Annotated in this window: 61 protein-coding genes and 1 pseudogene (2 of these 62 cut by a window edge); 13 read left to right on the top strand and 49 right to left on the bottom strand. The window is 38.6% G+C overall.

The genetic code is table 11. From position 1 onward, the window contains the following. On the bottom strand, window positions 1-152 hold the 5' portion of the coding sequence (locus E6H07_11705; protein TMI63443.1) for an NAD(P)/FAD-dependent oxidoreductase. Its footprint begins 1,099 nt before the window's first position; the window shows 152 of its 1,251 coding nt (coding positions 1-152); the start codon lies at window positions 150-152; its stop codon lies beyond the left edge, outside the window. Between E6H07_11705 and E6H07_11700 the strand changes: the two genes are divergently transcribed. Next, a complete protein-coding gene (locus E6H07_11700; protein TMI63442.1) occupies window positions 58-1,206 on the top strand; it encodes a glycerol acyltransferase in 1,149 nt (382 codons plus the stop codon). The two genes, E6H07_11705 and E6H07_11700, sit on opposite strands and share 95 nt — an antisense overlap. Here the strand turns inward: E6H07_11700 and map are convergent, their stop codons facing one another. The 24 genes and pseudogenes from map to E6H07_11580 form a co-directional block, all read right to left on the bottom strand. Next, window positions 1,207-2,028, bottom strand: a complete 822-nt coding sequence (gene map, locus E6H07_11695) for a type I methionyl aminopeptidase (GenBank protein ID TMI63441.1) — start codon at window positions 2,026-2,028, stop codon at window positions 1,207-1,209. An 89-nt stretch (window positions 2,029-2,117) separates the two neighbouring features. Continuing rightward, window positions 2,118-3,446, bottom strand: a complete 1,329-nt coding sequence (secY, locus tag E6H07_11690) for a preprotein translocase subunit SecY (protein TMI63440.1) — start codon at window positions 3,444-3,446, stop codon at window positions 2,118-2,120. A 181-nt stretch (window positions 3,447-3,627) separates the two neighbouring features. Then, window positions 3,628-4,083, bottom strand: a complete 456-nt coding sequence (locus tag E6H07_11685) for a 50S ribosomal protein L15 (GenBank protein TMI63439.1) — start codon at window positions 4,081-4,083, stop codon at window positions 3,628-3,630. A 122-nt stretch (window positions 4,084-4,205) separates the two neighbouring features. Then, on the bottom strand, window positions 4,206-4,385 hold the full coding sequence (gene rpmD / locus E6H07_11680; GenBank protein TMI63438.1) for a 50S ribosomal protein L30: 180 nt from the start codon (window positions 4,383-4,385) through the stop codon (window positions 4,206-4,208). A gap of 67 nt (window positions 4,386-4,452) precedes the next feature. Then, window positions 4,453-4,971 (bottom strand): 30S ribosomal protein S5, encoded by a 519-nt coding sequence (locus E6H07_11675; protein ID TMI63437.1) that lies wholly within the window; start codon window positions 4,969-4,971, stop codon window positions 4,453-4,455. Between the two features lie 74 nt (window positions 4,972-5,045). Beyond that, window positions 5,046-5,405 carry a 50S ribosomal protein L18 gene (locus tag E6H07_11670; GenBank protein TMI63436.1) on the bottom strand — a complete coding sequence of 120 codons (360 nt, stop codon included), beginning with the start codon at window positions 5,403-5,405 and terminating at the stop codon, window positions 5,046-5,048. Between the two features lie 68 nt (window positions 5,406-5,473). Further along, window positions 5,474-6,028, bottom strand: coding sequence for a 50S ribosomal protein L6 (locus E6H07_11665; protein TMI63435.1), 555 nt, complete (start codon window positions 6,026-6,028; stop codon window positions 5,474-5,476). Between the two features lie 112 nt (window positions 6,029-6,140). Next, on the bottom strand, window positions 6,141-6,539 hold the full coding sequence (gene rpsH, locus E6H07_11660; GenBank protein TMI63434.1) for a 30S ribosomal protein S8: 399 nt from the start codon (window positions 6,537-6,539) through the stop codon (window positions 6,141-6,143). 91 nt (window positions 6,540-6,630) lie between these two features. Then, window positions 6,631-6,900, bottom strand: coding sequence for a 30S ribosomal protein S14 (gene rpsN / locus E6H07_11655; GenBank protein ID TMI63433.1), 270 nt, complete (start codon window positions 6,898-6,900; stop codon window positions 6,631-6,633). A gap of 66 nt (window positions 6,901-6,966) precedes the next feature. Further along, on the bottom strand, window positions 6,967-7,527 hold the full coding sequence (gene rplE / locus E6H07_11650) for a 50S ribosomal protein L5 (protein ID TMI63432.1): 561 nt from the start codon (window positions 7,525-7,527) through the stop codon (window positions 6,967-6,969). Between the two features lie 26 nt (window positions 7,528-7,553). Next, entirely contained in the window at window positions 7,554-7,889 is a 336-nt protein-coding gene (locus E6H07_11645; protein TMI63431.1) for a 50S ribosomal protein L24, read from the bottom strand. Window positions 7,890-7,939: 50 nt separating this feature from the next. After that, window positions 7,940-8,308, bottom strand: coding sequence for a 50S ribosomal protein L14 (rplN, locus tag E6H07_11640; protein TMI63430.1), 369 nt, complete (start codon window positions 8,306-8,308; stop codon window positions 7,940-7,942). 112 nt (window positions 8,309-8,420) lie between these two features. After that, a complete protein-coding gene (gene rpsQ / locus E6H07_11635; GenBank protein ID TMI63429.1) occupies window positions 8,421-8,678 on the bottom strand; it encodes a 30S ribosomal protein S17 in 258 nt (85 codons plus the stop codon). Between the two features lie 25 nt (window positions 8,679-8,703). Continuing rightward, entirely contained in the window at window positions 8,704-8,910 is a 207-nt protein-coding gene (gene rpmC, locus E6H07_11630) for a 50S ribosomal protein L29 (protein ID TMI63428.1), read from the bottom strand. A gap of 23 nt (window positions 8,911-8,933) precedes the next feature. Further along, window positions 8,934-9,356: a 50S ribosomal protein L16 gene (gene rplP, locus E6H07_11625; GenBank protein ID TMI63427.1), complete on the bottom strand. Its 423-nt coding sequence runs from the start codon at window positions 9,354-9,356 to the stop codon at window positions 8,934-8,936. Window positions 9,357-9,397: 41 nt separating this feature from the next. Further along, window positions 9,398-10,219, bottom strand: coding sequence for a 30S ribosomal protein S3 (gene rpsC, locus E6H07_11620; GenBank protein ID TMI63426.1), 822 nt, complete (start codon window positions 10,217-10,219; stop codon window positions 9,398-9,400). Between the two features lie 156 nt (window positions 10,220-10,375). Then, a pseudogene (locus tag E6H07_11615) lies at window positions 10,376-10,735 on the bottom strand (50S ribosomal protein L22). 61 nt (window positions 10,736-10,796) lie between these two features. After that, a complete protein-coding gene (gene rpsS / locus E6H07_11610; GenBank protein TMI63425.1) occupies window positions 10,797-11,069 on the bottom strand; it encodes a 30S ribosomal protein S19 in 273 nt (90 codons plus the stop codon). Window positions 11,070-11,130: 61 nt separating this feature from the next. Beyond that, window positions 11,131-11,970: a 50S ribosomal protein L2 gene (rplB, locus tag E6H07_11605; GenBank protein ID TMI63424.1), complete on the bottom strand. Its 840-nt coding sequence runs from the start codon at window positions 11,968-11,970 to the stop codon at window positions 11,131-11,133. A gap of 51 nt (window positions 11,971-12,021) precedes the next feature. Then, window positions 12,022-12,321 carry a 50S ribosomal protein L23 gene (locus E6H07_11600; GenBank protein TMI63423.1) on the bottom strand — a complete coding sequence of 100 codons (300 nt, stop codon included), beginning with the start codon at window positions 12,319-12,321 and terminating at the stop codon, window positions 12,022-12,024. A gap of 20 nt (window positions 12,322-12,341) precedes the next feature. Next, window positions 12,342-12,968 (bottom strand): 50S ribosomal protein L4, encoded by a 627-nt coding sequence (rplD, locus tag E6H07_11595; protein ID TMI63422.1) that lies wholly within the window; start codon window positions 12,966-12,968, stop codon window positions 12,342-12,344. 43 nt (window positions 12,969-13,011) lie between these two features. Next, window positions 13,012-13,629, bottom strand: coding sequence for a 50S ribosomal protein L3 (locus E6H07_11590; GenBank protein TMI63421.1), 618 nt, complete (start codon window positions 13,627-13,629; stop codon window positions 13,012-13,014). A gap of 285 nt (window positions 13,630-13,914) precedes the next feature. After that, a complete protein-coding gene (gene rpsJ, locus E6H07_11585) occupies window positions 13,915-14,220 on the bottom strand; it encodes a 30S ribosomal protein S10 (GenBank protein ID TMI63420.1) in 306 nt (101 codons plus the stop codon). A gap of 255 nt (window positions 14,221-14,475) precedes the next feature. Continuing rightward, on the bottom strand, window positions 14,476-16,671 hold the full coding sequence (locus tag E6H07_11580) for a hypothetical protein (GenBank protein TMI63419.1): 2,196 nt from the start codon (window positions 16,669-16,671) through the stop codon (window positions 14,476-14,478). A gap of 8 nt (window positions 16,672-16,679) precedes the next feature. On the opposite strand from E6H07_11580, the gene E6H07_11575 reads away from it, so the two are divergent. Continuing rightward, window positions 16,680-17,603 (top strand): flippase-like domain-containing protein, encoded by a 924-nt coding sequence (locus E6H07_11575; protein ID TMI63418.1) that lies wholly within the window; start codon window positions 16,680-16,682, stop codon window positions 17,601-17,603. Further along, window positions 17,600-18,238 carry an FkbM family methyltransferase gene (locus E6H07_11570; protein TMI63417.1) on the top strand — a complete coding sequence of 213 codons (639 nt, stop codon included), beginning with the start codon at window positions 17,600-17,602 and terminating at the stop codon, window positions 18,236-18,238. The genes E6H07_11575 and E6H07_11570 overlap by 4 nt, the downstream gene beginning before the upstream one ends. A 212-nt stretch (window positions 18,239-18,450) precedes the next feature. Here the strand turns inward: E6H07_11570 and E6H07_11565 are convergent, their stop codons facing one another. From E6H07_11565 to E6H07_11535, 7 genes are all read right to left on the bottom strand, one after another. Further along, complete coding sequence (locus tag E6H07_11565) at window positions 18,451-18,858, bottom strand: hypothetical protein (GenBank protein TMI63416.1); 408 nt, start codon at window positions 18,856-18,858, stop codon at window positions 18,451-18,453. A 128-nt stretch (window positions 18,859-18,986) separates the two neighbouring features. Beyond that, window positions 18,987-21,131, bottom strand: a complete 2,145-nt coding sequence (gene fusA / locus E6H07_11560; GenBank protein TMI63415.1) for an elongation factor G — start codon at window positions 21,129-21,131, stop codon at window positions 18,987-18,989. Window positions 21,132-21,565: 434 nt separating this feature from the next. Further along, window positions 21,566-22,396 (bottom strand): hypothetical protein, encoded by an 831-nt coding sequence (locus E6H07_11555; GenBank protein TMI63414.1) that lies wholly within the window; start codon window positions 22,394-22,396, stop codon window positions 21,566-21,568. 169 nt (window positions 22,397-22,565) lie between these two features. Further along, window positions 22,566-23,033 (bottom strand): 30S ribosomal protein S7, encoded by a 468-nt coding sequence (rpsG, locus tag E6H07_11550; protein TMI63413.1) that lies wholly within the window; start codon window positions 23,031-23,033, stop codon window positions 22,566-22,568. 34 nt (window positions 23,034-23,067) lie between these two features. After that, complete coding sequence (locus tag E6H07_11545; GenBank protein ID TMI63412.1) at window positions 23,068-23,451, bottom strand: 30S ribosomal protein S12; 384 nt, start codon at window positions 23,449-23,451, stop codon at window positions 23,068-23,070. A gap of 267 nt (window positions 23,452-23,718) precedes the next feature. Next, window positions 23,719-25,182, bottom strand: coding sequence for a hypothetical protein (locus E6H07_11540; protein TMI63411.1), 1,464 nt, complete (start codon window positions 25,180-25,182; stop codon window positions 23,719-23,721). A 307-nt stretch (window positions 25,183-25,489) separates the two neighbouring features. Beyond that, entirely contained in the window at window positions 25,490-26,554 is a 1,065-nt protein-coding gene (locus E6H07_11535; protein TMI63410.1) for a branched-chain amino acid aminotransferase, read from the bottom strand. Between the two features lie 72 nt (window positions 26,555-26,626). On the opposite strand from E6H07_11535, the gene E6H07_11530 reads away from it, so the two are divergent. From E6H07_11530 to E6H07_11510, 5 genes are all read left to right on the top strand, one after another. After that, window positions 26,627-27,136: a hypothetical protein gene (locus E6H07_11530; protein ID TMI63409.1), complete on the top strand. Its 510-nt coding sequence runs from the start codon at window positions 26,627-26,629 to the stop codon at window positions 27,134-27,136. A gap of 9 nt (window positions 27,137-27,145) precedes the next feature. Then, entirely contained in the window at window positions 27,146-27,742 is a 597-nt protein-coding gene (gene rdgB, locus E6H07_11525) for an RdgB/HAM1 family non-canonical purine NTP pyrophosphatase (protein TMI63408.1), read from the top strand. 68 nt (window positions 27,743-27,810) lie between these two features. Then, window positions 27,811-28,299: a sigma-70 family RNA polymerase sigma factor gene (locus tag E6H07_11520; protein ID TMI63407.1), complete on the top strand. Its 489-nt coding sequence runs from the start codon at window positions 27,811-27,813 to the stop codon at window positions 28,297-28,299. Further along, window positions 28,296-29,336 carry a hypothetical protein gene (locus E6H07_11515; GenBank protein TMI63406.1) on the top strand — a complete coding sequence of 347 codons (1,041 nt, stop codon included), beginning with the start codon at window positions 28,296-28,298 and terminating at the stop codon, window positions 29,334-29,336. Before E6H07_11520 ends, E6H07_11515 begins: the two co-directional genes overlap by 4 nt. A 32-nt stretch (window positions 29,337-29,368) precedes the next feature. Further along, complete coding sequence (locus E6H07_11510) at window positions 29,369-29,803, top strand: thioesterase (protein ID TMI63405.1); 435 nt, start codon at window positions 29,369-29,371, stop codon at window positions 29,801-29,803. Between the two features lie 15 nt (window positions 29,804-29,818). Here the strand turns inward: E6H07_11510 and E6H07_11505 are convergent, their stop codons facing one another. The 4 genes from E6H07_11505 to E6H07_11490 all read right to left on the bottom strand — a co-directional run bounded on the left by E6H07_11505 (window position 29,819) and on the right by E6H07_11490 (window position 33,732). Continuing rightward, a complete protein-coding gene (locus E6H07_11505) occupies window positions 29,819-30,643 on the bottom strand; it encodes a tetratricopeptide repeat protein (protein ID TMI63404.1) in 825 nt (274 codons plus the stop codon). Between the two features lie 41 nt (window positions 30,644-30,684). Next, the gene (locus E6H07_11500) at window positions 30,685-31,416 is read right to left on the bottom strand and encodes a shikimate dehydrogenase (protein ID TMI63403.1); all 732 of its coding nucleotides are present in this window, start codon (window positions 31,414-31,416) and stop codon (window positions 30,685-30,687) included. Then, window positions 31,416-32,186: a phosphosulfolactate synthase gene (locus tag E6H07_11495; GenBank protein ID TMI63402.1), complete on the bottom strand. Its 771-nt coding sequence runs from the start codon at window positions 32,184-32,186 to the stop codon at window positions 31,416-31,418. Before E6H07_11495 ends, E6H07_11500 begins: the two co-directional genes overlap by 1 nt. 118 nt (window positions 32,187-32,304) lie before the next feature. Further along, window positions 32,305-33,732, bottom strand: a complete 1,428-nt coding sequence (locus E6H07_11490) for a tetratricopeptide repeat protein (GenBank protein TMI63401.1) — start codon at window positions 33,730-33,732, stop codon at window positions 32,305-32,307. 231 nt (window positions 33,733-33,963) lie between these two features. Between E6H07_11490 and E6H07_11485 the strand changes: the two genes are divergently transcribed. Next, a complete protein-coding gene (locus E6H07_11485) occupies window positions 33,964-34,314 on the top strand; it encodes a hypothetical protein (GenBank protein TMI63400.1) in 351 nt (116 codons plus the stop codon). A 7-nt stretch (window positions 34,315-34,321) separates the two neighbouring features. Here the strand turns inward: E6H07_11485 and E6H07_11480 are convergent, their stop codons facing one another. From E6H07_11480 to E6H07_11460, 5 genes are all read right to left on the bottom strand, one after another. After that, window positions 34,322-34,996, bottom strand: coding sequence for a DUF4412 domain-containing protein (locus tag E6H07_11480; GenBank protein TMI63399.1), 675 nt, complete (start codon window positions 34,994-34,996; stop codon window positions 34,322-34,324). Window positions 34,997-35,148: 152 nt separating this feature from the next. Further along, window positions 35,149-37,014: a membrane protein insertase YidC gene (gene yidC / locus E6H07_11475; protein ID TMI63398.1), complete on the bottom strand. Its 1,866-nt coding sequence runs from the start codon at window positions 37,012-37,014 to the stop codon at window positions 35,149-35,151. Window positions 37,015-37,163: 149 nt separating this feature from the next. Next, complete coding sequence (locus E6H07_11470) at window positions 37,164-38,813, bottom strand: CTP synthase (protein TMI63397.1); 1,650 nt, start codon at window positions 38,811-38,813, stop codon at window positions 37,164-37,166. A gap of 495 nt (window positions 38,814-39,308) precedes the next feature. Next, window positions 39,309-39,788 carry a response regulator gene (locus E6H07_11465; protein TMI63396.1) on the bottom strand — a complete coding sequence of 160 codons (480 nt, stop codon included), beginning with the start codon at window positions 39,786-39,788 and terminating at the stop codon, window positions 39,309-39,311. Window positions 39,789-39,792: 4 nt separating this feature from the next. Next, window positions 39,793-43,521: a PAS domain S-box protein gene (locus E6H07_11460; protein TMI63395.1), complete on the bottom strand. Its 3,729-nt coding sequence runs from the start codon at window positions 43,519-43,521 to the stop codon at window positions 39,793-39,795. A 180-nt stretch (window positions 43,522-43,701) separates the two neighbouring features. Here E6H07_11460 and E6H07_11455 point away from each other — a divergent pair, with 180 nt between their 5' ends. Together E6H07_11455 and E6H07_11450 are read left to right on the top strand one after the other, a co-directional pair. Then, complete coding sequence (locus E6H07_11455; protein ID TMI63394.1) at window positions 43,702-44,979, top strand: amidohydrolase family protein; 1,278 nt, start codon at window positions 43,702-43,704, stop codon at window positions 44,977-44,979. Between the two features lie 2 nt (window positions 44,980-44,981). After that, window positions 44,982-46,049 (top strand): hypothetical protein, encoded by a 1,068-nt coding sequence (locus E6H07_11450; GenBank protein ID TMI63393.1) that lies wholly within the window; start codon window positions 44,982-44,984, stop codon window positions 46,047-46,049. Window positions 46,050-46,195: 146 nt separating this feature from the next. Here E6H07_11450 and E6H07_11445 read toward each other — a convergent pair whose 3' ends face one another. Beyond that, entirely contained in the window at window positions 46,196-47,137 is a 942-nt protein-coding gene (locus E6H07_11445; GenBank protein TMI63392.1) for an L-threonine 3-dehydrogenase, read from the bottom strand. A 135-nt stretch (window positions 47,138-47,272) separates the two neighbouring features. Here E6H07_11445 and E6H07_11440 point away from each other — a divergent pair, with 135 nt between their 5' ends. Then, window positions 47,273-48,091: a 3-deoxy-8-phosphooctulonate synthase gene (locus E6H07_11440; GenBank protein TMI63391.1), complete on the top strand. Its 819-nt coding sequence runs from the start codon at window positions 47,273-47,275 to the stop codon at window positions 48,089-48,091. Between the two features lie 65 nt (window positions 48,092-48,156). Here E6H07_11440 and E6H07_11435 read toward each other — a convergent pair whose 3' ends face one another. After that, window positions 48,157-49,074, bottom strand: coding sequence for a DUF4382 domain-containing protein (locus tag E6H07_11435; protein ID TMI63752.1), 918 nt, complete (start codon window positions 49,072-49,074; stop codon window positions 48,157-48,159). A gap of 44 nt (window positions 49,075-49,118) precedes the next feature. Beyond that, window positions 49,119-51,944, bottom strand: a complete 2,826-nt coding sequence (gene uvrA / locus E6H07_11430; GenBank protein ID TMI63390.1) for an excinuclease ABC subunit A — start codon at window positions 51,942-51,944, stop codon at window positions 49,119-49,121. A 290-nt stretch (window positions 51,945-52,234) separates the two neighbouring features. Between uvrA and E6H07_11425 the strand changes: the two genes are divergently transcribed. Next, entirely contained in the window at window positions 52,235-52,816 is a 582-nt protein-coding gene (locus E6H07_11425; GenBank protein TMI63389.1) for a sigma-70 family RNA polymerase sigma factor, read from the top strand. Window positions 52,817-52,981: 165 nt separating this feature from the next. On the opposite strand, the gene E6H07_11420 is transcribed toward E6H07_11425, so the two are convergent. The 5 genes from E6H07_11420 to E6H07_11400 form a co-directional block, all read right to left on the bottom strand. Then, window positions 52,982-54,949 (bottom strand): DUF255 domain-containing protein, encoded by a 1,968-nt coding sequence (locus E6H07_11420; GenBank protein TMI63388.1) that lies wholly within the window; start codon window positions 54,947-54,949, stop codon window positions 52,982-52,984. A 75-nt stretch (window positions 54,950-55,024) separates the two neighbouring features. Then, window positions 55,025-55,474: a hypothetical protein gene (locus E6H07_11415; protein ID TMI63387.1), complete on the bottom strand. Its 450-nt coding sequence runs from the start codon at window positions 55,472-55,474 to the stop codon at window positions 55,025-55,027. 145 nt (window positions 55,475-55,619) lie between these two features. Beyond that, window positions 55,620-56,297 carry a phosphoribosylformylglycinamidine synthase subunit PurQ gene (gene purQ, locus E6H07_11410; protein ID TMI63386.1) on the bottom strand — a complete coding sequence of 226 codons (678 nt, stop codon included), beginning with the start codon at window positions 56,295-56,297 and terminating at the stop codon, window positions 55,620-55,622. A 99-nt stretch (window positions 56,298-56,396) separates the two neighbouring features. Further along, window positions 56,397-57,389 carry a hypothetical protein gene (locus tag E6H07_11405; protein TMI63385.1) on the bottom strand — a complete coding sequence of 331 codons (993 nt, stop codon included), beginning with the start codon at window positions 57,387-57,389 and terminating at the stop codon, window positions 56,397-56,399. Window positions 57,390-57,464: 75 nt separating this feature from the next. Then, window positions 57,465-57,671, bottom strand: the 3' end of a protein-coding gene (locus E6H07_11400) for a hypothetical protein (GenBank protein TMI63384.1). 1,335 nt of this gene lie beyond the right edge of the window; only the last 207 of its 1,542 coding nucleotides appear in the window; its start codon lies beyond the right edge, outside the window; its stop codon occupies window positions 57,465-57,467.

The raw sequence follows: 57,671 nt of genomic DNA, 5'->3' as shown, positions 1-57,671 counted from the left end.
CAACGGCCACCACCACTTACTTTTACTTTGGATAAAAGTTTATTGCTTTTCTCAAGGATGGTTACTTTCAATGCAGGATTCATCCGTGCAGCATTTACTCCACAAAAAAAACCGGCAGCGCCTCCTCCTATAACAACTAAATGTTTACTCACCCCGCAAAGAACGATGAAAAATTGTTATGTTCGTTATGATAAAATACAGGATACTTTAAAATATAAATCACGAGAAACAAAACCTACTTGTTTGTTATATTCCTTTTTAAAAATATGGGTTCGACTGGCCGCATTGATCTTTTGCAGAAAGATCATTATTAATAACCGTGCACTACTGAAAGAAAAAGGCCCTCTCCTGCTGGCAAGCAATCATCCCAATTCATTTTTAGATTCCGTTATACTTGACATCTTATTCGACCAGCCAATCTGGTCCCTGGCACGGGGTGATACATTCTTAAATAAAACAGTAAGCCGTATTTTTCATTCTTTAAAAATGATGCCTATTTATCGAACCAGTGAAGGAGTGGAAAATCTAAATGAAAATTATAAAACCTTTGATGCCTGTATTGAGATTTTTAAAAAAGATGGTGTTGTTCAAATATTCAGCGAAGGGAAATGCATCAATGAATGGCACCTGCGTCCACTAAAAAAAGGAACGGCAAGATTGGCTTTAAGTACATGGGAGAAAAATATCCCATTGAGAGTTTTACCTGTCGCTATTAATTACAGCTCATTCCACTTGTTCGGCAAGAATATCTTTTTTCATTTCGGCAAAATCATAACAAAAACAGATATTGATACAACTGTTGCCGATGGGTTGCGCAACCAGCAATTCAACAACTTGTTGCGAGAAGAACTGGAGAAAGGAGTTTTTGAAATTGGAAATCATGATTTGAATAAAAGAAAAGAATTGCTTGCAATTAAAATTCCAGGTTGGAAGAGATTAATATTATTCTTACCGGCTATTGCCGGGTTTCTGTTACATGCACCACTCTATCTTCCTGTAAAATATTTTGTTTCGAAAAAGTATAAGAACAGCGATCACTTCGATTCAGTAATACTTGGAATCCTGATATTTGCATACCCTCTTTATTTGCTATTACTCACCTTAAGTGGATGGCTGCTGCTTGAAAGTTATTGGGCAATCACATTACTACTTATTTTACCTTTTACAGCATGGAGCTATGTACAGTGGAAAAAACAAATTAATTGATCATGCGATTGCAGGTAGCGGTTTATCAGCAACAAACAAATTCGAATTCTCCCTTTCCGCCTTTTCGATAGGTGTATAATCAGAAAGTATATCAGCTTTTAATTTCCGCACACATACATCATGTTCAAAATGTACAGAAGGTTTATTATCTTTTGTACGCACTGTCCATCCGTCACTTTCAGTAAATACATCTTTTCTTCCGAGGTTGATCATTGGCTCAATTGCAAGCACCATTCCATCCTTCAGCTTTGCACCACTGCCACGTTTCCCATAGTTAGGTACTTGCGGGTCTTCATGCAAACTACGTCCCAACCCATGCCCTACTAATTCTCTTACCACACCATAACCATATTTCTTTTCTGTATGCTCTTGTATTGCATGTGCAATATCACCGATCCGGTTTCCTTCAATTGCTTTTTCAATTCCTTTGTACAAAGATTCTTTTGTAACACGGATCAGCTGTGCTACTTCCGGTCCGGGATCGCCAATCGCAAAAGTATAAGCATGATCTCCATGCCATCCATTTAGTATAACGCCAACATCAATAGCAATGATATCGCCTTCTCTCAATTCACCTTTATTAGGAAATCCATGCACCACCACATCATTTACCGATATGCAAGTATTAAAAGGATAACCATTATAGTTCAGGAATGAAGGTACTCCGCCGTGATCTCTGATAAAACTTCCGATAAACTCATCAAGGTACAGCGATGTGATACCGGGCTTCAACAGTTTTGCAGTTTCACTGAGTGTCTTGCTTACTAGCAAAGCACTTTTACGCACCAGTTCTACCTGTTCATCAGTTTTAATAATAACCATTATGCAAATTTCATGAATTCTGTTTCTACTACCAACTTGAAAATAAAAACCCCGCTGAAGCGGGGTTTTATTAATAATTTTCTTATGATTTAGATCTGCACTGCAGATGCCGTTTGTCTTCCCTGTATTCTTCCGCTCTTCATCAGGCCATCGTACTGGCGCATCAGTAATTGAGTTTCTATTTGCTGCAATGTATCGAGAATTACACCCACCATGATCAGCAATGATGTACCACCAAAGAATGTTGAGAAGCCTTGAGAAACACCAAATATCTGTGCAATACCTGGCAGAATACCGATCATAGCTAAAAATACGGCTCCGGGCAATGTTATCTTATCCATGATGGCACCGATATAATCAGTTGTTGGCTGACCGGGCTTAACACCGGGAATAAATCCGTTATTCTGCTTCAGGTTGTCAGAGATCTGCTTAGGATTAAAAATTAATGCCGTGTATAAGAAAGTAAAACCAATTACAACCACAGAGTAGATCACCATATGCCAGAGATTACGCTGGTTGGTGAAGATCTCCGAAATTGTCTGGCTTGAACCAATCGTAAATAAAGTAGGCAGGAACATAATTGCCTGTGCAAAGATGATCGGCATTACACCGGCGCTGTTCACTTTAATAGGAAGAAACTGTCTTGCACCACTGAATTTATTATTACCAACGATCTGCTTGGCATAATTCACCGGTATCTTTCTTACACCTTGTATAAGCAGGATACAACCTAATATGATAATGATCAAAATGATGATCTCTATAATAAAGATCAGGATATCACCTGTACGGTTTGATTTAGAGGACAACTCCTGTATAAATGCCTGCGGCAAACGGTTAAGGATACCTACCATAATGATCAATGAAGTACCATTTCCTAAACCTTTATCAGTGATCTTTTCACCCATCCACATTACAAACAAAGTACCTGATGTAAGAACGAGCAAAGAAGAAATCCAGAAATAATTATCAAAGCTTGCGATCATGGCACCATTGCCCTGGTTCATGTTTTTAATATAAGCCACATAAGCCGAAGCCTGGAAAATAGTAACCAACACTGTGAGGTAACGTGTATACTGGTTAATTTTCTTACGTCCGCTTTCGCCTTCTTTTTGCATTTTCTGAAAAGAAGGTACAAGCACCGTCATCAACTGCATAAAGATAGATGCAGAGATATAAGGCATAATACCCAATGCAAAAATGGATTGCTGGTTAAAGGCACCACCAGAGAAAGTATTGATCAAACCGAGGATACCGCCGGCGCCATCCCCTTTATTAATATTGTTAGGATTGATACCAGGTAAAACAATGTTTGTACCTAATACATAAATAGCCATCAGCAGCAGGGTGAAAAGAATTTTACTTCTCAATTCATCAATGCTCCAGATATTCTTTAAAGTTTGAATCAGTTTCTTCACGGGTGAAAATTATTATTTATGGCCGTTAATTTTTTATTTTGTACTGAGCCGCATTACTACTATTGAACTTTTCTTGCGTCCGCCTTCGGCGGATCATCTTTCGGGTTATAGCTCGGCAATTTAGCGAAAATTCTTTCAGTACTAAAACCAAAAGCCCCAACTGAATCGTCGGGGAAGAGCTTTATTTATACTTAATGAGTTCAATAGAGCCACCTGCAGTTTCAATTGCCGCTTTTGCTTTATCACTTATTGCATTCACTTTGAAATTGAGTTTCTTTTTCAGTTCGCCATTCCCAAGCACTTTTACTTTATCCGTACGGCTTACCAAACCATTTACATACAATGTTTCCATTGTAAACTCAGTGAATTCATACTTATCTGCCAATTGTTCGATCTGTCCGAGGTTAAATACTTTGAATTCAATACGACCCGGATTCTTAAAACCACGTTTTGGTGTACGGCGTTGGATTGGCATCTGTCCGCCTTCATGTGATCTTTTGTTTTTAAAACCGCTACGGCTCTGTCCACCTTTAGTACCTTTTGTAGAAGTACCACCATGTCCTGAACCATCACCACGACCAATACGTTTTGTTTTCTTCGTTGCACCTTTTGCAGGTCTGAGAGTATGTAATTTCATTTTACTTTGATTTTAAACTCAACGGGGAATCACCCCTCGCTTTAAATTTTAAATGTTGAATGCCAAATAAAGAATGTAAAACTGTTTATCATTCTAAGTTTTACATCTTACATTTTACATTCTTATGCTTCCTCCACTTTCACCATATGATTCACCTTACGGATCATACCGAGGATCTGTGGAGTTGCTTCTACTTCACGTGAAGCATTTGCTTTATTCAAGCCCAAAGCCTGCAGCGTTAATTTCTGACGCTCAGGTCTGTCAATCGGGCTTTTTACCAATGTTATTTTAATCTTTTTCATACTTGTTGCTTGTTGCTTGTTACTGGTTTCTGCTCTATGATGCAGATTGCTGTTTATTTACCAGCAACTAACCATTAAATACTTTCTTCAATCCCAGGTTTCTTGTTTTTGAGATCTGGATAGGTTCACGTAATAAAGCCAATGCTTTAAAAGTAGCTTTTACCACGTTATGCGGATTTGCAGAACCCAATGACTTAGCCAATACGTCGGTAACACCAGCACTCTCAAGTACGGCACGCATACTACCACCTGCGATTACACCGGTACCATGTGCGGCAGGCTTGATCAATACTTTAGCTGCACCTTCTTTTGCCCATTGGTCATGCGGAATTGTTCCGTGCATTACAGGAACCTTAATGAGGTTCTTCTTTGCATCTTCAATTCCTTTTGTAATTGCTTCCTGAACTTCTTTCGCTTTTCCCAATCCATGTCCTACCACACCATTTTCATTACCTACTACTACCAATGCAGAAAAGCTGAAAGAACGACCACCCTTTGTAGTTTTCACCACACGGTTGATAGCAACCACTTTGTCTTTCAATTCAAGGTCGCCTGCTTTTACTTTGTTTACATTAAATTTTGACATACTCGTATTTTGGAATTTTGTTCCGGCAATTACCGGCAGGAAATTTTTAAGTTTCCCAATTATGCTTTTATAATTTAGAACTTCAATCCACCTTCTCTTGCACCATCTGCCACAGCTTTTACACGGCCATGATAGAGATAACCACCCCTGTCGAAAATGACAGTGCTTACACCCAGGTCAGTTGCTTTGCGTGCAAGAGTAGCCCCTACCAATTTGCTCTTTTCAGATTTTGTTCCTTTCTGAGCGGCAATGTCTTTATCTTTTGTTGAAGCAGATGCAATGGTTTTGCCATTTACATCATCGATCAACTGTGCATAGATCTCAGTATTGCTTCTGAATATAGACAAACGAGGTGCTTCAACAGTACCGGTCACTTTTTTGCGAATGGTGTACCTGATTCTTTGTCTTCTGTCTGATTTTACTTTCGGTGTCATCTTCTTTTATTTTGTGCCTTGATGCTGCCAAGGCGTTTCATTTTATTTTTTACTAAACAGCAACTTTGTTATTTACCTGCTGCTTTACCTGCTTTCTTCCTTACCACTTCACCCACATAGCGTACTCCCTTTCCTTTGTATGGTTCAGGCTTACGTAAACCACGGAGCTTTGCTGCTATCTGGCCCAGCAACTGACGGTCGATACCTTCTAAAGTAATAATAGGGTTCTGTCCTTTTTCTTGTGCAGCTCCTACTTTTACTTCTTTAGGTACTTCAAAAAGTATATTGTGAGAGTATCCTAAAGACAAATCAAGAATCTGCCCCTGGTTAGATGCTTTAAAACCTACACCGATCAACTCCAGCTTTCTTACATAACCATCCGTTACCCCTTTGATCATGTTAGCGATCAAAGCACGGTATAATCCATGCAATGCACGATGACGGATCTGGTCAGTCGGGCGGCTAAAAGTTATCTCACCGTCTTTTACTTCTACAGTAATATCACGGTCGATATTTTGTTTCAGTTCACCCTTTGTTCCTTTTACAGTTACTACATTGTCTGCACCTACTGTAACAGTAACTCCTTGGGGAACAGTTATTATTTTTCTACCTATACGAGACATCTTGAAATGTTTTAATTGTTTTTATAATTTTTCTTTATCAACCGGTCAGCTTAGTATAGTTTCAGCTTAATGTATTGATAAACTTTCCTTCTCCTCTTCAGGAGTTGGAGTTTTAATAGATGTAGCAAAGAACTTCGCCACCTACATTCTGAGCTTTCGCTTCCTTATCTGTCATTACACCTTTAGATGTAGATATGATTGCAACGCCCAAACCGTTTTTCACACGACGAAACTCTTCAGGCTTTGAATAAGTACGTAAACCCGGACGGCTTACTCTTTCCAAAGACTGGATAGCTGGTTGCTTTGATTGCGGATCATACTTCAAGGCAATCTTAATAACACCTTGTTTGTTATCATCCTCAAATTTGTATTTGAGAATATAACCCTGTGCATACAAAATTTCAGTCATACGCTTTTTCAGATTGCTGGCGGGTATTTCAACAATACGGTGTCCTGCCATCTGTGCATTCCGGATTCTTGTCAGAAAATCTGCGATAGGATCTGTTACCATAATATTTTTAATTGATCTGTTTTAAATTTTTTTGTCAATTGTGAATCGGCAATGGTGAATCTCATTCACAATTGACCATTCACCATTTACGTTACCAGCTTGCTTTTCTCAATCCTGGAATTTTTCCATCCAGCGCCATATCACGCAATGCGATACGTGAAAGACCAAAGTAGCGAACGTATCCTTTCGGACGACCAGAAAGCTTGCAACGGTTCTTTAAACGAACCTTTGAACCATTCTTTGGTAAATCATCCAATGCTTTCCAATCACCGGCTTTTTTAAGTTCGGCACGTTTGGTTGCATACTGTGCTACCATTCTTTCTCTTTTTCTCTGCCTGGCGTTAACTGATTTTTTTGCCATGTTATTTTTTAAATTTCAATTATCAAATTCCATCCCTTGACAAGCTCAGGATGACAATCTATTTAATTATTTTTTTGTAAAAGGCATTCCGAGTTCTTTCAGCAGCTCGTAAGCTTCTTCGTCAGTATTTGCTGTTGTTACAAATGTGATATCCAAACCTGTGATGCGATTTACTTTATCGATATCGATCTCAGGGAAGATGATCTGCTCGGTAACACCCATTGTGTAATTGCCGCGGCCGTCAAATGATTTCTCATTTACACCTTTGAAGTCACGTACACGAGGTAATGCCACAGCGATCAGCCTGTCTAAAAATTCAAACATTTTCTCTCCACGCAGCGTTACTCTTACTCCGATCGGCATTGCCTTTCTGAGTTTGAAATTCGAAATGTCTTTTTTAGACATCGTAGATACTGCTTTCTGACCTGTGATTGTTGATAGCTCTTCCAGCGAAATATCAATCAGCTTCTTGTCATTCACAGCGCCATTCACACCTCTGTTCAAACAGATCTTCTCCAGTTTGGGAGCCTGCATTACAGATGTGTAATTAAATTTTTTAACCAGGGCAGGCACAACTTCGTTCTTGTACTTATCTGCCAATCTTGGTTTATATGTTTTTGTGCTCATAATTCAATTCTTTTAAAAAACAGAGATTATATTCTTTCTCCTGATGCTTTTGAAACACGGAATGTTTTACCATTCTCTCTTACTCTTGTTACTTTGGAAGGTGCCTTAGCTTTCGCATCCCACAGCATAATATTGCTGATATGGATCGGCATTTCTTTTTTAACAATGCCACCTTTAGTGTTTTGTGCATTCGGCTTGGTATGTTTGGTAACAACATTCACTCCTTCTACAATCACCTTTGACTCATCAACCAATACCTGCTTTACAAGACGTGGCTTTGCCAGATCTTTATCATCACCGGAAATAACAACTACGTTGTCTCCTTTCCTGATGTTGAATTTGTTTTTAAATCTTGTCTTCATTTTTATTTTATTTGGAAACGGGCTTATCCTGTTTCTGCGAATAATCAATTTTATAATACTTCCGGAGCCAAAGAAATAATTTTCATATATCCTTTATCACGCAATTCTCTTGCTACTGGTCCGAAGATCCTTGTACCTCTTGGTTCATCAGACTGGTTCAATAATACCACTGCATTATCATCAAAGCGGATATAAGAACCATCTTTACGACGCAGTTTGTTAGTGGTGCGTACAATAACTGCTTTTGTTACGGTACCTTTTTTAATACCACCTGCAGGTATTGCATCTTTTACCGTTACCACGATTGTATCTCCTATTCCTGCATAACGCTGTCCGCTGTTGCCGAGAACACGGATGCAAAGAACTTCTTTTGCACCACTGTTGTCTGCTACATTTAACCGGCTTTCTTGCTGAATCATTTTATTTAGCTTTTGGCGTTTAGCTGTTAGTTATTAGCTTCCAGCAAACTTGTTCTCAATTTTTATTTATACCGCTTCCAAAAGCTAACAGCTAATGGTTACCGGCAATAACTTACTTAACCTTTTCTACTACTTCCACCAGTCTCCAGCGTTTTGTTTTGCTGAGGGGGCGGGTTTCCATAATTTTCACCACATCACCAACACTACATTCATTTTTTTCATCGTGTGCATGAAACTTAGTGGTCTTCTTTACGAACTTACCATAGATCGGGTGTTTCACTTTTCTTTCAACGGCAACTGTAATGGTCTTTGCCATTTTATTACTGGTAACAGTTCCTGTTTTCGTTTTTCTTAAATTTCTTTCAACCATTTTAAATAGTTTGATAGTTGTTCAATTACATCAATTGTCTTTTCTTCAGCTCCGTTTTTAAGCGGGCCAGGTCCTTACGGATTCCGCGGATGCTCATTGGATTTTCCAGTGGGGAAATGCCATGAGCAAATTCCAGTTTCTTTAAGCGCAGCTCATCCTCTGTGATACGTGATTTAATATCACTATCACTCATCGTCTGCAGGCTTTTTAAAAAATCAATTTTCTTTAACATCGTATTGAGTTTGACAAGTTCTTTTATGCTGTTTGTAAATCTCTTCTTACCACAAATCTTGTTTTGATCGGCAGCTTACCTGCAGCCAGTGATAATGAAGCACGGGCTACTTTTTCATCTACACCATCTACTTCAAATAATATACGTCCTGGCGTTACTACTGCTGCCCAAAACTCCAGGTTACCTTTACCCTTACCCATCCTTACTTCGGCAGGCTTGCGGGTAATTGGTTTGTCAGGGAAAATGCGGATCCACACATTACCTTCACGTTTCATTTCACGGGTCAATGCCTGGCGGGCTGCTTCGATCTGGCGATCGGTGATCCAATGCTGCTCCAATGCTTTCAAAGCATAAGAACCAAAAGAAATAGTTGTTCCTCTTTTTGCATTGCCTTTCATGCGGCCTTTCTGCATTTTCCTGTGTTTCGATCTTTTCGGTTGTAACATCTTATTTCAGTTTCTTTTTTCTTGTAGTTGTTTCTTGTTTCTTAACCTCTTCTATCACCACCTCTACCACCACCGCCTCTGTTATCTCCGCCTCTTCCGCCACCTCTGTTATCTCCACCACGTCCGCCGCCGCCTCTGCGATCATCACGACGATCATGACGGTCATCTCTTCTTTCTCTTCTGTCGCTAACTTCATTCTTACCACCAATAAAGTTGGGGTTCAGGTCTCTCTTCGTTAATACTTCACCTTTACAAATCCAAACCTTAATTCCGATCTTACCATAAACAGTCAGCGCAAATACGTTTGCATAATCGATATCCATACGGAAAGTATGCAACGGTACACGGCCTTGTTTAATTTCTTCGCTACGTGCAATCTCTGCACCACCTAAACGACCACCTGCTTTTATCTTGATTCCTTCTGCCCCCATACGTAACGCAGAAGCAATTGCCATTTTAATAGCTCTTTTATAATTAATACGATTCTCGATCTGACGGGCAATTGTATCAGCTACGATCATTGCATCCAATTCAGGACGACGGATCTCAAGAATATTGATCTGCACATCGCTGTTGCTGGTGAGTTTTTTCAATTCTTCTTTGATCCTGTCTACTTCACCACCACCTTTACCGATGATGATACCAGGCTTCGATGTATGAATGGTAACAATCAGTTTGCCCAGTGTTCTTTCAATAACAATTTTTGAAATACCACCTTTGTTGATACGGGCATTCAGGTAAGTTCTGATCTTGTTGTCTTCAATCAGTTTGACTGCAAAGTCTTTTTTGTTTGCATACCAGTTGGATTCCCAACCACGGATAATGCCTAACCTGTTACCAATCGGATTTGCTTTCTGACCCATATTTGATTTTTAATTTCCCCGGACATTTTGGTGTCCTTCGGAATATTTTGGTTATTTATTTTTTTTGGTTGTTTTTTTATGCGGCAACCCTGCTACTGTTTCGAGTTCTGCCTCGATCTCTCTTGCTTCTTTTTCCTGTTCTGCTTTAATTACTTTTTTGACATCATCTTTTGTGATCAGCGGAGCATTATCAACGATTACAGTTACGTGGTTGCTTCTTTTACGAACCCTGTAGCCACGGCCCTGTGGAGCAGGACGCATACGCTTCAATGTTCTTGCACCATCTACAAAAATCGTTTTCACAATTAATGCACTTTCATCACCACCTTCGTTTTTCTGTTTCCAGTTGTTGATTGCACTCAATACCAGTTTGCGCAATGGTACAGCAGGATGTTTTGGGCTGTGCTCCAATTCAGCCAGTACCTTTTCTACTTTCTGACCACGGATAAGATCAGCGAGCAGACGCATTTTGCGGGGCGATGTCGGATAATTTCTAAGTTTAGCTATTGCTTCCATTATTCTTAGTTTCTTGTGTTTGTTTTTTGTTGTTTGTTACTTTATTAAACAGCAACAACTATTACTCTACCTTCTTACTTGAGTGTCCTTTGAACTGACGGGTAGGCGCAAACTCACCGAGTTTGTGTCCAACCATAAATTCCGTTACATAAACAGGAATGAATTTATTTCCATTATGCACTGCAAATGTGTGGCCTACAAAATCAGGAGAAATAGTAGAGCGACGGCTCCATGTTTTAATCACTGATTTTTTTGCTTTGCCTTCGTTTATCGCCATCACCTTTTTTTCGAGGTGTGTTGCGATGTAAGGACCTTTTTTAATTGAACGTGCCATATATTTTTAAATTCCAGATTTCAAATCCCATCCTTCGACAAGCTCAGGATGACAATATTATTTATTTAGATATTTTGCTTCCGTTTTTACGTTGGATGATCAGCTTATCACTTCCTTTTCCTTTTGTTCTTGTTTTCAAACCTCTTGAATACTGACCGTTTCTGCTACGTGGCTGACCGCCTGAAGCTTTACCTTCACCACCACCCATCGGGTGATCTACCGGGTTCATCGCAACACCACGGTTTCTTGGGCGAATACCTTTCCAACGATTACGACCAGCTTTACCCATGCTCTGTAAGCTGTGATCACTGTTACTTACTACACCTACTGTAGCAAAACAATTGATCAATACTTTTCTCAACTCACCAGAAGGCATTTTCAATACAGCATATTTCTCTTCTTTGTTTGTAAGCTGTGCAGATGAACCTGCGCTTCTTGCTAACTTACCACCCTGGCCAGGCTGCATTTCAATATTATGAATCATTGTACCAAGTGGCATATTCTTCATCTGTAATGCATTGCCGATCTCAGGAGCTACATCATTACCGCTGATAATTTTCATACCAACCGTTAATCCTTGCGGAGCGATGATATATCTCAATTCACCATCTGTATATTCTACCAGTGCGATGAATGGAGTACGGTTTGGATCATACTCAATCGTTTTAACCGTAGCTTCTATATTCTGTTTGTTTCTTTTAAAATCAATTACGCGGTATTTCTTTTTATGACCACCACCGAGATAACGCATGGTAAGGTGACCAGAAGAGTTACGACCACTGCTTCTTCTTTTGGGTTCAACCAATGATTTTTCAGGAACATTAGTCGTTACTTCAGCATAGGCATTACCTATTCTCCATCTTGTTCCTGCTGTAACCGGTTTAAATTTTCTAAGTGCCATGATTTTTCTTTTTTGCGAACTTATCAGCTTCGCCAGCTATAATTTATTTAATTAAATGTTTGCGTACAGATCAATTGTTTCGCCTTCAGCAACTGTTACCAGTGCTTTTTTATAAGAAGACTTGCGTCCTTTGATAAAACCAGCTTTTGTATAACGGGTCTTATTTTTCCCAGGAACTACTACTGTGTTCACATTTGTAACAGTTACTCCGTAAAAGCCTTCAACTGCTTTTTTGATCTCCAGTTTGTTTGCATCTTTTGAAACACGGAAAGCATAGCGACGCAGTTTTTCCTGCTGGCTGTTTGCCTTCTCACTTAAAATCGGCTTTATCAATACATCTGAAAGTTTCATACAATTATTTTATGCTTTGCTTAAGCGTTTGTTTCTGAAAATAGTTTTGCTGCGCTTTCTGTCAATACCACTACTTCTGAGTTTATCACATCATAAGTGTTGATCTCACGGTTCAATACACCCAGTACAGTCGGTACATTCTGAAGGCTCATATATACATTATCATTGAAATCAGGCATTACGAACAAAGCTTTTTTACCAGCTACTTTCAGATTGCCCAGGATTTCTACAAATGATTTTGTTTTTGGCTTATCCATTTTTACATCTTCTACCACCACGATAGCATTCTCTTTTGCTTTATATGATAATGCAGAATTCTTAGCCAGGTTTTTCACCTTTGCGTTCAGCTTAAGATCATATGTATGCGGCTTAGGTCCGAAGATTGTACCGCCACCCTTATATAATGGGTTACGGATATTTCCTTTACGGCTTCCACCAGTACCTTTTTGTTTGTGCAGTTTGCGGCTTGCACCCTGTACTTCAGCACGGGTTTTCACTTTGTGAGTACCCTGGCGTTGCGCAGCGAGGTATTGCTTTACTGAAAGATAGATAACGTGGTCATTGGGCTCGATACCGAAAACATTCTCCGGTAACTCAACCGTCCTGCCTGTCTTCTTTCCTTTTATATCTAAAACTTCTACTTGCATATCTTTTATTTTTTAGACAACTCATGCATTGTCTCTGCGAAAATTATTTTTGAATCAATACGATTGAACCGTTATGTCCCGGAACAGATCCGCTGATCAGGATATAATTTTTATCAGGGAAAATTTTCACCACTTTCAATCCTTTCATTTTTACACGATCATTTCCCATACGACCGGCCATTTTCATTCCTTTCATTACACGAGCAGCATCAGATGAGTTACCGAGTGAACCCGGAGCTCTTTGACGGTCGTGCTGACCATGTGATTGCTGACCCACACCATGGAAACCATGACGTTTAACAACACCCTGGAAACCGCGGCCTTTTGTAGTACCTACAACTTCAACATTATCACCTTCAGCGAAAATGTCAACAGTAATAGTGTCACCAATATTTTTTTCGATGGAAAAATTTCTGAATTCTTTTGAGAACTTCTTTGCGGATGTACTGGCTTTAGCGTAGTGATTTTTTTCAGCCTGGAGAGTTTGTTTTTCTTTTTTATCGCCAAAAGAAAGCTGAAGTGCTGTGTAGCCGTCATTCTCCTGTGTTCTTACTTGCGTTACAACACAAGGACCAGCTTCAATAATAGTACAAGCTGTTTGCTTGCCCGAGGGATCGAATACGCTGGTCATCCCGATTTTTTTCCCAATAATACCTTTCATGATTGTTCAATTTGTGCCTGCAGGATTATTGGGACATGCTCTCATTCGTTTTCACGATTGAGGCTTCAATCCCCGTTTGCCACCGACCTTTTTCTTTATGGGAAAGTACCGGCAGTAAACAAACCCTGAATGGCTTGTTTTTATGTTTCCCTGTTCCAGAAGAACAGGTATTTTTAAATGTCAGAGCTCTTTTCCCCAGCCGTGGCTGAATTGAGAGATAACTACTTTTTTATTTATAAGAACTACAAAACCGCAATACCAGTAATAAATCCTGGTTTCCTGCGGTTAGGCTTTAATTTCTACTTCAACACCACTTGGCAGATCCAGCTTACTCAGCGCATCTACCGTACGGCTTGAAGAAGTATAAATATCCAGTAAACGCTTATGCGTTGCTAACTGGAACTGCTCACGACTTTTCTTATTTACGTGAGGTGAACGCAGAACGGTAAAGATCTTTTTGCGTGTAGGTAAAGGAATAGGGCCTGTAACTACAGCGCCGGTGCTGCGAACTGTCTTTACGATCTTTTCAGCTGATTTATCAACCAGGTTATGATCGTAAGATTGTAATTTGATTCTGATTCTCTGAGACATGTGTCAAATCCCAATTTTTTATTGGGGATGCAAAGGTAAGGGGATGCAACTAAACAGTCAAAGATTTGAGAAATAAATTTTTAGGCTGTTTATAAATAAAAACTGGTTGCAGATATCATCAATAAAGAGTTTCAAATATCGCTGACTTTCAGCCTACTTAGGCCATTTTCAACTTTTATTGTTTATTGGAGGAACAATCTTAGAATATTCATAAATAGCCTTTCATTCCCATCCTCTGAACAGTACCAAAATAATTTAGTCCAGTTTTCTCAACTTAAGCTGTAAAGTGGCAAAACCACCCAGTTCAATATGCTCTACCCTGAAGTAATGAGTGCCGCTCAATTTGAGTTTTATTTTTTTATTGGGAGATTCATCAAACTTATATAAAGAAGGATTCCATTCATTCACTACCAGATTTGTGTCAACATAAATTCTCACAGCATCATCCCATGTTACACTCAGTTCATAGTCTCCTTTTTCAAACTCTGCTTTAGCATTAGCTGTTGTTATAAACTGTTTATAGGTTTCTTTTGTTTCATGGTCCTTAATTCCGTCCCACCACGCATAATCGAGTTTAGTAACCTGTTCTCTTTTTACAGGCCTCATTTTTACATTAGGAGGAAAAAGATCACCTGTCTTAATCGGGTTGTATGAGGTAGTGTCTGCAGAAAACCAAAGAACTTCCCAGTTCATTGGTTTGAAATATTTTTTAAATGAAAATGTATAGGGTTTTCCAGCAGCAATCGATTGACCGAGCTGTGTAGTAAAACTTTCACCGGCATATTCCAGTTCTATTTTAACATCCGTATTTGATGTTTTCTTTTTCCATGCTGTAATCACAGCAGGAAATGCACCATTCATCGAGGAAATATTTTCGACACCCTTAACTGATCTTATTTTCCATTTACCTGCCGGTCCTAATATTTCGAACTTCATTTCACCGCTTGTATCAGTTGGATTAGTATTCCATATAAGGGGATAACGAAAATCATAAGGTCCCCATTCGGTAACCCTGATATTTTTTCGGCCAGTAAATTTCCCGTTACCGCTAAATGGATCGTTTGGCTTTGCAATTTGTTTTATAGCCTCCTGCAATTTTTTATCGCCAGGGAAAAAATCTTCATCATTAACTATTGTAGTGTCAATATTGATAACAGTAGAATCAATTTTATAGATCGCATCGCTGTTCCCATATGTATTGCCTGTGATTAAAATATTTTCCGTACGGTTTAAATTAAAAACAGTGTTATGCCTGTTGAAGCTATTATACTTGATCTCGTAATCCCTGCTTTTTGTATCCCTGTTCTTTGCATAACCCCAGTCAGCCGGTTGTTCTTTTCGTGCCCATAATTTTATTGCTTCTTTATCTTCAGAAAAAAGATTGTAATTGATTTGATTCTCCTGCCCATGTTCGATTGCAATTGCAATATGATTGTTACGGAATTTATTCCCCGCGATGCTTGTATTATAACTATACCCACCCCAAATGCCATGATCACATTCATAGATCCTGTTATCCCGGATAACATTTCTGCTGAATGTAACTTCAATCCCATTCGTTGGCGCAAAAGAAAAATCATTTTTTACTAACATATTATCATTGCAACCGCCCTGCCCGGAATCCATTGTGGTTTGTCCTGCCCATAGAAAAAATCCATCACCGCCATGTGTTACAGAATTACTATAAAAAATATTGTCATTGCTTTGTTCATATACAAGGATCCCTGCACTATCCTGTCCGCGATTATATACACCATGACTATAACCCCTCACATTAAAATTGATCTTATTATAAAACACTTTATTATTGCTGCTCTTATATATGCCAATACCTATACCTGAATTGAAAGAAAAATCATTATTATATATCAGTCCATAATTACACTCCGTCATCATCAAAGCATTTTGTCCACCGGTGACTTTACAGTTTTTTATTTCTGCATAATTGCAACCCCGCAAATAAACAGCAGCACCATAACGCAGCCATTCGTCATTTTCATTATGATGATAACTCATCCAGTCAGATATATCTTCTTTTTCCTGTGTACTGTTTAGATGCTGTCGATAGTTATAACTGAAATCACAATTTTCAAGGATCAATTTTTCAACATTGCGTGCAAGTAGTGCAACTTTATAGCCACGAACTTTCAGGTTTTTGATCGTTACATTTTCTGAATTGCGGATAATGATCCCTGTTCCAAAAAAATCATCCGGATCATTTTGTCTATTACTTCCTTTTAGGATGGCATTATTAAAATCAATAATGATATTTTTCCCTTCGATGATTATAGCAGCTTTAGCCAGGTCAGCACTCCCATCTAACAAGTAGCTGCTTTTTTTGATCTTCATGCTCCGGGTGATCTTCATTCCTTTTGTCAATGGTTTTTCCTGTGCAAGTACAGCCGAAAATAAAAAAGTAAAAAAGAAAGTAGCAAAAACGCTTTTTATCATGGGTTTGAATTTATTTGCAGGCAATAGTGAATGAAACAGAAACCATACCGGAAGTTACAGCCAAAAGCTCATCAAAAACAGTAAGACTGTTAAAACTATTTTTGAAAATAATTATAAGCGGTTTATGCCTTTGGTATGTTTCCACAAAAATCAATTTGAATGAACTGAAACAGACAATTAATTCCGCCAGCTTATCGAGTCTTGCAGTTGTATTGGTTATTTTTCTAGTATCAAAAATTTTTGCCGTCAAAAGATTTGACATTTATCTCCGGGCAATAAATATCCGGCTTACAGAATGGGAAAACATTAAACTATTCTGGCTTGGTATGTTTTATAACCTGTTTTTACCAGGTTCAATATCTGGTGATGCTTACAAAGTCATTCTGTTAAAAAGAACATTCAATTCTTCTTATAAAAAAACGATGTCCACTGTTTTGCTGGATCGTTTTAGTGGGTTACTTGCACTGGGAGTGTTACTGGCTGTTTATGGTTTGTTTGTTTTAGAAAACAATACTTATATAATTATACTTTTGATAGCTGCAACAGCAGTTATTATCATTACATATTTTATTACACGAAAGTTTTTCCCCTATTTTTCAGGAATCTTCTTGTCAACTTTCTTCTGGGGCTTACTTGTGCAATTGCTGATGGTATTATGTATTGAAATGATCGTACGGGCATTGGGTATTGAAACAAATTCTGCTCAATATGTATTTATCTTTTTAATAGCTGCAGTAGCTGGTGTGCTACCATTTACCATTGGCGGGGGCCTGGGTATTCGTGAACTTGTTTTTCTTGAAGGCGCAAAATATTTCGGACTTGACCAGCATATAGCCGTTGCTGTAAGCCTGCTGTTTTATCTCATTACTTTAGTTGCATCTTTACCAGGAATTATATTTGCTTATAAAAACCCGTTGCAACGATACAAATGAGAACAGCGTTGATCAAAAGGAAAATTCTAAATACAGGTGCATTATGGATCAGCTATTTCAAGCTGTTGCCGTGGCTGTTCCGGTTAAATAAGAATTCTGTTATTATTGATTGTGGCGCCAATACCGGGCAAATCAGTTCCTTTCTCTCAATAACCGGAGCTACTATTTATGCTTTCGAACCTGATCCTATTGCATTTGAAAGTTTGCAAAAGAATTGTGGCAAAAGAAAAAATATTAACTGCATTAATAAAGGCGTTTGGAATAAAAATACCATGCTGAAACTATTCAGGCATACTGAAATGAGGAATAATGAACAGGCGTTTACAGTCGGCTCATCAATTGTTGATACCAAAAAGAATATAAACCCAGCTTCATTTGTAGAAGTTGAAGTAATAAACCTTATTGAATTCATTCAATCGCTGAACCTTAAAGTCGATTTGGTCAAAATAGATGTAGAAGGTGCTGAAACTGAAATCCTGCAATCTATCATTCACCAGGATGCACACAGGTTGTTTAAAACAATGTATGTGGAAACACATGAAACAAAAATTCCAGGCCAGGAAGAATATCTGAAAAAAATAGAATTACTAATGAAGCAGAAAGGAATTGGCAATATCAAGCTAAACTGGATATAAAAAGAAAAGGCTCCGTTTGGAGCCTTAACCCTTGTAGTATTGGATCTTTCATAAGTTAGCAGAGCCGTGAAAAGTTTTTTTAAAAACGGGATGCTGAATATTTGCAAACACAATGCCACATAAAAAAAATTACTTTGTCCTGAATCAAGTTTTTAAAAGAAAGAATCCCACCAGAGGCGGGATTCTTTCTACGTATATATTCTGAATGAGCCCTATTTGTCAAGTTTAAAAATCAGTTTAAACCCATCCTCCCCTTTTTGTGTCATTACCAATTTATCTTTTTTCACAACATACGCTATACTTTCAGGCTCGGGTTTCTTTTCATAGATCTTCACTTGCTTTTCTCCCATACTTGTTTTCCATTTTCCCACCCTATCCATTTCGAACATAGTGATCGTATATGTGCCGTCGTTTTTAAATACGATCCTCACATCGTCCATCATTGCTTCTTTAGAAGTTGTCATCTTCTTATCATTTCCTACCGAATCAAGCATCCATTTCCCGGCACATAATATTTCGCTTACTTCTTTATCAGTAGCAGGAAAATCCTGGGCATTTAAATCTGCCGAGCATACAAATGCTAATAAGCCAAGCAAACTAAGTTTCAAAAACGTTTTCATGAGTTTAAATTTTATGGTGCTTTTTTCAAAACTAAGATAAACAGTAGGTATAAAAACCAAACCCCGCATTTTATTGCGGGGTCGTTTAAATATCTGAAAGCTTCAGTGTTAAAACTTTGCTTCTGAAATTATGCTTTCACTGTTCCTTTCACCTTCGCTATTACTTCTTCAGCAATATTATTCGGTGCAGGATTGTAATGACTGAACTCCATGGTAGATGAAGCACGGCCTGATGACAATGAACGTAACTGTGTAACATAACCGAACATTTCACTCAGCGGTACTTTTGCTTTAATAACCTGTGCACCTGCACGGCTATCCATACCTTCCAGCATACCACGACGACGGTTCAGGTCACCTGTTACATCACCCATATATTGATCAGGTGTTACTACTTCTACTTTCATGATCGGCTCAAGCAAAACAGGTTTTGCTTTTCTTGCTGCTTCACGGAAACCAGCTTTAGCACACAATTCAAATGACATTGAATCGGAGTCAACAGCGTGGAAGCTTCCGTCGAATACACGGATCTTCATATTGTCAACCGGGTAGCTAGCAAGCACACCTGTTGTCATTGAAGCTTCAAAACCTTTTTGAATAGCAGGAACAAATTCTCTTGGAATTGATCCACCAAACAAATCATTCACGAACTGATAACTCTTACCTGGGTTTTCTGTTCTCCATTCTGCATCAACAGGGCCGAGGTTGAAAACGATATCAGCAAACTTACCGCGACCACCGGTTTGTTTTTTCAACGTCTCACGATGTTCTACTGTAATATTGAATGCCTCTTTGTAAGCAACTTGCGGTGCACCCTGGTTGATCTCAACTTTAAACTCACGTTTCATACGATCAACGATGATCTCAAGATGCAACTCTCCCATTCCTGAAAGAATTGTTTGTCCCGTATCCTCATCTGTTTTTACACGCAGTGTAGGATCTTCTTCTACCAGTTTTGCAATCGCCATACCCATTTTATCTACGTCAGCTTGTGTTTTAGGTTCAACAGCTACCGAGATAACTGGTTCTGGAATAAACATATTCTCCAATGTGATCGGATGATCTTCGTGGCACAGTGTATCACCAGTTTTGATCTCTTTGAAACCAACTGCTGCACCGATATCACCTGCTTCGATAAAATCAATCGGGTTTTGCTTGTTAGCAAACATCTTCATGATACGGCTGATACGTTCTTTCTTACCGCTTCTTACATTCAGCACATAAGAACCAGCATCGAGGTGACCAGAATAAACCCTGAAGAATGCAAGACGACCAACAAACGGGTCAGTCATGATCTTAAATGCCAATGCAGCAAATGGTTCTTTTGCATCCGGCTTACGGGTTTCTGTTTCACCGGTATCAGGATTTACACCTGATACAGCTTCGATATCCATTGGTGAAGGCAGGTAACGACAAACCGCATCGAGTGCAGTTTGTACGCCTTTATTTTTAAATGAAGAACCACACATCATTGGCACAATTGAAAGATCAATCGTAGCCTTGCGGATAGCTTCATGCATTTCATCTTCAGTGATCGTATCAGGATTATCAAAAAACTTTTCCATCAACTTATCATCATACTCAGCTACTGCTTCTACTAATTTTGCTCTCCATTCATTTGCTTCTTCCAGCATATCAGCAGGTACTTCTATTTCATCAAAAGTCATTCCTTCTGTATCCATATGCCAGATGATACCTTTCATCTTGATCAAATCCACCACGCCTCTAAAATCATCTTCTGCACCGATCGGCAACTGAAGAGGAACTGCTTTAGAACCGAGCATTTCAATTACTTGTTTTACTACATTCAAAAAGTCAGCACCAGCACGGTCCATTTTATTTACGAAACCGATACGTGGTACATTATAACGATTAGCCTGGCGCCAAACAGTTTCAGATTGTGGTTCTACACCATCAACCGCACTGAAGAGGGCAATCAAACCATCCAGTACACGCATAGAACGTTCTACTTCCACGGTAAAGTCAACGTGACCGGGAGTATCAATGATGTTGAAGTAATATTCCTTGGTGTTCGGAGATGCTTTTCCTTTATCAGTTGGAAAATTCCACTTACAGCTTACTGCTGCAGAGGTAATAGTAATACCTCTTTCTTTTTCCTGTTCCATCCAGTCAGTAGTAGCGGCGCCATCATGCACCTCACCAATTTTGTGGATCATACCAGTGTAGCGGAGGATGCGTTCGGTGGTTGTGGTTTTACCGGCATCAATGTGAGCGGCAATACCAAAGTTTCTCTGAAATTTTAAATCGGCCATGACTATTTGATTTGTTGTTTTGTTTTATTTAAAGTTTTTATTTTTTGGGAACCAGTTTTTGTAATCCTGTTCATCGTTCCTTGCGTCGTCCCGCAAATGGCGGGATACTTCTGAATTTCTTATCGGCTTTGATTTTATAACTTGTGGTATCCCACTGAATGGGAAAGTTTTGCCGATATGTAGATTAGACTCTCATAGATTGCCAGAAAAAAAGCCCCATTTTCCGCATCATCCTGTTCACCTGCGGACTCCCTTTTGGCGGCGCAAATGTAGGCCAAAAACATTTACGGAAAAAAGGTTTGAGAAACTAAATTCCTGAATGTGAAAAAGAATTCATTTCAGAACCTAAATTCATAACCTTCAGACACTAGAAAGCCGGTATCTGAAGCTCAGATACAGGCTCTGTGGTATCATTTAGTTTAAAGTTCTAGCACCTATTTATAGCCTGTCCAAATTCTTGTCTCCATGTCGAACAACCAGTAAATGCCGTTAGCAAAAGCAAAGTTGAAAATACCTTCAGTAGTTGCAGTATCCGGTAATTTGAGTATTTGGGTCATGAAACCATCTTTCTTATTATAGAGCTCTATCTGTTTGATATCTATATTTAAAGCTCCTATTTCAGCGCCTGCTATACCTGTAAATACTATTGTAGAGCTATTATGATTTTCCGAAGGTTCCGTTGGCTCTTCATCTTCTGATTCACCATCTTTCGCAACCCTGCCCCAATGAAGAATAAGTGCATCTCCACCAGGTGTGGCATTCGAGATATCATAATAATAAACCTGTGACCCGTTCAGGAACATAACTTTTTTATCAGCGGAGTTATAGGCCCCCACGCATTGTACGTCCGGCTGATTTTGTCCTTCAAACAAAACCTCATGGCTTTCAATCATACCCAAAGAATTGAGCTTATAATAAAACCAGCCATTATCACCATATGCATTTCCTTCAATTCTTTTTGAAGCCGGGTTATACCATAATCCTCTTACATCTATCATTGCTTCATCATTCTTGCCCGAAACCCTTTTACCAGTTGCATCAAATACTGCTATCGGATACTCCATATTACCGGCCATTACCGCATAATATTTTTTTTGTCCCGGGTGCCAGGCAACAGATGCACCTCTTGTACCCGGCATATCATCATCAACTGTTTTAGGCATTAGCAATTCTGCTACTTTTTTCAGCGCCTTTGTTTTCACCTGTGCATTGCTGAAAGAAAATGCAAGCAGGCCAATCATAAATAATAGTGGTAATTTTTTCATGTTAATTCATTTTGGGGCTTATAAAAAAAATTGTTTATCACTGGTGGAATGATAATGTGGAGATAAATTTATTAAACCTCAAACGTAAAAAAAGTTTATTTTATATACTTACCTTAATAAAAAAATCCCGGAGGTCATCCGGGATTCGTATAAAAAATGAGTTGCTATTTTAAATTTTGAAGTGTGCAAATGCTTTGTTTGCTTCTGCCATACGGTGAGTATCTTCTTTCTTTTTAATAGCAGAACCTTCACCTTTTGCTGCTGCTACTATTTCACCGGCTAACTTATCAGCCATGCTTCTTCCATTTCTTTCGCGGCTGTAACGGATGAGCCATTTCATACTTAATGAAACTTTTCTGTCGGCACGAACCTCAGCAGGAATCTGGAAGGTAGCACCACCGATACGACGGCTGCGAACCTCAACTGAAGGGGTAACATTGGCAATAGCTCTTTTCCAAACTTCATACCCATCTTCATTGGTTTGCTTAGCTACTTTCGCTAATGAATCATAAAAAATTTCAAAAGCGATGCTTTTCTTTCCCTGCCACATCATAGTGTTTACAAAACGTGTAACCTGCTTGTCATTATAACGTGGGTCTGGTGCTAAAGGGAGTTTTTTTGCTTGTGCTTTCCGCATATCTCTTAGTTGCTTTATTAAGTTTTAATCAGAATTATTTTTTTCCGCCTTTTTCTTTCTTAGTACCATATTTTGAACGGCTCTTCTTACGATCTTTTACACCGGCAGTATCCAATGAACCACGAACGATATGATAACGTACACCTGGTAAGTCTTTAACACGACCTCCGCGGATCAACACGATTGAGTGCTCCTGCAGGTTGTGACCTTCACCTGGAATATAAGCAATCACCTCTACCTTATTTGTCAAACGAACTTTCGCCACTTTACGAAGCGCAGAGTTTGGTTTTTTGGGTGTGGTTGTATACACACGGGTACATACTCCGCGGCGTTGAGGACAGCTATCCAGAGCCCTGGATTTGCTTTTTGCTCTGATGATTTCTCTTCCTTTACGTACTAACTGTTGAATTGTAGGCATTCTGATCCTTTATTTTAAGGGAGGGCAAAGGTAAAGGTGTGAAGGTGATTATCCAAAAAACAACGGGTTGTTTTTTTATATTCTTAAAAGCAGGATTCCAACAGTTTATCCCCAACCAGTTATAAACAGGCTAAAACCTTGGGCAAGCCCCTATTTTATCTGCACATACTCATGTAAACCAAAGCTGCAAATTAAGGCCGAAACGATAGATTCTAAAAAAAGAGCCCTGCTTGTGCAAGGCTCTGATAAATTCAGATAGACTTTTCTTTACCCGTTACCTCTTCCCCTACCCCTACCATTATTATTTCCATTACTATTATTTGCTGGGGTCTGCCCGGGGCTATTTACATTCCTTTGTATTTCCCTTTGCTGATTGTTAGGGTTTTGAACAGGCGCCTCTTGTCGTTGTCTCCGATTCTCATTCGGCCTAATATCAGGTCTTTGTTGTTGCTGGGATCTTTCTATTGTTCTTCTCTCTTGTTGAGGCCTTACATCAGGTCTTTGCTGCTGTTGTTGTCTTTCAATTCTTCCTTGCTCCTGTTGTGGCCTAACATCAGGCCTTTCTTGCTGCTGTGTTCTTTCAATTATTCTTCGTTCCTGTTGCGGCCTTGCATCAGGTCTTTGTTGCTGCTCCGGTCTTTCTATTGTTCTTCTCTCCTGTTGCGGTCTTACATCTGGTCTTTGTTGCTGCTGCGGCCTTTCTATTGTTCCTTGATTCTGTTGTGGTCTTTCAAATGTTCTTCGCTCCTGTCCTCTTTGTTCACGAATCTCTTTATTTGAAGGTCTCTCAGGAATTACTTCATTACTCTTCCTTTCAGGTTGATTACGGATATCATATCTTTCCTTAACAGGTTCATTTCTTTCTCGTCTTACTTCAGGATTGTTTGTACTTCTTGTTTCTATCCTATCGTTGTTTCTTGTATTCGCCCTGTCATTTTTATTATTGGCATTATAACGTTCAAATTTTTTAGGAACATCATTACCTGAACTTTGTCTGCTGATAGAAGGTTTATAAATAGCCACTTCATTTCCCCGAACCCTTATCTTACCCGGATTTCTTGACTCACTAATAGATGTCGAACGAATTTGCGAACCGGTATATCTCTCTGCATCTCTCCGTGAAGGCCCGGTTACATACGAATTATTTCTTGTACTGTAATTATTTATTACAGTTGTGTTATTAATGATCGTTGTGTTTTGCCGCACATCTACATAATAATCGGATATACGTGATGAGTTAATGTATTGTCTTGGTGCAAAACACCAGTAATCATAAGACGGGGAATAACTTCCGAAATAAAGATTTATACTGATTCCCGGGCTCATTGGTGCCCAGCCATAATAGCCTCCGCCATTTCGCCACACTACCCACGCAGGCGACCACTCATAGTCCGGCACCCATATCCAACCATAATAGGAATCATATAACCATCGGCCATAGTGAAATGGCGCCCAGCCCCAGTCATAATCCGAAGCCCAGAGCCAATCGTAATCGTCTGTCCATACCCAATGCCCTCCCGATCTATAAGGATGAAATCCTGAATAACTATCATCCGGGCTCCATACATAACCATAAGATGGATAATATATCCATTCGCCATACGGACTCAGTTCATCATAAAAAGTCTGGAATGATATGCTTGCCGACACCTGTGCCTTTGATTCATTTTGTACCGCACCTGATAGTACCATTACAATTACTATCATGCACGTCTTTAGAGTACGTTTCATAGTAATAAGATTTAGTTGTTAATAAAATTTTTACTTCTCAGGCAGAATGCTTTTCCTCTAAAGCCGCTGTAAAAATTAACTGTGTAGAATTGTTCCTGGTAATAAGACGTAATTATTATGCCAGCCGTTTTGGCTGTCAGAGTTTTAAGTAGAAATTATCAGTTAATTGATTGTAAATACTGGTTGCAACATTCTTTTAAGAAATCATCTCTCAATAAATAGCAATCGGGGAGAATAAAAACAATGAAAAATCTTACTTACAATATTTTGAGTAAAAAAGTTGTAATTGTCTCTATCGGAAACATAATTAAATCTTCCACATCCAATCCCATTTGTCTTCCAATCTTCCCTCGCGGATATCTGTGAGTTGCTTTTTGATTGCAGGCGCCACTTTCCATGCATCCACATCAAATTTCATTTCAAAATCTTTATAGCGAAGCTCCTTTATCGGGGAAATAGTTGCAGCTGTTCCTGTTCCAAATACTTCCATCCTTTCACCAGCTTTATAAGCAGTTATCACTTCATCGATGCTGATCTTTCTTTCTTCTACTTTCAAATCCATTTCTTTTAACAATGTAAGTACACTGTCACGGGTTACACCTTCAAGTATCGTTCCTTCTTCAAGGCCGGGAGTAATTGCAGTGTTACCAATAATGAAAAACACATTCATCATGCCACATTCCTGTATGTACTTATGTTCAAAAGCATCCGTCCACAATACCTGATCATACCCCATCTTTTTTGCCTCGGCTGTAGCTTGCATAGAAGCACCGTAATTGCCGGCGGCTTTTGCAAAACCAACACCACCGGGAGCAGCTCTTGTATATTTTTCTTCTACCCACAAACGCATTGGCGCTACATGATAAGGCCCGGTAGGACTAAGAATGATCATGAACTTATAATTATCTGAAGGCTTCACTCCTATCACTTCATCACTTGAAAACATGAATGGACGGATATACAATGAATGATCGGCAACATCGGGTATCCAGTTTTTATCTAAAGCGATCAATTGGCGCATGCCTTCTATAAATAATTCTTCAGGCACTTCTGGCATTTGCATGCGGCGTGCAGAATTATTAAATCTTTCAAAATTTTTATGCGGACGAAAGATGAATGCTTCTCCGGTTTGATTGGGAAATGCTTTGATCCCTTCAAAAATTGCCTGGCCATAATGCAATGCAGCCAGTGATGGACTGATGGAAAATTGCTGATAAGGTTTTATCTGAATATTTGTCCATTGGCCATTTTCAAAATCAGCCTCCAGCATATGATCGGTATAGAATTTACCGAAAGGAAGATTTTCCAGTTTTATCTCACTGAGTTTGCTCTTATTTATTTTTGTTACAGGTATCGCCATTTCCGCAATCATATTTAGGTTATTTTGCATTGCAAAGAAACGGAAAAAGCGGTTAGCGGTTTCAATAAAAATGCAGTTTCACTTATGAGTTTGAATGATATTCACTTACCACCAGGCACGATTGCTGATTTGTATAAAAATGTTTTGATTGAATCCGGTCAATCGATAAGCCGGATCGAGACAAAACAAACAAAACAAAAAGACTCTACCAGTTTTTTAGGCAATAATAAAAAACAGGTTGTGATAATTGTAAGCTATGAAGATGCAGTGCATATTCCCGATGCACAGTTAAATTTTTTAACCAGCATACTTACTGCCTGCAAGCTTAACCTCGATGATATTGCAATTATAAATTTTGCCAGATCATCCGGGAGATCTTCTAAAGAACTACTTAAAGAAGTTCCGGCAAAATCCGTTTTATTGTTTGGTGTTAAAACAGAATCGCTTTCATTACCCATCAGTTTTCCCCTCTTCCAGGTTCAGTTTTTTGACGGCATTAATTATCTTTCATCGCCACTGCTTGATGATATCGAAAAAGATAAAACATTAAAAGGCCAGCTCTGGACCAGTTTGAAAAAACTATTTAACCTGTAATAAGTTTTTATGAAACTGATTTTTGCAACCAATAACCAGCACAAGGTGGATGAAATAAAAACAGTGGTGGGTGATAAATTTGACATCATCACATTGAAAGATGCTGGTATTGATATTGACATACCCGAGCCACATGATACGTTGAAAGAAAATGCTTCTGAAAAATCAGGAACGATCCATCGGCTTACTGGTCTAAATTGTTTTAGTGAAGACACCGGACTGGAAGTAGATGCACTGAACGGCGAGCCCGGTGTAAAAAGTGCCCGATATGCCGGTGAAGTAAAATCGTTTGACAAAAACATTGACAAATTGCTTGCAAACCTTCAAGGCCATCAAGACCGCAGTGCCCGTTTCAGAACAGTTATCTCACTCATTCTTGATGAAAAGGAATATTTTTTTGAGGGAGTATGCGAGGGAAAGATCATCGATGACCAGCGTGGGAACAATGGCTTTGGCTATGATCCTGTGTTTGTTCCCGAAGGCGAAAACCGTACATTTGCTGAGCTGGATATGTCAGAAAAAAACAAATTCAGTCACAGGAAAAAAGCTACTGATAAACTCCTGTCCTTCCTCAAAAATAGTGCAGAAAAAAACACCCAAAATTGAATCTTCAAAGCAACCTCAATATCACTGACAGCGACTTAATAAAGGGCTGTTTGGAAAATGACCGGCGTATGCAGCAGGAATTATACAACCGGTTTGCTCCAAAAATGTATGGCGTTTGTCTCCGCTACACCGGTAATGGTGATGATGCACAGGATGTTCTCCAGGATGGATTTGTAAAGGTTTTTAGAAAGCTCGACAGCTTCCGTAGCGAAGGATCTTTCGAAGGCTGGATCCGGAGGGTGTTTGTAAATACGGCGATTGAGCATTTTAGACGGAAGCATTACATGCAGCCGGTAACTGAAAGGGAAGAAAATACACTTGAATCAAAAACGCTGACCGCATTGGATGGCTTGAGTGAAAAGGATATTCTGAAGCTGGTACAGCAGCTAGCACCGGGTTACAGAGCGGTTTTTAACTTGTACGTAGTAGAAGGTTATTCACATAAAGAAATTGCAGAAATGCTCGACATCACAGAAGGCACAAGTAAATCACAATTATCACGGGCAAAAGTGATCCTACAAGATATGATAAAGCAACACACTGGAATTGTAAGATGAGTGCTGAAAAAAAATTATACAACCTGGAAGTAAACCCACCGCAACAGGTGTGGGATAAACTTGCTGTTTCACTCGATGAGCTACAGGTAGAAAATACTTTTAAAAAAAAATTACTCGGCGTAAATGCAAACCCGCCAGAAGGGGTTTGGGAAAAAATTGAGAACAAACTTGAAATAGATATTTCTGAAGAAAGGGTCGCAACCAAACTTTTAAATATTTCAGAAACACCTCCTGCTGAGATCTGGAGTCAAATTGAATCGCAGCTTACAGAAGAAACATTCAATCAGAAATTTTCGAGGCTTAAGAATTTGGAAGTAATACCTCCCGAAAATAACTGGAGTAAAATTCTTACAGCACTTGAAACTAAAACGAAGGTTGTTCCTTTCCGAAAAACAAGTAAACAATTCATCCGTTACGCAGCAGCAGCTGTAATTATCGGTATGCTTGCATGGGGAAGTGTTCAATTGATGAGTGGAAATAGAACAGCTGAAAACAATCTTGCAAAAGAGGAGGCAAAATCGCCGGCAACGAAATCAATTCCGGAGGTTACCAATAATCCGCCATCTGAAAATTCAAACACTGAATCAACACAGACTTTAGAAAATTCCGAAGAAATAATTGCTTCAAATAATACTACAACTAAAACAAAGATCCGCAGAACGAAAGCATCGAATAACGTTTCGGTAGCTTCTGTAACAGTGCCACAAACCTCGCATGCAAATTCCGAAGAAATAATTGCAGATATAAATTCAATACAAAAAAACAAACCAGCTGAAACAGGTAATGTTGCCGCTGACCCCACTTCTCCACGCTATCTTGTTTATCTTAATGATGAAGGCGAACTGATGAAAGTTTCAAAAAAGCTTGCAGACATGAAATGCTTGTATGATAAAAATGGTGAAATATCACAGGATGCATTGGCAAGTATCAACAACAAGGCTTGTAATGACCTTGTAAAATCATGGCAGGAAAAACTTTCAAAAACACCTATGAACCTCTCTTTTAACCCGCTTGAAATGGCTGATATTTTAAAATAACTGGGTTTTATTATTTTTATCAAAAAAGAACCATGGCCAAAGTACAGGTAGATCTTCCTGAAGAGTTCAATTTCAAAACAGAAATACCAATTCGCATATCCGATATCAACTATGGCGGCCATGTTGGTAATGATGCTGTACTTACTTTGGCACACGAAGCAAGAGTTAGATTCTTTAATAAAGCAGGCTATGGCGAATTGAATTTAGAAGGGATTGGCACTATTGTTACAGATGCAGCAATTGAATATAAAGGAGAAATGTTTTATGGCGATACAGTTATCATTTCTATAAAAGCAATGAACTTTTCCAAGATCGGTTTTGAGCTTTACTACAAAATGGAAAAAGAAACTGATAAAGGAAGAGTACTCGTAGCGAAAATTAAAACAGGCATTCTCGGCTATGATTATTCGAAAAAGAAAATTGCTAACATACCGGAAATAGCAGTTGCAAAAATCTCAGCATTATAATTCTTAGCGGAGCTGCTATTTCATCTTTTGTATCTCTGCCAGTAATTGTGAAGCAAATGAACTGTTCAGGATAACGAGTTCATTATACTTATCCAATGCAGATGCTTTATTGCCCGTCTTTGCGAGACACATACCTGAATAAAATATAGCGACTTCGGATTTTGTTTTTGCAGCTAATGCCGGTTTAAATATTTCGATGGCTTCACTGTAGCGGTTAAGGGAATAATAAGCATAACCTAATTCAACAGAGGCGGGAATATTTGATGCATCTGTATCTAAAACTTTTAAGAGGTAATAAGCTGCACTATCATATTTCTTTTGGCCATTATAGCACCAGCCGATCCAATAATTTGTTTTTTTATGTGTACTGTCCATTTTAGCCCCTTTCAGGTACCAGCTTAGTGCCTGTTCATTGTCATTAAACTTTTCCCTGAATAAATCTGCCAATCCTATAACTGCAAGCTGGTAATCGGGCTTTAAGCGAAGTGTTTCTTTAAAATATTTTAATGCTGAATCTTTTTTATCGAGTGAATACCATGCATGAGCCAGTTCACAATAAACATTGTAATTGTTTTTCAAAAGCGTATTGGCTTTCTGTAAAGCAGTCACAGCTTCCTGGGACCTACTGAGTTCATTCAGGCACCAGCCTTTTTCTAACCAGGCTTCGCCAAAATCAGGTTTCAGGTTAGTTGCTTTATTCAACAGTTCCAGTACTTCATTGCAATTGCGGGATTTTTTAAACTCCATTGCCTTATTAAAAAGTTCAGAGGGAGTTTCCTGGCCAATAAGATTGCTCAGCAATAAGAAAAAAGAAACAGTAAGGTTGATAATTTTCTTCACGGGATTTGTTGATCGATCAGCACATAAATTTAATCACTAACTCAGTCATTCCAAATTTTCCAGCTTTCTACTGCCTGGTTCACCAGCATTTCATACCCATTCTTTATAACGGCTCCGTATTTTTCACCCGATTCAAGAAAAACTGTTTTAGCAGGATTATAAATCAAATCGAATAAATAATGCTTATTGCTCATCGCTGAGTAAGGTAATGACGGAAACTGATTAACTGCAGGTTGCATACCTAATGGTGTAGTATTGATAATAACAGGGTAATCCCCAATATTATCCGCTGTAATAGAATTATAACCTGTTTCAACACCTTTTGGGTTTCTCGATACAACCTTAAATGGAATTCCAAGTTTAGTCAGCACATACTGTATAGCCTTTGAAGCACCGCCTGAGCCAAGTACCAGGGCCTGCTTATGATGAGGTTTCAATTCTTTTACAAATGATGCTTCAAACCCAGGCACATCAGTATTATAGCCATACAACTTCGCTTGTATTATTTTAATGGTATTGCATGCGCCAATCTCCTTTACTGTTTCCGATGTTTCATCCAAATAAGGAATAACCTGCTCTTTATAAGGAATAGTAACATTGATCCCTTCAAGACCTGGATTTTCGTTGATTACGGCCCGCAATTCATCAATTGAAGCAATAGGAAAATTCAAATACCTGCAATTCTGTATGCCTTCTTTCTCAAATTTCTCAGTAAAAAATTTTTGAGAAAAAGAATGCGACAACGGGTATCCTATCAGCCCGAATAATCGCATCAGGCTTGCTTTTTTTCAAGAAACAGGTGGAAGGTATCGCCTCTTAAACCTAATCGCATCGATTCAAGTGGCAGTACTTCATTAGGAGCAATATTTCCAAGATTGACATTGCAGCCAAGTAATTCAATAAAATATAATTGTTGTGCCTTCTGTGGCGCTTCCCAGATAATTTTTTCACCGGGTATTTGTGTAAGGATTTCCTGTACTAAACCTTCTCTTACTTCACCAGAGCCGCGGTAAATACCCACATTACCTGCTTCTCTTGCTTCAGCGATAACATAAGTGGCCCCGGCATTTAATTCGGCACGCATCAGCTCGATCCATTTATAAGGTGGCATAATATGCGCTGCATCCTTACTGCCCACTTCGCTTAACACAGTTCCGTGTTTGGTAAGTTTTTCTATATAACCACACTTCTCTGCATGCGGTATGGTTATAGAACCATCGCTTACTTCCATATATTCGATCCCATATTCCTTGCATACTGAAATATAATCTTCAAACTGGTTGCGGATAAGAAAGGCTTCAAATAAGGTACCTCCGAAATAAATTGGAATATCATAGGTACGGTAAACATCCAGTTTATCACGAAGAGTAGGGGTTACGAATGATGTGCCAAAGCCCAACTTGATAATATCAACATGTGGGTGGGTTACACTCAAAAAATTTTGAGCTTCAACCACGCTGAGGCCTTTATCCATTACCATTGTCAATCCTGCTGTACGTGGTTTCAAAAAACGATCGGGGATCTGGCTAAGATTAAAATTCATTACTTATTTTTTTAAGCCGCAAGTGCTCTGTTTGAAATACTTAACTCTTTCACAGGCCGCAAAAATAGGGAAGAATAAACAGAGTACTTCTGAAGATTATCACAACATGAACTGAAGCTTATATGGATTTTTTCCGTTTATATTTTGCAATCAGGTCCACTACCTGGCGATTTTGTAAAATAGATGGGTTAAAATCAACAAACTTTTTAAGCAACCGGGGCGATGTTTCCATGGCTTCTTCCAGTTGAAGCAATGCAGCTTTGTTTTTTCCCAATGCAAAAAGCACTGAGCTTTTATAAAAAAGAAAAACGGGTTTATTATCTGTATAATGCAATGCAAGATCAGTGTGATCATAAGCATCATCATATTTTTCTGCATAATACAAACAGCGGATCAATGCCTCCCAACCCGGCGCATTTTTGGGTCGCAGGTTTACAGCTGTTTTAAAATATTCAATCGCATCAGTAAATTTCTCCATCCGCAGGTAACATTCACCCATCAGTAGATGAAAATCAGGGTGGCGGTTGTTGATCTTATTTGCAAACTCCAGTTGTTTGATGCTACTACTGTAATTTTCATCATTAAAATAAGTACATGCTATTTTATAATACAATAAACTATTCTCTGCATTCAGGTGAAGTGCTTTCCGATAATACAATCTTGCCTGCGAATAATTCTTTTGTCTATCATAGCAATAACCGATCGCTTCGTAAATAACATCTTCTGGTTTTGCCAGCTCAACGACTTTGAATAAAGCTTCATTTGCTTCTTTATATTTTCTCAGGCGGATATAAGCATCGCCGATATTACGATAGGCATAATCAAATTTTTCATCAATTGCAATTGCATACTGGTAGGCGTCAATTGCTTTTTCATAAAGTTTAATGCCCTGGAAAGCGGCACCAAGATTGAACCATGCAAGATGATTGTAAGGAAACCTATCAATGATACTCTGATGCAAACGAATACCTTCCTCATTGCGGCCCGTAAAATCTGTCCAGAAACAAATTTTATATAAAGCTTCTTCATTATTTGGTTCCTGTTCCAATACCATTTTCAGGCAATCAAACACTTTTTCAAAATCTTCATAGAAGTCATAGATATCGGCCATTTCGAAAAGCAATTCTATTCTATCATCACCTTCGAATCGCTCAAGTGCATTATTCAAAACAGCAATTGCTTCTTCTTCCAAATCCAAGGCGAGATATGCATCTGTTTTGCAGATATACAGGTTCAGGTTGTTTTTATCAAACAACTCTGCTTTTTCAAGTATATCTAAGGCTTTTTGATAATGCCGGGCTGATAACAATACATCTGCTTTTTTTATGAGCAGGTCGGCTGACGAGGGAAATTGTTCAATTGCTGATTCAGAGGCTTCTAATGCGTTTTTCAGGTCATCCTTATCCTGGTAGTAGCCGATTATTTTTTCGAAAGCTTCTTCCTCAATATATAAATGGGATTTGCCTGCCCTGAGTTTTGAGTATTGGTTCAAAAGTTCCTGTAATTCATATCTGTCCTCACTGAATTGATTTTCTTTTTCTGTCATGGTTTTCAATAATTTAAGGTGGATATAGTAAGAAAAGAACTACGTTATATGCTACAATTTAAGGCAATTAATTCTTATGACTCAACTTGGATTTTTCCCCATTTGTGTAAAAACCTGTGGAAAAAACCGATGCCTATGTAACAAAATCAACTAACCTAACGTTAAGAAGTATATAAAATTATTACAGACGGTTTGGTTTCCTTCACTTTTTAACTCTATTTTTGTAAGGCAATGAATAAAAGTCTAAACAATATCAAGAAGATTGCACGTATCAAGTTATCGGTGTTCGCACTGATAGTTGTATCTGCATTCGGTGCCTATGCAACTATGGGCATTTATAGTTCAGGTAAAAATTCTGATAGACCTAAAACAAGATTGCTTGCACAAAAGTCTACTTTAAAACCTGGAACTTTTTCTTTGAAGTCTGGTTATGAATTCCGTGGTGGAAGATTGCTTACAACAAACAAACCTTCTTATATCAATCTTAATGGTGCTGCTACTTACCAGATAGGTAATACTGCTTATACAGTTCCAATGAAAAAACAATTCCTGATGGGAAAGGTTGTTGTAAACCCACGTTGATCTTCTCTTATTTCGATCCCGTTTTATTTGATTTAGTTTCTTCGTATGTGAGTACTCTATATCCTGATTTAGGTATTTCAAACTTTGCTGCAGGTATGGGATCAAAGTTGATATTGTTTACTATATAGGTATGTACGTCGCCACCTTTTACAACTCCATATTCCATAGCAAGACCTGGTAGTCCTCTGTTGAGATACTGAAAGTCATTATTGGAAGGAACAAGTTCTTTTGTAAAGAAAACCGTAAACGTAGTTTTAGCACTATCATTCAGATTTCCTACCGCTTTCTGGCATTTATAGCCCGCAATTGTTTTGTATTCTTCAAAATAAGTAAATGTTATATTCTCATATTTCTGATTATACTCTTTCCAGTTTTTGGGGGTCATTGTTATCATATACTTCTGGGCACCCCATTCACGCAATACAGTTACATTCCCAGTATTGCCATCTATAATTGTATGCTGGTTGCCCAGCGGTGTTATCATTTCAGTCCGGCTTGAGTTTGCCTTAAGGTAAATAACACTTACAGAGCCGTCAACTGCATCTGCAGCTTTCGGCTTGGCAGCCGATGTAGTAATGGTAATATCATAAGAAATGGTCGCCTCTGTCAATTTTCGCTGTGCCTGCAACTGTGCGAAAACCAGCAAACCAATTAATAAGGAGTAAATAGCTTTCAAGTTCATTTTAGTTTTTATTTAGCCTGTTCCTGAAAAAGATGTACCAAATTACTCAAATAGTTGCAATGATAGATAGTATTAACTAAAATGAACAGGCATTTGGAAAAAACGAATCCCGCCGTTGGCGGGACTCACTATCATAACAATGTCTTAACGGATCACTTCTTTCCCTTCTGCTGTACTTGTTTCATTTTCTTTTGCTGTTCCTGCACCTGCTCAAATCGTTCCTGCCATTTCGATTTGGTCTTTGGCTTCTTTCGATTGGCCTCGATCTTCACTAGTATCTTGTCATGGTCAATAATATATTTCTGAATAACGATCTGTATCAATAAGGTTACAGCATTTGAAACAGTATAGTACCAGGTTAATGCCGCGGGGAGTCTATTAAAGAAGAATAAAAGAAATACAGGGAAAATATAAGGCATATACTTCAGCACAGGATTACTCTGATCAGGAGTCATGCTCATGCTGTAGATTGAAATAAGGAAGCTGGTAATAGTAGCAGTAAGATTGAATATACTGATATGATTTCCTAATATCGGAATATTAAAGCCAAAATGTATTACACTATCGTAAACGGACAGATCATTGGCAAACCAGAAACTTTCGCCACGCAAAGCTACATTGGAATTAAAAAAGCTAAATAATGCAAAAAAGATCGGTATCTGAAGTAATGCAGGAATACAACCGCCCAATGGATTTACACCGGCTTCACGAAACAATTTCATTTGTTCCATACTCATTGCTTGCTGGTCAGCGCCGAATTTTTCTTTCAGTTTTGCAATCTCCGGTCTTAATGCTTTCATCTTTGCACCACTCAGGTAGCTTGTATAGGTCAATGGTGAAATAAGCAGCCGTATGATAAATGTTAGCAATGCAATAACCAAACCCATACTGACCACATTATTTCTGAAGAAGTCAAAAATCGGTATGATCAAATATTTGTTGATAGGGCGGACAAACGTATAAAAACCCTGGCCAAGATTGATAAGTTTGCCCATATTCATATCATACTTTCTAAGCAGCTTGTAATCTGACGGGCCATAATAAATACTGAATGCTGCTGTTTGATTTCCTGTTGCAGGCATTTCCACTTTCAAATTTGCATCAAATTGTACAACCGTTCTTTGACTATCAGAAGGCAACACCCAACTCATCTTACCACCCTTGAAATTATTTTTTGCAACCAGGATTGTATTGAAGAACCGCTGACGCACTGCCAGCCATTTTACTGACTTGTCAAATTCCTTTTCACTCCGCTTGGCAATATTGTAATAATCAAACTCATCATCCATTACAAAACCGATCTGTGTATTTTGCTTGTCATAATCGAAATCGCTTTCCTGCGCAACTGCTTTGTAATTCCAGTTCAGATTCATTACACCACCGGTCAGCAATTTATTAGCACCGTTCATTTCCACATTAAAGTCGATCATGTAATCATCTTTCTTAAGTATGTAAACATGCTTTACAGGAATACTACCTGAGCTATCAGATGAAGGAAGCGAAAATGAAACCGTCTTTGAACCGTCAGTATTTGTAGTTATTACAGGATCAGAAAAAAAGAAATCAGTGATGTCTGCTACTTTTCCTTCTGCTGTATTGATCGGGTAAGAAAGTTTATCATAATCAGTGCCAGCCAATTTTACCAAATTGCTATCCCTGGTTTTAAAATTTTTGAGTTCAACAAATTTTGGCCGACCTCCTTTGTTAGTAAAACTGATACGCAATAAATCATTTTCAACCACTGTTATTTTTTCAGTACCAGTAATTGCATTTTGAAAATTGCCGGCTTTACTTATTTTATTTGCAGAGTCAGCATGGAGTGAATCAATTTTTGCTGTGGCTGAATCAACTTTTGGAGCATTTGCTTTTTTTATGCTATCCTCACGTTGCTTTTTCTGTAGTATCTCAAGCTGGATTGCCTGGTTCTTTTTCTGATCTCGGGAATTGATCCAGAAAAAGCCTACAAACAGTACACCCAACAAAGCGAAACCAATAATGGTATTACGATCAAAGTTCATTCCTTGGAAATTTAATTAAGGCGGCAAAGATAGGTGTTCGGAGGCAGTCGTCCGTAGTTGATAATCAGAAGTCGGTGAATGGAAATTCCGAATTAAAAAACCTGAAACATGGTCAGTATTCCTGACTCCGAACTCCCGATTCCAAACTATTATATCATCTCGCTTTGAAGCAACGGGTTTTTCACCTCAGTTTTTTTTTCCGAAAATTCTTTAGCTGCTTTGATAAAGCTTACAAAGATCGGCTGAGGGTTTTCAACTGTGCTTTTTAATTCCGGGTGGTATTGTACACCGACGAAAAATGGATGTGCTGGTATCTCAATTATTTCAACCAGGTTGGTTGCAGGGTTTTTACCGCTGGCAATCATACCTGCAGTTTCATACTGTTCAAGATATTTATTATTAAACTCCCAACGATGCCTGTGACGCTCAGTTATATTTTCTGAATTGTAAATTCTATTTGCCAATGTTCCCGGCTTAATAGCACATGGATACGAACCTAACCGCATCGTACCACCTTTTGCAGTTATCTTTTTCTGTTCTTCCATCAAATCGATAACAGGGTCGGGAGTGTTTAAATCCATTTCTGTAGAATGTGCTTGCTTCATACCTAAAATATTTCTTGCAAACTCAATTACCGCCATCTGCATACCCAAACAAATTCCGAAGAATGGTAAACTATTTTCACGGGCATATTTTACAGCCACTATTTTTCCTTCCACTCCACGATGACCAAAACCCGGAGCTACCAGTAATCCATCGAGACCGGCTAACTTTTCAGCTACATTATCATCTGTAATAAATTCACTGTGCACATTCACCACCTGCACCTGGCATTCATTCATTGCACCCGCATGTATGAATGATTCCAAAATAGATTTATAGGCATCCTGTAGTTCGATATATTTTCCAATCAAACCAATAGAAACTTTACTTTTCGGATATTTTAATTTATCCAAAAACTCTTTCCATTTACCAAGCTCAGCTTCCTTATACCCTGTTATATTTAATTTCTTCAGACAGATCACATCCAGTCCTTCACGCATCATTGCAAGTGGCACTTCATAAATAGTAGGTGCATCGGCAGCTTCTATCACTGCTTCCTGTCTTACATTACAAAACTGGGCAATCTTTCTTCTCAATTCAGGACCTAGTTGTCTTTCGGTACGGCAAACAATTATATCAGGATGCACACCTTCCTGGCTCAGCATCTTTACACTGTGCTGGGTAGGTTTTGTTTTTAATTCTTTTGCAGCTTTTAAATAAGGTATAAGTGTAAGATGAACAACAACAGTATCCTCTTCAGGTAGCTCCCATTGCAACTGGCGCACAGCTTCTACAAACGGTAAGCTTTCGATATCACCAACTGTTCCGCCAATCTCTGTTATTACTACATCAAACTGGCCGGTTTGCCCCAGTTGCAGCATCCGTCTTTTTATTTCATCTGTGATATGCGGAATTACCTGGACGGTTTTTCCAAGATAAGCCCCTTCTCTTTCTTTATTGATCACTGTTTGATAGATACGTCCAGTCGTTACATTGTTTGCCTGGGAAGTAAACAAGTTCAAAAATCTTTCGTAGTGTCCAAGGTCCAGATCAGTTTCAGCGCCGTCTTCTGTTACATAACATTCACCATGTTCGTAAGGGTTTAGCGTACCGGGGTCAACATTAATGTAAGGGTCCAGTTTTTGAATGGTAACACGCAGGCCTCTTGCCTGCAAAAGTTTGGCAAGCGATGCTGCAATGATGCCCTTTCCCAAAGAGGAAGTAACACCACCCGTTACAAAAATATATTTAGCCATATCAGGTTATTTTCAGATTTAGTTTAATACAAAAGGATCCCATGTCAATTGTTTTTTCTCATCCGCATAAACAAAAAAAAACGCCCCACTGTCAATTCTCTCAATGTTCAAATAACCTTCTATTGACTCAGTTCACAACCAGTAAAAATCGTTGAAAAATTTCCGGTCCAATCTTGACCCATCGTATGGAAACTGTAATAATATTTCCGGGAGGTCGTACAAAACTAAAAGAAATAATCTTACTGTAAAAATTGAATTGATTTTTTGTGGAAAAGTAAGGAGGGTTTGAAATTACTAACCGGTTTTAAAAGGAAAAACTACCCTTGTATTCTGCGCTGACCCTTTGCCAATCACGGTTTTGGTAAAAACTAACAACCCTTTCCTATTTTTTGTAATCCCGGATTTCAAGAGCCAAAGAATGCGCTGAATAAAGCAGATGGGAATAAATTTATTTCTGTATGAGTATTATTTACCATTGGGTAGATGGTAAAGACATTATTTATTCAACCTCTTTTTATTAAGTTCCGGGGTTTTGGCCCGGCTGATATTACGTTCTATTACACTCAGCAAATGCTTTGATTCAAAAGGTTTTTCAATAAAATCGTCTGCCCCCGCATAAGTGGCTGCGGCAGCTATATCCGGCGAAGCGGAGATCATTACAATAGGGATATTACTTGTAGAAGGATTATTTTTTAAATAACGGCAAACTTCCAGCCCATCAACACCCGATAAGAGTTTATCGATCAGGAAAAGGTCAGGGATTTTAAAATTGTTTTTGAATATTTCATTCGCATCCTCTTTCAATTCAATATCATAACCGGCCTTTGCCAAAATGATCTTAAATATATCCCTGAGACTGGAATCATCATCTGCAACGAGAATTTTCTTCTTCATTGTTAATGGCTGGGCAAAAGCCATGCCTTTACCACCTGGACCAATTGTTTTCTTTCCTCCCCTGTTTGTCTTTATCTTCATAATCTTAACGTTTAAACGGTAGTGAAAAGCAGAAAGATGATCCTTTGCCTTCTGTACTTGTTACACTCATAATGCCACCCTGCCTTTTCACAATTTCAGCTGCAATATATAAGCCCAACCCAAGACCGGGGAAAGTATTCAACAACGGTTCTGTTACCCTGAAAAATTTGTCGAATACTTTGTCTACAAGATTTGCGTTTATTCCTATTCCAAAATCCTGCACACAAACGGTTACTTGTTCCGCCTCAGTTTTTGAGGAAACTATTACCTGTTTTGCGCCAGGAGAATATTTAATAGCATTACTGAGAAGATTGGTGATCACCTGCCCGATCCTGAAACGATCGCCAAACAATTCTGCTTTGCCATCAAGTTTTAAAATGATCTTATGTGTTTTAGATGCTCTTTGCATATCCTCAGCCACTTCCTTTATCAACTCATTCATATTGTAATTCTCTTCTCTGAATTTTAATTTACCTCCTTCAATGCGTGTAAAATCCAGCAGGTCCACGATCAATACATTCAAACGGTCCACCTGTGCCTCCATCTTGTGCAATAATTCCACAGATTTTTTATCATGAGCCTTCGCAAATACATCCTGCAATATTTGGGAATAGGCTTTTATACTTGTTACCGGCGTTTTTAATTCATGACTGGCAATGCCAATAAATTCATCCTTTTGCTGTTCGAGGATCTTGCGATCTGTTATATCACGATAAGTGGCGATAATGCCATTGATCCGTATATCATCCATCATGTTACGGCATACGGCATCAATAGTGCGATAAGTTCCATTTTTATGCTGCAGACGGAACTCGACATTAATGTTTTGCCCGGGATTGGCGACGGCACTTTCCAGCATTTCAATTTTTTTCTTTTTGTCATCCGGGTGAACAATCGAATGTTTAATTATATTTTTTCCCATTCTTTCTTCCGGTGTATATCCCAGCACAGTTTCTATAGCCGGACTTTCATACATTATAGTTCCATCGGGGTCGAAGATCGTTATGATGTCAAAAGCATTTTGCAGCAGAATCTTGAATCTCTCTTCACTTTCTTTTAATTGGACCTCTGCAATTCTTTTTTCTGTAATATCTTCAATTGCTAACAGGATCAATGAATCATTCTCACCCAGTGGAATTCGTTGGGCATTTAATAGCATTACCTTTTGCCCGATACTGAGAAACTTATGACTTACTTCAAAATTTACCACATCAACATTTTCTGATTGTACCCGGAGCAGTTGCTCTCTTAATTCCGGAATATCCCATTGATGGTTTCCTAATTCAAACAGGTAGCGGCCTTCTGTGTCCCTTGGATTTGAATGAAATGTGTTATAAAATCCTTTATTGGCAGATTTTACGTGCAGATCCCCGGAAAGTATTATAAGTGATTCATGTATGGTTTCTACAATGGCTCTTTTATATTCACTAAATTCTTTTAATTCCAGGTTACGATTTTGTAATTCTTCATTAATAGTTATCAGCTCTTCATTGGTTGATTGCAACTCTTCTCTTGAAGTTTCCAATTCTTCATTAATGCTTTGCAATTCTTCATTGGACGAAAGAACTTCTTCGTTGGATGACTGTAATTCCTCGTGGGCCGCTTCAAATTCTTCACTGATTATTTTCAGGTGTTCTTTTGCACCTGCCAATTCCTGTTCCAGTTCGCTGATACGTTTTTCATTTATATTTTTCTGAACTTTCTTGCCGTTATCTTTTGGGGCCGGCAATAAAGAACGTTTTGATTCTTTAAATAAAATAAGAAAGTGTGGACTGCTGGATGGGGTTTTAAGCGGATTTACCTCGATCTCTATTTCTCTTGAATGCCCGTTATCTGAAATAACAAGACCCGCTTTTTTCACAGCTATTTTTTCTTTTTTGGCCCGGTATAAAAGCTTTCTCAGATCAAAGGCAAGGTCATCCCGCACCAATTTTAAAAGATGCAGGCTTGCCTTTCCTGATGCAGGTTGTAAATAATGAGAAGCTGTTCCAAGAAATCGTTGTACCTGCAGGTCCTTATCAACGACTACGCTGGCAGGTATATAACGTGAAAGCAATATCTTTTCTATTTCCTTATCGATATTATTATTCGAAATGCCGGTAGCTAAATTTTTCTTATGATCAGGAATATTTTTATCCTGATAATAATTGGGGGGCTGGATCGTGAAATTTCCATTTGTTGGCCCCTCCTTTCTTTTATAAACCTTATTCTCTTTATCTGCTACAGTAAATAATTCCTGAGCACTGCTGATCGTTTCTGATTTACCCAGGAACAGGTAGCCTGTAGGTTTTAGCGCATAATGGAATGTAGTGAGTATTTTTTTTTGACCAATATGCTCCAGGTATATCATTACATTCTGGCAACTGATCATGTCCATTCTTGAAAAAGGAGGATCCTTGAGAAGATTATGCGGTGCAAAAACACAAATATCCCTGATAGATTTTACTATCTGGTAGCTGTTATCCACCTTTATAAAATACTCCTTCAACCTTTTTGGAGAAACATTTTCCAGCAAGCCTCTTGAATAAACCCCCATCCTGGCTTTTTCTATCGCCTTTTCGTTAATATCTGTAGCAAAGATCTGTACAGGTGTTTGAATAGATCTTCCCTTTAGAAATTCGAAAAGACAAATAGCAATAGAATAAGTTTCCTCGCCACTTGCACAAGCAGGTATCCAGATGCGAAGAGCATCGGTTGGATTTCTATCCTTCATCAGCGCCGGGAAAATTTTTTCTACCAAAAAAGCATAGGAACCGGGCTCACGGAAAAAACTTGTCACATTGATCAAAAGATCACTATACAATAGTTCTACTTCATCAGGATTTTGCTGTAAAAACTTTACATAATCAGCAGCTTTGGTTTTTCTGTGCAAAAGCATCCGGCGCTGAATGCGGCGATTAATTGTATTTGGTTTATAATAAGAAAAATCAATACCACGTTTATTATGCAACAGGAAGAAAATTTTCTTTAATTCAGTTTCGCTGGTTTCCGTTTCGGCTGGTTTACTGGCAGAGTTAATTGAATTAATAATTTTTGGAAAATCTTCCAGTTGCTTTGCTATTTCTTTTGGAGATAGTATAAAATCAATAAAGCCGGTATCGATGGCACTAAGTGGCATGCCCATGAATTTTGCCGAATCATCCTGCGCAAAGGTGATCCCGCCTTCTGCTTTTATTGATTGAACCCCGACAGAACCATCCGTTGCCGAACCGGAAAGTATAACAGCAATTGCTTTGTTTTTATAAACCGGTGCCAACGCATTTAAAAAGAAATCTATTGAATGATAAACCCCATCTGATTTGATACGGGGAGAAAGTCTTAAATGACCATCTGTAATGCTCATATATGTGTTAGGCGGGATCACATATACATTATCTGCCTTCACTTCCATACCATCTTTCACCTGGTGAACAGGCATACTTGTTTTTCTTTCCAGCAATTCAGGTAAAATACTTTCATGATCAGGTGCAAGATGCTGAATGATAACATAGCTCATTCCAAGATCAGGAGATATGTTTTCCAATAATTTGGAAATGGCTTCAATACCGCCGGCAGAAGCACCAATAGCTACTATAGGAAAATCTTTAAACCTGGCAGGTTTTTTATCTTTTCTTTCAATTGATTTTTTAGAAATTGAACGAGGGGGGGCCTTACGCTTGTTTTTACCAGCGGTGCTAAGTATTTTTTTCTTATTGGTGATTTTCGTTTGCTTCTTTGAACCCTTTCGATTCATTGTTGATTCTTTGATGTTTTGGTACACCTAAGAGTTTCATCAGGATGTGTTGGAGATAAAATTTTTAACAAGGTAACATTTATACCCCCCCCCCCACTATTTTTCAATGAGTTTTTTTTCGGCTTTTTGAATTCAGTTGCATTGCAACAGTTTCATTACTTTTAATGTTAAACCATGATTATGAGAAAAATATTTTTTGTTATTTGTTTTGGAATATCCGGACTTACAGTTTTTTCACAAAAAACTTATATCTGGTGTGGTACATTGATCGATGCTATTTCTGATGCACCAAAAAGCAACGTAACTATTGTGATCGATGGGAATAAAATTGTTTCTATAGAAAACGGATTTACCAATTTGCCTGCCGGAGCAAAATCTGTTGACCTTAAGACCAAAACTGTTATGCCCGGATGGATGGATATGCATGTACATCTTGAACAGGAAACTAATCCCAACCGTTACCTCGAAGTATTTCAATTGAATCCTGCCGATATCGCATTTAATTCTATTCGTTTTGCTGAAGTGACACTTATGAGTGGCTTTACAACTGTCAGGGATCTAGGTGGCAGTGGAGTAAATATTTCTTTGCGCAATGCCATTAATAAAGGATTGGTAAAAGGTCCCAGAGTATATACGGCCGGAAAAGCGATTGGAACAACCGGCGGACACGCAGATCCCACGAATGGATATCGCAAAGATCTAATGGGAAACCCCGGTCCGAATGAAGGGGTTGTAAATGGAGTTGATGATTGTCGCCAGGCTGTAAGGCAGCGTTATAAAGACGGAGCTGACCTCATAAAAATTACTGCTACCGGTGGTGTATTAAGTGTTGCTAAAAGCGGACAAAATCCTCAATTTACAGAAGAGGAGATAAAAGCTATCGTGGAAACAGCAAAAGATTATGGATTTAAAGTAGCAGTACATGCTCATGGTGCAGAAGGAATGAAACGGGCCATCCGTGCCGGTGTAAATTCAATTGAACACGGATCATTAATGGACGACGAAGCAATTGAGTTATTTAAAAAATACGGAACATGGTATGTGCCAACTATTACTGCAGGACAGGCTGTTGCTGATTCTGCAAAAAAACCAGGCTACTACCCACCACTGGTTGTACCTAAAGCATTGGAGATAGGCCCTAAAATAAAAGGCACTTTTGCAAAAGCATATAAGGCTGGTGTAAAAATTGCTTTTGGTACCGATGCCGGTGTTTACAAACATGGACTGAACTGGCTTGAATTTAAGTATATGATAGAGGCAGGAATGCCTGCAATGGAAGCGATAAAATCAGCAACGATCAATGCAGCTGATCTGTTAGGAGAAAAAGATAAACTGGGAAGCATCGAAACAGGGAAACTGGCCGATATAGTAGCTGTAGATGGTAATCCGTTGACAAGCAGCGATGCCTTCAACAAAGTAGTCTTTGTGATGAAAGACGGTGTGATCTATAAACAATAAAAATGAAGCGTTGGTGTTTGATATTTTTCATAAGCATCTTCAAGATGCCAGTGGCTGTATGGGGGCAGCGAATGTCAATGGTATATACTCCATCACCGAATTTTCTGCAAACACATCTTGTATCGCCCAACTTATTACCTGTTGCTAAAAATAATTTACCTGTTTACCGCATTGAAATAATAGATAACCGGTTTGATAATACCAAAATTGGTTTTCACCCGGAATATAAAAAAGCCCCAAGGGAAATACGTCTTGCCACTCCGCTTAATGAGATCATAAAAAATATTTTTACGCAAGGTATTGGCCTGGATGAAAATGCTGACCGGAAAATGATCATAGTGATACAGAAATGCTGGATCACTTATCATGCAGATAGCAGGTATAATATTTTGAAAAAAAACCTGCTATCGGAACTGCAATACAATATTGAATGCTTTACGGCCCGTGATACTAATTATTATCCACTGAAAAGATTTACCGGGAACATAAACCTTAACTATGATGAAGAAATTACAAGCCAGCATTTGTTTGACTCGCTGGTTCATTTAATTCAACTGGAGATTCCTAAATTAAAAACCGGGGAACGAGAAAGCTCAAAAAATGTTATTTCAGAAGACAGGCTGGATAATTATATCATTAAAAAAAAATCATCTGTACCACGCCGTTATACTTATGGTGTTTACATGAGCTATGAAGATTTTTTAAACCAAAAAGCCATTACTGACAGCATTGATATTATTCCTTATAAAGATTATTATGAAAGAGATGTTGTGGCTGCACATGTGAACATTATTAAGAACGGACTTGTGGAACCCTGTACCAAATACTGGGGATACTATAATGGCCGATATCTTTTTTACAATACAGGCAATGGATACTTCATACGTTTATTTCCTGTTGGCGGACAATTTGTTTTTGCTGATCTTCAACAAGTGGCATTAAACTCCAAGAAGAAATCAATTACAAGTGAAATACTGATTGGCAAAACCACTTATGATATCATAAAAGATTATGGCAAGGCCTATCACCTTTTCTTTCAACTGAATTATGAAGATGGAAAACTGTATTGATCAGTCGCAGTCTGCAATCGCCATTCGGCAGTCAAGTACCTATAAAACTGCTTTTACTCTATTATCAATAAGAATATCAAATTAAAGATTGGGTGTCTGGTCTGCTGATTACCAACTGCAAACTGCTGACTGGTGATTGCCGATTGCTACCTCAGGTTTTCCAGCATATCAGAAGTCATTCTTTCCAGGTCATATTCTTCTTTCCAGCCCCAGTCCCTTCTTGCAACCGAATCATCAATGCTTTGCGGCCAGCTGTTAGCGATGTTTTGGCGATAGTCGGGTTTGTATGTTATAGAAAAATCAGGAATATGTTTTTTTATTTCAGCCGAAATTTCTTTTGGCGAAAAACTCATTCCTGAAATATTATAAGATGTACGAATAGAAATCTTTTCCGCCGGTGCTTCCATCAGTTCTATCGTTGCACGGATAGCATCCGGCATATACATCATCGGCAGGTAAGTATCTTCTTTCAGGAAACATTCATATTTTTTTTCTTCCAGTGCTTCATGATAAATTTCAACTGCATAATCTGTAGTACCACCACCCGGTGCAGATTTATAGGATATCAAACCGGGATAACGGAGACTGCGAACATCAATACCAAAACGATGATGATAATAATTGCACCAGAATTCACCGGCATATTTACTAATACCATAAACAGTTGTCGGTTCGATTATCGTTTGTTGCGGACAATTCTGCTTCGGACTTGTAGGGCCAAATACAGCAATGGATGAAGGCCAGTAAACTTTATGAATTTTTTCTTCTTTTGCAATATCAAGCACATTCAATAAGCCCTGCATATTCAAGTGCCAGGCAAGATGTGGATTTTTTTCTCCCGTTGCAGAAAGAATAGCTGCCAGTAAATAGATCTGTGTAAAATTTTGACGGATCACCTGCACATGCAACATTTCTTTATTCATTACGTCAAGGCTTACGTAAGGTCCCGTTCCTTCAAGTAAAGGATTTTGCTCCCGCAGATCGGAAGCAACCACATTTGCATTACCATATATTTTTCTTAATGCAAGAGTAAGTTCTACTCCTATCTGTCCGGAAGCACCAATAACTAGGATTTTTTCTTTAAGCATAGCAAACGATTAGGCACAAATGTCAAACTCCGGATTGCAAATTCCAAATCCTAATTCTTTTGATTGGCGACTTACTCAACCCCTTACCAGCAGCTAAGATTATACAAAGACTTTTGACTCCTTATCTTTGCCGCTATGGAAAAATTCCTGAAAGATTTATTTGCCCATCAATCATACGATGAAAACAATTTCTTTTTGATCGCAGGACCTTGTGTGGTAGAAAGCGAAGAAATGATCAATGAAATTGCAGATAAGGTTTCAACCATTTGCAAAAATCTTGGCATCCCTTATATTTTCAAAGCATCCTATAGAAAAGCAAACCGTACATCTGCTTCTTCATTTACCGGCCTTGGTGATGAAACTGCTTTAAAGATGATCGCTGACGTTAAAAAGAAATTTTCTTTACCAGCCACAACAGATATTCATACAGCACTGGAAGCAGCAATTGCTGCAAACTATGTTGATGTTCTACAGATACCGGCTTTTCTCTGTCGCCAAACTGATCTGTTAATTGCCGCTGCCGAAACAGGAAAAATCGTGAATGTAAAGAAGGGACAGTTTGTAAGTGGCGAAGCAATGCAATTTGCTGTAACAAAAATTCAAAACGCAAATAATAAAAATGTTTTGCTAACCGAAAGAGGAACCACATTCGGTTACCAGGATCTTGTTGTTGATTATCGTAATATCCCAATCATGAAACAATTTGCGCCGGTAGTAATGGATTGTACGCATTCATTACAGCAACCCAATCAAACAAGTGGTGTGACTGGTGGCAATCCGCAAATGATCGGCACTATTGCCAAAGCAGCTATCGCAACCGGTGCTGATGGTTTGTTTATAGAAACACATCCCAATCCTTCCATTGCAAAAAGTGATGGAGCCAATATGCTCAAGCTTGATCTGCTCGAAGATCTGTTAAAGCAATTAGTAAAACTTAGAAAAGCAGTTGTCTGAAAATAAAACAGTCCCGACTTTTGACCGGGACTATTTTTCTTTATTGCTGATAGATGTTCCTACTGCTACTGGTGCAGGAACATTGTATCCACTGTTGTTACTGTATTTAGCACTACAGGAATATTTAATCGAAAACTATCTCTGAATGTACTATTGGAAGGCATATAGTATAACTTATAATTACCTGCTGGCAAGCCTTTGATCATATACCCGCCGTTGGTGCCCGTAAATGTGCTCACTGTATCCGGGCCAAGAATTGCATGTACTACTGTCTGGAAAGTATCAGGTCTTACAAAACCTTTTATGGATCCGCCGACAGCAGACAATACTGTTCTGATTACCGGTTTGAGTTTGTATTTCTTATTGCCTGTTTTTACTATTGATTTAGCTACATCAAAATCCAGGGTGATCACATAAAGAATACCATTTACAACATCCGCATGTATATTCAGTTTAAGACCGCTTTGCTCTGCACTGGGTGTTTCTAATTTTATCATCGTTGGGTCGCCCTGTAGTTTCACAAAATTATCGGGTCCCAATATCAAACGCATTTGCTCCAAACGTCCTGAAGGAATATCAGCATCGGCCAGCAATGTATCATTGTCATTTACTAAGGTAAGCAGATCATATACTCCTGGATTTACACCTTGCAGGCTTTGCCAACCGTTCACAGAGTCGCCGCTTACATTGATCTGCACATCCCGTACATCAATGAATACTTTTTCATAATCACCGGGGTCATCCGTAAGGTAAACCTGGAGTTTTGCTTTATTAGCTCCGTCTGTTCCGGAACCGCCTTTTTTACAAGCTAATAAACTGATGCTGAGGGTAGATACGAATAGGGCAGAGTACAATAAAATCTTTTTCAAGGTTTGTGTTTTTAGTAGAACGAATAAGACAAGATTGGTGCCAAAACAGGAAAGATCTAAGGGTTTTTCATGTTTCGGATCATACAGCAGAAGCAATTTTCCGATTCCCGCCATCATTGTTTTAATAAAAAAAATACAACCTGCTTTTCCAAAGATGTTTAAAAATACTTACCTGTGTGGGAACGCTGATTTTTTTTGATGAGTGCCGGTGCGCCGGTAAAAATTACTTCACCGCCTGCATCACCTGCTTCTGGTCCGAGATCGATAAGCCAATCGGCGCTACGTATAACATCGGTATTATGTTCGATAACAATAATGGAATGCCCCTGTTCAATGAGTGCATTGAATGATGTAAGTAATTTTTTTATATCATGAAAATGTAACCCCGTTGTTGGTTCGTCGAAGATGAAGAGAATTTTATCCGTTGCATTTTTCTTACCGAGAAATGAAGCCAGCTTTACCCGTTGCGCTTCACCACCTGATAACGTATCTGATGATTGACCGAGTTTGATATAACCCAACCCAACATCACTCAGCGGTTGTATAGCCCTGTAAATGAAAGGCTCAGTAATAAAAAAATCTATTGCTTCATCCACACTCATATCTAAGACATCAAAAATACTTTTGTCTTTATACTTTACTTCCAATACTTCTTCTTTAAATCTTTTTCCGCCACAGCTTTCACAAACAAGATGTACATCGGCAAGGAACTGCATCTCTACTACCTGTTCGCCTTCTCCTTTGCAGGTATCGCATCGTCCACCATCTACATTGAATGAAAAATGTTTAGGCATAAAGGCACGCATCTTACTCAGCGGTTGCTTGGAATACAGGTCTCTTATTTCATCATATGCTTTGATGTACGTAACCGGGTTGCTGCGTGATGATTTACCAATGGGATTCTGATCTATCATTTCAATTTGTGCAATACCATCTACATCACCAGTTATAGCTTTATGAAAACCTACCTTATCACCAAACTCACCTTTTATTTTTTGTAAGGCAGGATAAAGAATTTGTTTTACTAAAGTCGTTTTGCCACTTCCGCTGACACCACTCACTACGCAAAGCACATTTAATGGAAACTCAACTGTTATGTTTTTTAAATTATGCTGTCTTGCCCCTTCTACTTTTATACTACGGTTCCATTTGCGTACAGACTTAGGTGGTTCAATTTTCAATTTACCGCTCAGGTATTTTCCTGTAAGACTCATCGGGTTCGAAATGATATCATCATAATCACCCTCGGCTATTACTTCGCCACCCAGGTGAGATGCCAGCGGTCCCATATCAATAATATGATCAGCTTCACGCATCATCATTTCGTCATGCTCAACTACAACAACAGTATTACCGAGGTCACGTAAACTTTTTAATACCCGAATAAGATTGGCAGTATCCCGTGAATGCAAACCAATAGAAGGTTCATCGAGTATGTACAATGAATTGGTAAGATTGCTGCCTAAACTTCTTGTCAATTGTATCCGTTGGCTTTCTCCACCACTTAATGAATTGGCAAGACGATTCATGGTGAGATAACCCAGACCAACATTTAATAATGTATCGAGCCGATTATTTATTTCTATTAAAATTCTTTTTGAGACCTGCCTGTCGTATTCACTGAGCTTCGCATCCAGTTCATCAAACCATTTTTTTAAATCCTTTGTTGGCAGCTCACTTAGTTCTCCAATATGTTTTTCATACACTTTTACATACAGCGCTTCTTTGCGCAAACGATAACCTTTACATTCTGTACATTGAGTACGGCCGCGGTAGCGGCTTAATAAAACCCTGTACTGCACTTTGTATAACTGAGATTCTACATCTTTAAAAAAATCATTGATGCCAATTCCATCCACACCTTCCCATAATTGCTGTATTTGTTTATCAGTTAAATCAGCAATGGCTTTATGAATTGGAAAGTTCACCAGCTTTGACCGTTTGATAAATTGCTGACGCCACCAATCCAACTTTTCTCCTCTCCATGCCGCCACAGCCCCATCATACACACTCAATCTTCTGTCGGGTATCACCAGGTCAGCATCAATACCCAGCACCTGGCTGAAGCCTTCACATACCGGACATGCACCAAATGGATTATTAAAGGAAAAAAGATTGGGCTGCGGTTCTTCGAACAGCATGCCGTCCAATTCGAAACGGTTGTTGAAATGGTGAATTGCCGGTTTTGAATCACCAGTTGTCTGCACTTCGAGATAAACATCACCTTCACCTTCGTAAAAAGCTGTGCCAATAGAATCTGATAATCGATGGATATCATCTTCATCAAAATCTTTTACCACAATTCTGTCAACAAGAATATAATCAGGAGCCTTTGACTTAAGCTCTTTATCATTTAATTCAAGCAGTTCTTCGATCCTCATTATTTCACCTGCATGATACATCCTTGAGAAACCTTTTTGGACCAAAATGTTTAGTTCTTCTTTAAGGTTCCTGTTTTTATGTTGCTTGAGTTTGGTAAGAATATAAACACGATCGCCTTCATTCAATTTCTTTATCGCCTCAACCACATCCTTTACATCATCCTTTTTTACCTGTCGGCCCGAAACAGGTGAGTACGTTTTTCCGATCCTTGCAAACAATAATCGGAGATAATCGTACAACTCTGTCATACTGCCAACTGTACTACGGGGTGTTCTTGTTATTACTTTTTGTTCGATGGCAATGGCCGGACACAATCCTTTTATGTAATCCACATCCGGTTTGTTCATCCGGTTCAGGAACTGGCGGGCATAGGCACTCAGACTTTCAGCATATCGCCGCTGGCCTTCAGCATAAAGAGTATCAATAGTTAGTGAGGACTTACCCGAGCCGGATACCCCTGTGACTACAATCAGCTTATTACGGGGAATTTCGACCGAAACATTCTTGAGGTTATGCACCCTTGCACCTTTAATAAAGATGTTTGTTGCGGAAATTACGGAACTGCTTTTCGGGGATTTCTGCCCTTTTATTAATTCACTCATATCACGAAGAGCAAATGTAAAGCCTTATCCAATGCGTATTTGAGGGAATCATTAACATTTTTTTTACCAAATTGGGGCAACAAACGCAATAAAATATTTGGAGTAACTCAAGAAAGTTTTACTTTTAAAGTCCAATATCCAAATAAACAAAATGAAAAACCAAAAACACTTCCCGCCTATAGCATAAACATCTACACGACGAATTTTTACTGTTTTAAATTTTACTGTCAACCAATATCCTTAAACCAGTCTGTTTGTACTACCGCAACCAGGCAAAAACTAGTTAGTTTATGAAAGCACTATCCAAAAAAACGGATCACGAACTGATCCAACTTTTCACCGAGGGGAATTCTGATGCATTAGAAGCATTGGTATTACGTCATAAAGAGAAGTTATATACTTCAATTTTGTTCCTTGTAAAAGACAAATACCTTGCCGAAGACATTTTCCAGGATGTTTTTATCCGCATTATTGATACCATGCGTGGTGGCCGCTACACCGAAGAAGGAAAATTTCTTCCATGGGCTATGCGAATAGCACATAATTTATGCGTGGATCATTTCCGTAAAGTAAAACGTACGCCTACTATCCGTAACAGCGAGAACAATGACATTTTTGATGTAATAAAATTCAGTGATGAATGTGCGGAGACAAAAATGACCCGCCAGCAAAGTCATGACCGTGTTAGAACGATGCTTGATCAATTACCCGAAGATCAACGTGAAGTAATAGTGTTACGTCACTTTGCCGATTTAAGTTTTAAAGAAATAGCAGCAATGACTGATTGTAGCATTAATACGGCACTCGGTCGTATGCGTTATGGTTTGATCAACCTGCGCAAAATGATGATACAAAAACAAATTGCTTTATAAATCCAAGTTCTTGTCATCCTGTGTCTCCGCCGGAGAGAATCAGAAACAGTAACATGTTTTCGATTGCTTACAACCGGGCTGGCATAGGATGACACTTAATTAAACCGCCGCTACAAGGAGAAAAACCATTGTATGCGGCGGTTTTGTATTTTGATCTTCTGTGAATTATTTTTTTTCGCTTACTTCTTTATGTGCATCGAGTCCGCATTTCAGCCATTCGATAAACTCATCCGCATCGGGTGTATAGTACTTTGTTTTTGTCAATGCTTTTTGATCGGCAGTGATGATGGCATATTGAGGTTGTGAAGTAGCGCCAAAGTTTTCAATTTGAAAAGTTGCCCATTTATCCCCTACCGTAATAATTGATTTCTCACTTCCATCAGAAAGTTTAACTGTTGTCCTTTCTGTAAGTGGTAGCTTTCTTCTTTCATCAACATATAATGAAACGACGACAAATTCATTCCGCATCAGGCTGTCAACAATTTTATTGGGCCATACTTTTTCCTCCATCCTGCGACAGTTAACGCATGCCCATCCTGTAAAATCAATCAGCACTGGTTTGTTTTCTTTTTTTGCCAAAGCCAATGCTTCTTTGTAGTCATTCTGCATAGGCTCAAATATTTCCTTATGCTTGGTTGCTGAACTATAAAGGCTATAAGTAGTACGCGGAGGCGGGAAACCACTGATCAATTTCAGATCAGCATACTTTGTATTTGTAAGTCCGGGTATAAGATAGATCGTAAAAGAAGCGAACAGTACGATAAAAGCAATCCGGGTAAAAGAATATTTTTTTACAGGGGAGCTGTGGGAAAACTTTAATAATCCAACGAGATATAAAACAGTTAACAATCCAATCAATATCCACAAGCCAATAAAGATTTCACGTTTTAGCAATCCCCATTGTTTAACCAAATCAGCATTAGATAGAAATTTTACTGCGAGTGCCAGCTCCACAAAACCTAATACCACTTTTACATCCGTCATCCAACCTCCGGATTTTGGCAATGATTGCAGCCAGGTAGGGAACATAGCAAACAAAGCAAACGGTAAACCCAAGGCTAATCCAAAACCGGCGGCCCCTGCAGTAAGTGGCCATGCTCCCTGGTCAGCCACGCCAACTAATAATGTGCCGAGAATAGGACCCGTACATGAAAATGAAACGATGGCGAGTGTCGACGCCATAAAAAAGATACCACCGATATTTCCAAGACCGGATTTAGAATCGACTTTATTGGCCAATCCCGACGGTAGCCCTATTTCAAACAGTCCAAAAAATGAAAGGGCAAAAAATACAAATATTGCAAAGAAGAAAATATTCAACCCAACATTGGTAGAAATATTATTAAAAATCTCTTTATTGATCGAGCTGCTGGCTACATGAAAGGGAACAGTTATTAAAACATAAATAAGAAAAATAAAACTGCCATACATGATGGCATTTGCAACTCCTTGTTTTTTATCAACTGATTTCTTTGTAAAGAATGTAACTGTAACCGGAACCATTGGAAATACACAGGGGGTCAATAATGCGATCAACCCACCCAAAATGCCTAACAGAAATATGCTGAGTATGCTTTTATTTTTTGTTCCGTCATCACCGCATTTCTTTACAGGATCATAAATATCGATTGAAGCAACTTTAATAACCGAAGCAGTAGATATACCGCCTTCTAATGCAACTGAAAAATTCAACGGCAGATCGCCTAAAAAAGTCGTACCATTTCCGAAGTAATAAGTTAAAGTACCCTGTAACTCTGCCGGTACCACATCTTTGAACGCAATGCTTGCTTTCCATTCTGTTGGTCCTTCATATACTTTTACCGATGCGTTCTCAAAAAATGGACTATTGAAAGTTTTTGAAACGCCAGATTCAGCAAATTCTTTTTCGATTGTGATTGATGAATCTTTAATGATCATCTCAACTGCTTTTACACCGCCCGGCTCCTGGTTAGGTGCATATAACTGCCAGCCTGCGTGGCCCTGTGTAGAAAATATCAGTTCATATTTTTTATCTGCAATTTTTTTGGAAGAAACATTCCATTGATACTTTGAAACTGTATCCTGCGCTATTAATTTAGTATTAACGAGTGAAGCAATCAGTAGGAAAAATCCGGTAAGTATTTTTTTCGACATAGCAACTTATTAAAAAACAAACGGGTTCTCATAACAAGAACCCGTTTTATATAGGTTATATAAAAACAGTTCTGTTTATTTCAGCGCAACATTAAAATTAATAGTTTTCGGGGGCAGGCATTTTTTGTCATCGCAGGTTTGGAACTCTACACTTCCGCTCAGGTTAGTATTTACACTTCCCTTCAACTTTACCACTTGTACAAAATCGACTTTGTCGGAGTATTGGTTGGCAGAAAGACCCAATTCTTTGTCAACGAATTTTTCCATTTTACCTACTTCTTTGATCTTTCCATCGAGTTTTAGTAACGGGTTGGCAGTAATTGTAAAAGAGGTAGGGTTTGCAACTGCATCTTCGGGCTGAGTTTGTGAATACAAGTGCCAGCTTTTCTGTATCGTAGCAGTCATATGCACTTCAAAAGTTTTATCATCAACCTTCTTTGCTGAAAACGTCCAGCTTATGGGGTTTTGTGCATATACAAATGCTCCTATAAAAAGTGTAGCAATAGAAAAAAAGAGTTTCTTCATATTTTATTTATTTCTATCATACAAAAATCATTATTTTTTTCTTGACTGTCTGTTAAAATTTTGCATTACCAAAGTAACCCTATTTGAACTGCAATATTGTAACAAAACGGACAAACGGGAAGAGGAATTTTACGAACAGGCTGTATTAGCTGACCAATTCTTCTGCCATAAGCAGGGTCCGTATGATCTCATGGCCATCTGTGTTGCCAAGAGCAGCAGAGGTTGCCCTTTCAGGATGTGGCATCATACCAAACACATTACGATTAGCATTGCATATACCAGCAATATTCCTGGTTGAGCCATTCGGATTAGACGCATCAGTGATCCTTCCTTTTTCATTACAGTAATAAAATATCACCTGGTCGTTTGCTACAAGTCCGTCTAATGTTTTTTCATCTGCATAATATCTTCCTTCGCCATGGGCAATAGGAATTTTATAAATACGATCGCTATTATTATTGGTAAGCAAAACATTTTTGCAAGCAAACTGCTGATGCCCGTTTCGCAATAAACCTCCGGGCAATAAATGACTTTCACATAAGATCTGGAAACCGTTGCACACACCAAATACTTTTCCGCCGGCATTTGCAAATTCAATAACACTTTGCATCATAGGGCTAAAGCGGGCAATAGCGCCACAACGTAGATAATCGCCATAAGAAAAGCCACCGGGCAAAATGATGCAATCTTCTGTATTGAATTTACTAAGGTCTTTATCTTTATGCCAAAGCATACTTACATCCTGCCCGAGATCATATTTCAACGCATCATACATATCCCTGTCACAGTTAGATCCGGGAAAAACTACAACTCCAAATTTCATTGAGATGATTTTTTAAAAAGAAGAACAAAGATAAGGATATCGATAAAGTGAAGGAGGGACAGTTGCCAGTTATTATCCACTTTTCATATGGTCATTTAATCAATTCCACCCATGTTCATAATACTGGTAATAAAGAATAAAAGCAACAGATAACCAGAAAAATAGTAAAGGAACGATGCGCCATGCTGTGTACATATATGAGCTGGCATGAAATGCAGCAAATGGAACAACAATAAGCACCCAGTTTTCGAGATTTATCCCGGGCTGTAAAAAAGGTACTAAAACCGCTCCCAGCATATATAGTAAAAATAAGCTCCACGCCTTCCGGATATTGATCAGCATCTTGCGCAGGTTGTCCTGCACATACCAGGCTCCGGTAAGAAAAGGGATCACTAACAAGCTAAGGCCGCCGGCAAGAAAGAGGTTTTGTTGAAGTTGTGGAAATCCGAAACTAAGTTGTGGGATCAATGCAGAAGGATCCCATCTGTCAGTTAAATAAAGCCAGCCCCCATAAAAATAGACCGGTGTTGTAAGTCCAACTAAAAAAAGTAACCATTCATTTAATCGAAAAGGCCGAATGACCATCATGGCAAGAAAAACCCAAAGCACAAACACAATGACAGGGAAGAAAAAGAAGGTGGCAACGCCTAAAATAACACCACAATTAAATACAGGGCCTTTTGCCTCAGACTGATTATACGTTTTGAAAAGTATGATTAAAATGAGCAGTAAGAAAGTATTAATGAGCATCGGATCGGAAAACTGGTTCCATTCAGGAAACAACGATGTAATGACAAGGTAACTGAGGCCGGGCAAATAATTCTGGCGATTGAGCATCCGCTGGCTATTCATAAAACTATTCAGCATGATGGCTTGCACAAACAATATAATAACACTTAGTAATGGGTATAATGCATGAAAATGCTGGTTGTATGGATTTAAAAAATTGACAAGTATTTTATACAAAAAACCGTCATACTCATTTACAACAGGTGTGTAGTAGGTTGTAAAAACAGGAAGTTTGATGAGTATCCCGAAAAGAAGCAGTAGAAAAAAATTAACCGGATTTTTTTGTTTGAATATTCCTATCACAGATAAAGGATTAAAAGGTGAGTGTTATTAATACTCAGAAAACCTCACATCCGGTTTTCACCGGTACACTACTCACTAATTGAATTCAATTTTCGCAAAGCAAATAAAATTATTCCTGGCATAACAGGGTATGATAACCTGTTTCGTACTTACCTGTTTACCATATCTTGCCATAAACTCATAACCCTTGTCAAGGTTTTTCAAGGTAGGGTTACGGCTTACACTCCCATCCCGGGTAACACTGAAATCATTTAATAAAAGTACTCTTTTCTCCTGCACATT

This window comes from Bacteroidota bacterium (assembly GCA_005882315.1).
In the GTDB taxonomy this organism is placed as follows: Bacteria; Bacteroidota; Bacteroidia; order Chitinophagales; family Chitinophagaceae; genus VBAR01.
Note: the sequence above shows the minus strand (reverse complement) of the source record. Positions and strands in the feature narration are given on the sequence as shown.

Coding starts and splice junctions, on each gene's coding strand:
- E6H07_11540 (TMI63411.1), bottom strand. CDS start 25,182: ATGAAACGTACTCTAAAGACGTGCATGATAGTAATTGTAATGGTACTA.
- E6H07_11645 (TMI63431.1), bottom strand. CDS start 7,889: ATGAAGACAAGATTTAAAAACAAATTCAACATCAGGAAAGGAGACAAC.
- E6H07_11465 (TMI63396.1), bottom strand. CDS start 39,788: ATGAAGATAAAGACAAACAGGGGAGGAAAGAAAACAATTGGTCCAGGT.
- E6H07_11590 (TMI63421.1), bottom strand. CDS start 13,629: ATGAAAGGTATTATTGGGAAAAAAATCGGGATGACCAGCGTATTCGAT.
- E6H07_11420 (TMI63388.1), bottom strand. CDS start 54,949: ATGTCGAAAAAAATACTTACCGGATTTTTCCTACTGATTGCTTCACTC.
- rplB (TMI63424.1), bottom strand. CDS start 11,970: ATGGCACTTAGAAAATTTAAACCGGTTACAGCAGGAACAAGATGGAGA.
- E6H07_11700 (TMI63442.1), top strand. CDS start 58: ATGGTTACTTTCAATGCAGGATTCATCCGTGCAGCATTTACTCCACAA.
- E6H07_11565 (TMI63416.1), bottom strand. CDS start 18,858: ATGAAAACGTTTTTGAAACTTAGTTTGCTTGGCTTATTAGCATTTGTA.
- rplE (TMI63432.1), bottom strand. CDS start 7,527: ATGAGCACAAAAACATATAAACCAAGATTGGCAGATAAGTACAAGAAC.
- rpsS (TMI63425.1), bottom strand. CDS start 11,069: ATGGCACGTTCAATTAAAAAAGGTCCTTACATCGCAACACACCTCGAA.
- rdgB (TMI63408.1), top strand. CDS start 27,146: ATGAAACTGATTTTTGCAACCAATAACCAGCACAAGGTGGATGAAATA.
- E6H07_11470 (TMI63397.1), bottom strand. CDS start 38,813: ATGGCTAAATATATTTTTGTAACGGGTGGTGTTACTTCCTCTTTGGGA.
- E6H07_11545 (TMI63412.1), bottom strand. CDS start 23,451: ATGCCTACAATTCAACAGTTAGTACGTAAAGGAAGAGAAATCATCAGA.
- E6H07_11675 (TMI63437.1), bottom strand. CDS start 4,971: ATGTCAAAATTTAATGTAAACAAAGTAAAAGCAGGCGACCTTGAATTG.
- E6H07_11570 (TMI63417.1), top strand. CDS start 17,600: ATGAGAACAGCGTTGATCAAAAGGAAAATTCTAAATACAGGTGCATTA.
- E6H07_11445 (TMI63392.1), bottom strand. CDS start 47,137: ATGCTTAAAGAAAAAATCCTAGTTATTGGTGCTTCCGGACAGATAGGA.
- E6H07_11480 (TMI63399.1), bottom strand. CDS start 34,996: ATGAACTTGAAAGCTATTTACTCCTTATTAATTGGTTTGCTGGTTTTC.
- E6H07_11490 (TMI63401.1), bottom strand. CDS start 33,732: ATGACAGAAAAAGAAAATCAATTCAGTGAGGACAGATATGAATTACAG.
- E6H07_11520 (TMI63407.1), top strand. CDS start 27,811: ATGCAGCAGGAATTATACAACCGGTTTGCTCCAAAAATGTATGGCGTT.
- E6H07_11535 (TMI63410.1), bottom strand. CDS start 26,554: ATGATTGCGGAAATGGCGATACCTGTAACAAAAATAAATAAGAGCAAA.
- rpsQ (TMI63429.1), bottom strand. CDS start 8,678: ATGGTTGAAAGAAATTTAAGAAAAACGAAAACAGGAACTGTTACCAGT.
- E6H07_11665 (TMI63435.1), bottom strand. CDS start 6,028: ATGTCTCGTATAGGTAGAAAAATAATAACTGTTCCCCAAGGAGTTACT.
- E6H07_11600 (TMI63423.1), bottom strand. CDS start 12,321: ATGAAACTTTCAGATGTATTGATAAAGCCGATTTTAAGTGAGAAGGCA.
- rplD (TMI63422.1), bottom strand. CDS start 12,968: ATGCAAGTAGAAGTTTTAGATATAAAAGGAAAGAAGACAGGCAGGACG.
- purQ (TMI63386.1), bottom strand. CDS start 56,297: ATGAAATTTGGAGTTGTAGTTTTTCCCGGATCTAACTGTGACAGGGAT.
- map (TMI63441.1), bottom strand. CDS start 2,028: ATGGTTATTATTAAAACTGATGAACAGGTAGAACTGGTGCGTAAAAGT.
- E6H07_11415 (TMI63387.1), bottom strand. CDS start 55,474: ATGAAGAAACTCTTTTTTTCTATTGCTACACTTTTTATAGGAGCATTT.
- E6H07_11515 (TMI63406.1), top strand. CDS start 28,296: ATGAGTGCTGAAAAAAAATTATACAACCTGGAAGTAAACCCACCGCAA.
- E6H07_11460 (TMI63395.1), bottom strand. CDS start 43,521: ATGAATCGAAAGGGTTCAAAGAAGCAAACGAAAATCACCAATAAGAAA.
- E6H07_11670 (TMI63436.1), bottom strand. CDS start 5,405: ATGACACCGAAAGTAAAATCAGACAGAAGACAAAGAATCAGGTACACC.
- E6H07_11500 (TMI63403.1), bottom strand. CDS start 31,416: ATGCGATTATTCGGGCTGATAGGATACCCGTTGTCGCATTCTTTTTCT.
- E6H07_11450 (TMI63393.1), top strand. CDS start 44,982: ATGAAGCGTTGGTGTTTGATATTTTTCATAAGCATCTTCAAGATGCCA.
- rpsC (TMI63426.1), bottom strand. CDS start 10,219: ATGGGTCAGAAAGCAAATCCGATTGGTAACAGGTTAGGCATTATCCGT.
- uvrA (TMI63390.1), bottom strand. CDS start 51,944: ATGAGTGAATTAATAAAAGGGCAGAAATCCCCGAAAAGCAGTTCCGTA.
- E6H07_11510 (TMI63405.1), top strand. CDS start 29,369: ATGGCCAAAGTACAGGTAGATCTTCCTGAAGAGTTCAATTTCAAAACA.
- rplP (TMI63427.1), bottom strand. CDS start 9,356: ATGTTACAACCGAAAAGATCGAAACACAGGAAAATGCAGAAAGGCCGC.
- yidC (TMI63398.1), bottom strand. CDS start 37,014: ATGAACTTTGATCGTAATACCATTATTGGTTTCGCTTTGTTGGGTGTA.
- rpmD (TMI63438.1), bottom strand. CDS start 4,385: ATGAAAAAGATTAAAATAACATTGGTAAAAAGCCCGATTGACAGACCT.
- E6H07_11440 (TMI63391.1), top strand. CDS start 47,273: ATGGAAAAATTCCTGAAAGATTTATTTGCCCATCAATCATACGATGAA.
- E6H07_11530 (TMI63409.1), top strand. CDS start 26,627: ATGAGTTTGAATGATATTCACTTACCACCAGGCACGATTGCTGATTTG.
- E6H07_11685 (TMI63439.1), bottom strand. CDS start 4,083: ATGAAATTACATACTCTCAGACCTGCAAAAGGTGCAACGAAGAAAACA.
- E6H07_11580 (TMI63419.1), bottom strand. CDS start 16,671: ATGATAAAAAGCGTTTTTGCTACTTTCTTTTTTACTTTTTTATTTTCG.
- E6H07_11435 (TMI63752.1), bottom strand. CDS start 49,074: ATGGCGGGAATCGGAAAATTGCTTCTGCTGTATGATCCGAAACATGAA.
- rpmC (TMI63428.1), bottom strand. CDS start 8,910: ATGTTAAAGAAAATTGATTTTTTAAAAAGCCTGCAGACGATGAGTGAT.
- rpsN (TMI63433.1), bottom strand. CDS start 6,900: ATGGCAAAAAAATCAGTTAACGCCAGGCAGAGAAAAAGAGAAAGAATG.
- E6H07_11555 (TMI63414.1), bottom strand. CDS start 22,396: ATGAAAAAATTACCACTATTATTTATGATTGGCCTGCTTGCATTTTCT.
- rpsH (TMI63434.1), bottom strand. CDS start 6,539: ATGGTAACAGATCCTATCGCAGATTTTCTGACAAGAATCCGGAATGCA.
- rplN (TMI63430.1), bottom strand. CDS start 8,308: ATGATTCAGCAAGAAAGCCGGTTAAATGTAGCAGACAACAGTGGTGCA.
- rpsJ (TMI63420.1), bottom strand. CDS start 14,220: ATGTCTCAGAGAATCAGAATCAAATTACAATCTTACGATCATAACCTG.
- rpsG (TMI63413.1), bottom strand. CDS start 23,033: ATGCGGAAAGCACAAGCAAAAAAACTCCCTTTAGCACCAGACCCACGT.
- E6H07_11455 (TMI63394.1), top strand. CDS start 43,702: ATGAGAAAAATATTTTTTGTTATTTGTTTTGGAATATCCGGACTTACA.
- E6H07_11425 (TMI63389.1), top strand. CDS start 52,235: ATGAAAGCACTATCCAAAAAAACGGATCACGAACTGATCCAACTTTTC.
- E6H07_11495 (TMI63402.1), bottom strand. CDS start 32,186: ATGAATTTTAATCTTAGCCAGATCCCCGATCGTTTTTTGAAACCACGT.
- E6H07_11485 (TMI63400.1), top strand. CDS start 33,964: ATGAATAAAAGTCTAAACAATATCAAGAAGATTGCACGTATCAAGTTA.
- fusA (TMI63415.1), bottom strand. CDS start 21,131: ATGGCCGATTTAAAATTTCAGAGAAACTTTGGTATTGCCGCTCACATT.